At 68.3% G+C, this 55,129-nt stretch carries 55 protein-coding genes, 2 tRNA genes and 1 riboswitch (1 of these 58 cut by a window edge); of the genes, 22 read left to right on the top strand and 35 right to left on the bottom strand.

The features are described 5' to 3' along the window. A protein-coding gene (locus AC1DFE_RS04085) for an ABC transporter substrate-binding protein (RefSeq protein WP_476904633.1) crosses the window boundary here: on the bottom strand, positions 1-441 show its start. The gene continues 693 nt to the left of window position 1, outside the view; 441 of the gene's 1,134 nt are visible here — the first part of the coding sequence; it begins with the start codon at positions 439-441; the stop codon falls past the left edge of the window. Between the two features lie 169 nt (positions 442-610). Between AC1DFE_RS04085 and AC1DFE_RS04080 the strand changes: the two genes are divergently transcribed. Continuing rightward, positions 611-1,384 carry a DUF6390 family protein gene (locus tag AC1DFE_RS04080; protein ID WP_476904632.1) on the top strand — a complete coding sequence of 258 codons (774 nt, stop codon included), beginning with the start codon at positions 611-613 and terminating at the stop codon, positions 1,382-1,384. A gap of 39 nt (positions 1,385-1,423) precedes the next feature. Here the strand turns inward: AC1DFE_RS04080 and AC1DFE_RS04075 are convergent, their stop codons facing one another. The 12 genes from AC1DFE_RS04075 to AC1DFE_RS04020 form a co-directional block, all read right to left on the bottom strand. Next, positions 1,424-1,603: a hypothetical protein gene (locus AC1DFE_RS04075; protein ID WP_476904631.1), complete on the bottom strand. Its 180-nt coding sequence runs from the start codon at positions 1,601-1,603 to the stop codon at positions 1,424-1,426. 171 nt (positions 1,604-1,774) lie between these two features. Further along, positions 1,775-2,080, bottom strand: a complete 306-nt coding sequence (locus tag AC1DFE_RS04070) for a HypC/HybG/HupF family hydrogenase formation chaperone (protein ID WP_476904630.1) — start codon at positions 2,078-2,080, stop codon at positions 1,775-1,777. 14 nt (positions 2,081-2,094) lie between these two features. Continuing rightward, on the bottom strand, positions 2,095-2,640 hold the full coding sequence (locus AC1DFE_RS04065; RefSeq protein ID WP_476904629.1) for a hydrogenase maturation protease: 546 nt from the start codon (positions 2,638-2,640) through the stop codon (positions 2,095-2,097). Next, positions 2,637-2,756 carry a DUF6893 family small protein gene (locus tag AC1DFE_RS04060; protein ID WP_373427236.1) on the bottom strand — a complete coding sequence of 40 codons (120 nt, stop codon included), beginning with the start codon at positions 2,754-2,756 and terminating at the stop codon, positions 2,637-2,639. Before AC1DFE_RS04060 ends, AC1DFE_RS04065 begins: the two co-directional genes overlap by 4 nt. Further along, positions 2,756-4,123: a hypothetical protein gene (locus AC1DFE_RS04055; protein ID WP_476904628.1), complete on the bottom strand. Its 1,368-nt coding sequence runs from the start codon at positions 4,121-4,123 to the stop codon at positions 2,756-2,758. Before AC1DFE_RS04055 ends, AC1DFE_RS04060 begins: the two co-directional genes overlap by 1 nt. Beyond that, positions 4,120-4,773: a DUF6084 family protein gene (locus tag AC1DFE_RS04050; RefSeq protein WP_476904627.1), complete on the bottom strand. Its 654-nt coding sequence runs from the start codon at positions 4,771-4,773 to the stop codon at positions 4,120-4,122. The genes AC1DFE_RS04055 and AC1DFE_RS04050 overlap by 4 nt, the downstream gene beginning before the upstream one ends. Further along, entirely contained in the window at positions 4,770-5,510 is a 741-nt protein-coding gene (locus AC1DFE_RS04045; RefSeq protein WP_476904626.1) for a DUF5947 family protein, read from the bottom strand. The genes AC1DFE_RS04050 and AC1DFE_RS04045 overlap by 4 nt, the downstream gene beginning before the upstream one ends. A gap of 1 nt (position 5,511) precedes the next feature. Beyond that, positions 5,512-6,699, bottom strand: a complete 1,188-nt coding sequence (locus tag AC1DFE_RS04040; protein ID WP_476904625.1) for a NifU family protein — start codon at positions 6,697-6,699, stop codon at positions 5,512-5,514. A 3-nt stretch (positions 6,700-6,702) separates the two neighbouring features. After that, positions 6,703-8,496 carry a nickel-dependent hydrogenase large subunit gene (locus AC1DFE_RS04035; protein WP_476904624.1) on the bottom strand — a complete coding sequence of 598 codons (1,794 nt, stop codon included), beginning with the start codon at positions 8,494-8,496 and terminating at the stop codon, positions 6,703-6,705. Between the two features lie 28 nt (positions 8,497-8,524). Then, positions 8,525-9,583: an NADH-quinone oxidoreductase subunit B family protein gene (locus AC1DFE_RS04030; protein ID WP_476904623.1), complete on the bottom strand. Its 1,059-nt coding sequence runs from the start codon at positions 9,581-9,583 to the stop codon at positions 8,525-8,527. A 29-nt stretch (positions 9,584-9,612) separates the two neighbouring features. Next, the gene (gene hypB, locus AC1DFE_RS04025) at positions 9,613-10,539 is read right to left on the bottom strand and encodes a hydrogenase nickel incorporation protein HypB (RefSeq protein ID WP_476904622.1); all 927 of its coding nucleotides are present in this window, start codon (positions 10,537-10,539) and stop codon (positions 9,613-9,615) included. Between the two features lie 3 nt (positions 10,540-10,542). Beyond that, entirely contained in the window at positions 10,543-10,872 is a 330-nt protein-coding gene (locus tag AC1DFE_RS04020; RefSeq protein WP_476904621.1) for a hydrogenase maturation nickel metallochaperone HypA/HybF, read from the bottom strand. Positions 10,873-11,046: 174 nt separating this feature from the next. Between AC1DFE_RS04020 and AC1DFE_RS04015 the strand changes: the two genes are divergently transcribed. Beyond that, positions 11,047-11,352 carry a hypothetical protein gene (locus AC1DFE_RS04015; protein WP_476904620.1) on the top strand — a complete coding sequence of 102 codons (306 nt, stop codon included), beginning with the start codon at positions 11,047-11,049 and terminating at the stop codon, positions 11,350-11,352. Positions 11,353-11,363: 11 nt separating this feature from the next. On the opposite strand, the gene AC1DFE_RS04010 is transcribed toward AC1DFE_RS04015, so the two are convergent. Then, complete coding sequence (locus AC1DFE_RS04010) at positions 11,364-11,993, bottom strand: DedA family protein (RefSeq protein WP_476904619.1); 630 nt, start codon at positions 11,991-11,993, stop codon at positions 11,364-11,366. 65 nt (positions 11,994-12,058) lie between these two features. Here AC1DFE_RS04010 and AC1DFE_RS04005 point away from each other — a divergent pair, with 65 nt between their 5' ends. Continuing rightward, entirely contained in the window at positions 12,059-12,586 is a 528-nt protein-coding gene (locus tag AC1DFE_RS04005) for an O-acetyl-ADP-ribose deacetylase (protein WP_476904618.1), read from the top strand. Positions 12,587-12,619: 33 nt separating this feature from the next. On the opposite strand, the gene AC1DFE_RS04000 is transcribed toward AC1DFE_RS04005, so the two are convergent. Continuing rightward, positions 12,620-13,567, bottom strand: a complete 948-nt coding sequence (locus AC1DFE_RS04000; protein ID WP_476904764.1) for an RluA family pseudouridine synthase — start codon at positions 13,565-13,567, stop codon at positions 12,620-12,622. A gap of 173 nt (positions 13,568-13,740) precedes the next feature. Between AC1DFE_RS04000 and AC1DFE_RS03995 the strand changes: the two genes are divergently transcribed. Beyond that, positions 13,741-14,370: a helix-turn-helix domain-containing protein gene (locus tag AC1DFE_RS03995; RefSeq protein ID WP_476904617.1), complete on the top strand. Its 630-nt coding sequence runs from the start codon at positions 13,741-13,743 to the stop codon at positions 14,368-14,370. Continuing rightward, positions 14,363-15,055, top strand: a complete 693-nt coding sequence (locus tag AC1DFE_RS03990) for an SRPBCC family protein (RefSeq protein ID WP_476904616.1) — start codon at positions 14,363-14,365, stop codon at positions 15,053-15,055. The genes AC1DFE_RS03995 and AC1DFE_RS03990 overlap by 8 nt, the downstream gene beginning before the upstream one ends. A 27-nt stretch (positions 15,056-15,082) precedes the next feature. On the opposite strand, the gene yczR is transcribed toward AC1DFE_RS03990, so the two are convergent. Further along, on the bottom strand, positions 15,083-16,564 hold the full coding sequence (yczR, locus tag AC1DFE_RS03985; protein ID WP_476904615.1) for a MocR-like transcription factor YczR: 1,482 nt from the start codon (positions 16,562-16,564) through the stop codon (positions 15,083-15,085). Positions 16,565-16,624: 60 nt separating this feature from the next. Between yczR and yczE the strand changes: the two genes are divergently transcribed. Continuing rightward, positions 16,625-17,278, top strand: a complete 654-nt coding sequence (gene yczE, locus AC1DFE_RS03980) for a membrane protein YczE (protein ID WP_476904614.1) — start codon at positions 16,625-16,627, stop codon at positions 17,276-17,278. Between the two features lie 59 nt (positions 17,279-17,337). Here the strand turns inward: yczE and AC1DFE_RS03975 are convergent, their stop codons facing one another. The 4 genes from AC1DFE_RS03975 to AC1DFE_RS03960 form a co-directional block, all read right to left on the bottom strand. Next, positions 17,338-18,255: an Fpg/Nei family DNA glycosylase gene (locus AC1DFE_RS03975; RefSeq protein WP_476904613.1), complete on the bottom strand. Its 918-nt coding sequence runs from the start codon at positions 18,253-18,255 to the stop codon at positions 17,338-17,340. Then, a complete protein-coding gene (locus AC1DFE_RS03970; protein ID WP_476904612.1) occupies positions 18,248-23,335 on the bottom strand; it encodes an Lhr family helicase in 5,088 nt (1,695 codons plus the stop codon). Before AC1DFE_RS03970 ends, AC1DFE_RS03975 begins: the two co-directional genes overlap by 8 nt. Before the next feature lie 51 nt (positions 23,336-23,386). Next, entirely contained in the window at positions 23,387-24,877 is a 1,491-nt protein-coding gene (locus tag AC1DFE_RS03965) for an FAD-dependent oxidoreductase (RefSeq protein ID WP_476904611.1), read from the bottom strand. Positions 24,878-25,036: 159 nt separating this feature from the next. Further along, positions 25,037-25,711: a DUF4232 domain-containing protein gene (locus tag AC1DFE_RS03960; RefSeq protein ID WP_476904610.1), complete on the bottom strand. Its 675-nt coding sequence runs from the start codon at positions 25,709-25,711 to the stop codon at positions 25,037-25,039. 258 nt (positions 25,712-25,969) lie between these two features. On the opposite strand from AC1DFE_RS03960, the gene AC1DFE_RS03955 reads away from it, so the two are divergent. Continuing rightward, a complete protein-coding gene (locus AC1DFE_RS03955; protein WP_476904609.1) occupies positions 25,970-26,614 on the top strand; it encodes an efflux RND transporter permease subunit in 645 nt (214 codons plus the stop codon). A gap of 3 nt (positions 26,615-26,617) precedes the next feature. Here the strand turns inward: AC1DFE_RS03955 and AC1DFE_RS03950 are convergent, their stop codons facing one another. Further along, the gene (locus tag AC1DFE_RS03950; RefSeq protein WP_476904608.1) at positions 26,618-27,199 is read right to left on the bottom strand and encodes an SRPBCC family protein; all 582 of its coding nucleotides are present in this window, start codon (positions 27,197-27,199) and stop codon (positions 26,618-26,620) included. Positions 27,200-27,304: 105 nt separating this feature from the next. Between AC1DFE_RS03950 and AC1DFE_RS03945 the strand changes: the two genes are divergently transcribed. Next, on the top strand, positions 27,305-27,658 hold the full coding sequence (locus tag AC1DFE_RS03945) for a hypothetical protein (protein ID WP_476904607.1): 354 nt from the start codon (positions 27,305-27,307) through the stop codon (positions 27,656-27,658). Between the two features lie 372 nt (positions 27,659-28,030). Here the strand turns inward: AC1DFE_RS03945 and AC1DFE_RS03940 are convergent. Continuing rightward, positions 28,031-28,120, bottom strand: a tRNA-Ser gene (locus AC1DFE_RS03940). A 137-nt stretch (positions 28,121-28,257) separates the two neighbouring features. Here AC1DFE_RS03940 and AC1DFE_RS03935 point away from each other — a divergent pair. The 4 genes from AC1DFE_RS03935 to AC1DFE_RS03920 are packed head-to-tail and all read left to right on the top strand — an operon-like array spanning position 28,258 to position 32,143. Beyond that, positions 28,258-29,301: a zinc-dependent alcohol dehydrogenase gene (locus AC1DFE_RS03935; protein ID WP_476904606.1), complete on the top strand. Its 1,044-nt coding sequence runs from the start codon at positions 28,258-28,260 to the stop codon at positions 29,299-29,301. 3 nt (positions 29,302-29,304) lie between these two features. Then, a complete protein-coding gene (locus tag AC1DFE_RS03930; protein ID WP_476904605.1) occupies positions 29,305-29,703 on the top strand; it encodes a 6-pyruvoyl trahydropterin synthase family protein in 399 nt (132 codons plus the stop codon). A 7-nt stretch (positions 29,704-29,710) separates the two neighbouring features. Continuing rightward, positions 29,711-30,916 (top strand): glycosyltransferase, encoded by a 1,206-nt coding sequence (locus AC1DFE_RS03925; RefSeq protein WP_476904604.1) that lies wholly within the window; start codon positions 29,711-29,713, stop codon positions 30,914-30,916. Between the two features lie 3 nt (positions 30,917-30,919). Then, positions 30,920-32,143, top strand: a complete 1,224-nt coding sequence (locus AC1DFE_RS03920; protein WP_476904603.1) for a DNA glycosylase AlkZ-like family protein — start codon at positions 30,920-30,922, stop codon at positions 32,141-32,143. Between the two features lie 30 nt (positions 32,144-32,173). Here AC1DFE_RS03920 and AC1DFE_RS03915 read toward each other — a convergent pair whose 3' ends face one another. Beyond that, on the bottom strand, positions 32,174-32,680 hold the full coding sequence (locus AC1DFE_RS03915; protein ID WP_476904602.1) for a nucleoside deaminase: 507 nt from the start codon (positions 32,678-32,680) through the stop codon (positions 32,174-32,176). 60 nt (positions 32,681-32,740) lie between these two features. Here AC1DFE_RS03915 and AC1DFE_RS03910 point away from each other — a divergent pair, with 60 nt between their 5' ends. From AC1DFE_RS03910 to AC1DFE_RS03895, 4 genes are all read left to right on the top strand, one after another. Further along, positions 32,741-33,574, top strand: a complete 834-nt coding sequence (locus AC1DFE_RS03910; protein ID WP_476904601.1) for a phosphatase PAP2 family protein — start codon at positions 32,741-32,743, stop codon at positions 33,572-33,574. A 12-nt stretch (positions 33,575-33,586) separates the two neighbouring features. Continuing rightward, complete coding sequence (gene upp / locus AC1DFE_RS03905) at positions 33,587-34,222, top strand: uracil phosphoribosyltransferase (protein ID WP_476904600.1); 636 nt, start codon at positions 33,587-33,589, stop codon at positions 34,220-34,222. Between the two features lie 117 nt (positions 34,223-34,339). After that, positions 34,340-34,717 carry a VOC family protein gene (locus tag AC1DFE_RS03900; RefSeq protein ID WP_476904599.1) on the top strand — a complete coding sequence of 126 codons (378 nt, stop codon included), beginning with the start codon at positions 34,340-34,342 and terminating at the stop codon, positions 34,715-34,717. Positions 34,718-34,781: 64 nt separating this feature from the next. Beyond that, on the top strand, positions 34,782-35,462 hold the full coding sequence (locus AC1DFE_RS03895; protein ID WP_476904598.1) for an HAD-IA family hydrolase: 681 nt from the start codon (positions 34,782-34,784) through the stop codon (positions 35,460-35,462). A 51-nt stretch (positions 35,463-35,513) separates the two neighbouring features. Here the strand turns inward: AC1DFE_RS03895 and AC1DFE_RS03890 are convergent, their stop codons facing one another. From AC1DFE_RS03890 to AC1DFE_RS03865, 6 genes are all read right to left on the bottom strand, one after another. Further along, positions 35,514-35,966, bottom strand: coding sequence for a hypothetical protein (locus tag AC1DFE_RS03890; RefSeq protein ID WP_476904597.1), 453 nt, complete (start codon positions 35,964-35,966; stop codon positions 35,514-35,516). Between the two features lie 6 nt (positions 35,967-35,972). Next, positions 35,973-38,096 (bottom strand): glycosyltransferase family 39 protein, encoded by a 2,124-nt coding sequence (locus AC1DFE_RS03885; protein WP_476904596.1) that lies wholly within the window; start codon positions 38,094-38,096, stop codon positions 35,973-35,975. Then, a complete protein-coding gene (locus tag AC1DFE_RS03880; RefSeq protein WP_476904595.1) occupies positions 38,093-39,532 on the bottom strand; it encodes a bifunctional glycosyltransferase family 2/GtrA family protein in 1,440 nt (479 codons plus the stop codon). Before AC1DFE_RS03880 ends, AC1DFE_RS03885 begins: the two co-directional genes overlap by 4 nt. Before the next feature lie 258 nt (positions 39,533-39,790). Then, positions 39,791-40,627, bottom strand: coding sequence for an aggregation-promoting factor C-terminal-like domain-containing protein (locus tag AC1DFE_RS03875; protein ID WP_476904594.1), 837 nt, complete (start codon positions 40,625-40,627; stop codon positions 39,791-39,793). Positions 40,628-40,632: 5 nt separating this feature from the next. Beyond that, positions 40,633-40,796, bottom strand: a riboswitch (cyclic di-AMP (ydaO/yuaA leader). 94 nt (positions 40,797-40,890) lie between these two features. Continuing rightward, on the bottom strand, positions 40,891-42,504 hold the full coding sequence (locus AC1DFE_RS03870) for a sensor histidine kinase (RefSeq protein WP_476904593.1): 1,614 nt from the start codon (positions 42,502-42,504) through the stop codon (positions 40,891-40,893). 3 nt (positions 42,505-42,507) lie between these two features. Beyond that, positions 42,508-43,248: a response regulator transcription factor gene (locus AC1DFE_RS03865; protein WP_476904592.1), complete on the bottom strand. Its 741-nt coding sequence runs from the start codon at positions 43,246-43,248 to the stop codon at positions 42,508-42,510. 515 nt (positions 43,249-43,763) lie between these two features. Here AC1DFE_RS03865 and AC1DFE_RS03860 point away from each other — a divergent pair. The 4 genes from AC1DFE_RS03860 to AC1DFE_RS03845 all read left to right on the top strand — a co-directional run bounded on the left by AC1DFE_RS03860 (position 43,764) and on the right by AC1DFE_RS03845 (position 48,075). Next, the gene (locus AC1DFE_RS03860) at positions 43,764-44,345 is read left to right on the top strand and encodes a hypothetical protein (protein ID WP_476904591.1); all 582 of its coding nucleotides are present in this window, start codon (positions 43,764-43,766) and stop codon (positions 44,343-44,345) included. Positions 44,346-44,942: 597 nt separating this feature from the next. Then, positions 44,943-45,818: a winged helix-turn-helix domain-containing protein gene (locus AC1DFE_RS03855; protein WP_476904590.1), complete on the top strand. Its 876-nt coding sequence runs from the start codon at positions 44,943-44,945 to the stop codon at positions 45,816-45,818. A 212-nt stretch (positions 45,819-46,030) separates the two neighbouring features. Beyond that, a complete protein-coding gene (locus AC1DFE_RS03850) occupies positions 46,031-46,558 on the top strand; it encodes a SixA phosphatase family protein (protein WP_476904589.1) in 528 nt (175 codons plus the stop codon). Positions 46,559-46,647: 89 nt separating this feature from the next. Next, complete coding sequence (locus AC1DFE_RS03845) at positions 46,648-48,075, top strand: D-alanyl-D-alanine carboxypeptidase family protein (RefSeq protein ID WP_476904588.1); 1,428 nt, start codon at positions 46,648-46,650, stop codon at positions 48,073-48,075. A 19-nt stretch (positions 48,076-48,094) separates the two neighbouring features. Here AC1DFE_RS03845 and AC1DFE_RS03840 read toward each other — a convergent pair whose 3' ends face one another. The 5 genes from AC1DFE_RS03840 to AC1DFE_RS03820 all read right to left on the bottom strand — a co-directional run bounded on the left by AC1DFE_RS03840 (position 48,095) and on the right by AC1DFE_RS03820 (position 53,651). Continuing rightward, the gene (locus AC1DFE_RS03840; protein WP_476904587.1) at positions 48,095-48,706 is read right to left on the bottom strand and encodes a hypothetical protein; all 612 of its coding nucleotides are present in this window, start codon (positions 48,704-48,706) and stop codon (positions 48,095-48,097) included. A gap of 8 nt (positions 48,707-48,714) precedes the next feature. Beyond that, complete coding sequence (locus AC1DFE_RS03835) at positions 48,715-49,365, bottom strand: TetR/AcrR family transcriptional regulator (RefSeq protein ID WP_476904586.1); 651 nt, start codon at positions 49,363-49,365, stop codon at positions 48,715-48,717. Then, positions 49,362-51,398 carry a YhgE/Pip family protein gene (locus AC1DFE_RS03830; RefSeq protein WP_476904585.1) on the bottom strand — a complete coding sequence of 679 codons (2,037 nt, stop codon included), beginning with the start codon at positions 51,396-51,398 and terminating at the stop codon, positions 49,362-49,364. The genes AC1DFE_RS03835 and AC1DFE_RS03830 overlap by 4 nt, the downstream gene beginning before the upstream one ends. Beyond that, positions 51,395-52,126: an ABC transporter ATP-binding protein gene (locus tag AC1DFE_RS03825; protein ID WP_476904584.1), complete on the bottom strand. Its 732-nt coding sequence runs from the start codon at positions 52,124-52,126 to the stop codon at positions 51,395-51,397. The genes AC1DFE_RS03830 and AC1DFE_RS03825 overlap by 4 nt, the downstream gene beginning before the upstream one ends. 67 nt (positions 52,127-52,193) lie before the next feature. Beyond that, positions 52,194-53,651 carry a dihydrolipoyl dehydrogenase family protein gene (locus AC1DFE_RS03820; RefSeq protein ID WP_476904583.1) on the bottom strand — a complete coding sequence of 486 codons (1,458 nt, stop codon included), beginning with the start codon at positions 53,649-53,651 and terminating at the stop codon, positions 52,194-52,196. A 129-nt stretch (positions 53,652-53,780) separates the two neighbouring features. On the opposite strand from AC1DFE_RS03820, the gene AC1DFE_RS03815 reads away from it, so the two are divergent. Beyond that, positions 53,781-54,509, top strand: a complete 729-nt coding sequence (locus AC1DFE_RS03815; RefSeq protein ID WP_476904582.1) for a FadR/GntR family transcriptional regulator — start codon at positions 53,781-53,783, stop codon at positions 54,507-54,509. 105 nt (positions 54,510-54,614) lie between these two features. Here the strand turns inward: AC1DFE_RS03815 and AC1DFE_RS03810 are convergent. Then, a tRNA-Arg gene (locus AC1DFE_RS03810) sits at positions 54,615-54,688 on the bottom strand. 279 nt (positions 54,689-54,967) lie between these two features. Between AC1DFE_RS03810 and AC1DFE_RS03805 the strand changes: the two genes are divergently transcribed. Next, positions 54,968-55,129, top strand: a 162-nt coding sequence (locus tag AC1DFE_RS03805; RefSeq protein ID WP_476904763.1) for a hypothetical protein, incomplete at its 3' end; no start/stop codon positions are given.

Genomic DNA, 55,129 nt, shown 5'->3' with positions numbered 1-55,129 from the left:
CAGCGGCTCGATGAGCTGCGCGTCCGACCATTGGACCACCACGTCCGGGTTGAGGGCCCGGATGCTCTCGACGTTGGCCGTGAAGTCCTGGGTGGCGATGTCGTGCGGGAGGTCCAGGGCAGCGGGAAACATGGCGCCCATGATCCCGTCGCGCATGGCCACCCACGAGGCGTTGTGCATGGCCGTGAGGTGGTCTGCGCTGCGGTCCACGGCGACCAGCAGGGACGCCGAGGGCATCGGGATGGTCACCACCCGGGCCACCGGCCGGGCAAAGGACAGGGTTCTGCCGCGCTGGTCCGTGAGGCTGATGCCGTTGGGGCTGCCAGCAGGGGACGACGGCGGGGCGGTCCCGGATGCGCCGCATCCGGCCAGCAGGGCGGCGGAGCCGCCTGAAATGAACGCCTGAAGGGCGGTGCGGCGGTTGAGGTCTGCGGCTGTCATCGTTGACTCCCTGCGCGTGGGTCTTCACAGCATCCGCTTCCCGAGCAGGGCTGTCAACGCCTTCGCCGGCCGTCCAGAACTGCCGGCTGCGGCCCGCCCCCCGCGGTCCCTTGCCCGTGCCATGGCCCGGTGCTACTTTCAGAAGACGCTCGCAGAAGGTGGCCACGGGATGGTTATCGATGGTGCCCAGTTGTTCGTCCGCTATGCCTATCCGCCCAATTCGCGGGGCAGCTGCGGGCCGCCGGACAGTGACGCCCTGCTGCACTACGGGCAGTCCGGCGTCACGGACCAGGGGCTGCGCGAACTCGCCAAGGGCTTTGCCGGAGCCTGGCCCTATCTCGAACTGATCGCCGGGTCGCACGGCATTGCCGACCCGCTGGACGCCCGCGTGGTGGAGGCCTATTGGGTGGGCAACGGCCTGCTGGATTCCGTCGGCATCATGAACATCGGCAATTCGATGGAGGAGCGCTTCCGGGCACGCACCGGACGGCAGTTCCCGCACCTGGTGGAAGGCGTGCTGGCGGGCGGCGTCCCGCACCACAGTTTCCACGTGTTCGAGATCTACCCGTGGCTGGGCCTGCTCCGCGATGAACGGCGGCACGCCACCGCCCTGAACGTGCTGGACCGGTGCCGGATACGTTGGGGGCAGGTGGTCGCTATTACTGGGGACGACGCCGTCGTGAGGTCCCGGCCCCTTGTCTGGGACGGCACGGCCCTGGACATCGGCGAACCCGCGGTGGAGTCGGCCAAGTTCGCCGTGAACGGAACCGGCTTTGTGGACGGGCTCGCAGTGGGCGACGTCGTCTCACTCCACTGGGACTGGGTGTGTGACCGCCTGTCCGCCCACCAGCTGCAGCAGCTCAAGCACTTTACGGCCCGGCACCTGCGGATTGCCAACAGCGGCGTCGAGCACCGCGGCGCGGCCATAGCGCTCGAACACTAGCGCCCGAACATTAGGGCTCGAACACCAGCCAGCGGCTGCCTACGGCGACTGCGGCGCCGCGCCGTCGGGATGCTCGGGGGTCTTGACCGCGGTGGCGTCCCGGGCGGACGACTCGCCGGCCGGCCGGCCGGCCGGAGATTCGTCGGTTCCGGTGTGCTCGCGCCCGGCCTCCGTGCCCTCCTCCTTGATGACGTCCTCGCCCCTGCGATTGATGCTCACGCCAACGTCGGCGGGAGCCTGCGCCGCATCCTCCGGGGTTTCGTCCGCGCCGGGCTGGGCGGGTTCCTTCAGCGGCGGTTCGCTGCCGAAGGCCCGCGCTGTGCCTGGTGCCGTGCCCGAGGCGCCGCCGTTTTCGGTACCCTGGGCGCCGCCCGTTGCCTCGTCGGCGGGTCAGGCTGGTTCGTGGGTGACATGATGCTCTCCTTGTGGTGGTTGTGCCGGCTGGTGGCCGGTCCCGGTGTCCGCCGGGCGGCCCATCAGTTCCAGTCCTTCCATGGCCTGTTCCGCCCCCGCGGCGTCCACGCGTTCCAGCGCGAAGCCCATGTGGATCAGGACCCAGGTACCGGGTTCCAGTGGACCGTCATCCAGCAGGCCGATGTTGATCTTCCGCTCCACTCCGGCCACATCCACGAGGGCGAGCTGACCGCCGTAGCCTTCGAGGAGTTCAATGACCCTGCCGGGGATTCCGAGGCACATGTATGGACACCGCCTTAGCTTGGAGTGGGGGAATGCTGGCCGAGCAGGGATCCGACGGCGGCAGCGGCCCTGGGCACCGCCGCAGCCACCACTGCCGAGAGTCCGATGCCCTCGGACAAGTCGGCGGGGACGCAGCCCACCACATACGTGGCCGGCAGGCTGCCGCCCATGGTCCGGAGCCGGCCCAGCACGGCCGCCGGGTCCATGCCGTGGGGATCAACGGCCCTGCCGTCCAGGTCTGCCGCGCCGACCCGCAGCACCCGGATGCCGCCGGGGGCCGAGTCCGCGTCAGCGGGCACGGTGTCCACGAGGACCAGCATGCCGACGCCGGCCAGGAGGTCGTAGGCCAGGTGCATGCCGCGGATGCCGTAGTCAACCACGCGGACGCCGGGGCCCAGCGGCTGCGGATGGGCGGCCAGATGCCGCGCCACCTCGGGACCGAAGCCGTCGTCGTGCAGGAACATGTTCCCCACGCCGGCCACGAGGACGCCGCCGGCGCGCTCGGCGGCGCGCTCGCCGATACTGTAGGGGGTTGCCGCGGCCCTGCTGGCGGCGGTCACATCCGCCGCACTTTCATGTACCGCCGGATATCCGGAACTGCGCGGATGCCGACGTATATGCCCCAGAGGGCCATCGCTGCCAGCACGGAAACAGTGGCCATTCCTATTGCCTTCATTACGGGTTTTCCTTTCCCTCCAGCGGTTCCAGCTCGTCGGGGGCGTAGTAGAAGGACCGGCCGTAGCCCTCAAGGAGGTCGGCCGCCGGATCCTGCTCGAGGACGAGCCCGACGTGGGTGCTGCCGTCCACGTCGAAATGCACGCTGGTGACACGCCCGGTCTGCCCGCTGAAGAACAGGTCCTGCGCGTCGGCGCGCCTCTTCGGGTGCACGCGCACTCGGCTGCCGCGCGCCACCGCGACGCCGCTGATCATGACGGCGTCCTCGTCAGGCCGGACGCTTGCCTCTGCCTCCGGATTCCACCAGGGCACCTCCTCGCCGGCTGCCGCCCATGTTTCGGCCGGTTCCGGGGCGAACGCGTGCGGGTTCCGCAGGACACCGTGCAGCTGCTGGAGTTCCTCCGGGGACATCGCCTCGCAGCGGTCGATGACGGCGGCGGCCCGCGGGTCCGTCGCGCGCGCCTCAACCTTTTCGTCGTCGGTCAGGGTCAGTACCCGCAACGTGAGGATCTCGTCGATCTCGGTGGAGTCGTACAGCGCCACCGAACTCTCCGGGGCGACGGCGGGGTGGTCGTACAGAATGATGGGCGAGATCAGGAGCACGTCGGTCTGGCCTTCGGGACCGGCCAGCACGGGCCAGCAGCGGTGCTGGGAACACAGCCCTGCCGCCGGCTGCGCCCACGCCGGCGGGTCCAGCAGCGAGACGAAATCCCCGTCCCGCACGGAGAGCAACATGTGTGCCCCGATGAAGGAGGCCGCAGTGGCGTCCTGCCGGTTCCCGGCCGGCAGGGGACCGGCCGTGTTTGCCGCGGTGACGCGGAGTCGCAGTGGCCCGCCGGAATCTTCGGTGGCGTTGAGCCGCAGTTCACCCCGGAGAGCACGACGGCGGCGCACCAGTCGCCCGCCCGGCCTCCCGGCGCCGTCCTTGAGTTCCTGGATGTCGAGGCCTTCCGCGACTTCCACGGGCAGGATCTGCCCGGCCCGGAGCTGGGCCGCGGAGAAGGGGCCGAACACTGCCTCCTGCTCGACGGCCTCGTCCCAGCTCAGCCAGTTCGCACCGCCCACGGCGAGGCTGGCGACGGCAGTGAACCCGCCGCCGTCGTCCGCCTTTTCGGCGGTGCGGGTCTGCAGCTGCAGGAAGCGGAGGTGGATTTCAAGCCCAGCCTGCGCCCCGGGGTTCAGCAGGCAGTCTGCGGACATTGACGGTTCCTCCCCGCTGCCGTCCTCCGCCGCCCCCTTGGGACCCAGGATCCCGAACTGCCAGCGGGCCTGGTTCTTCTGGGCTGACGCACGGTAGGGGTAGAGAAGGTAGCCCTCGTAGAGGACGGCATCGGCGACGGCCCGGGCAAGGGCCAGGCTGGTGTTCATGGCCGCTCCCCGGAAATGTCGGCGATGGCGTGGTCGAGCAGCTTCTCCACCGCGGCTTCCCACGACGTGAGGCCGCGCGAGGACCGGTACCGGGCGAGCGCGGCCAGGACGTCGCGGTCCAGGCGGATCCATCCCGCATTGGGGAAATACTGGTCCATCAGGCTGCGCCAGGCGGCGACGGGCAGCTTATAGGTCGCTTCAAGGTCCCACGGCACTTGTTCCACGGTGAACCCCGTCTGCCCCCTGGTGAACACGGTGCCGGAGAACAGCAATTCCAGGGGTATCTCGCCGCCGCGCAGGGCATGCAGGTATTTGGCGGCGGCCACGTCGAAATCAAACGTGCAGGGCAGCGGGAGGTCCGCCTCGGTGCTGCCCGTGAAGCCCTGCACCATGGTGCTGCACTGCATCCAGACGAACGACTTGAGCGTGGTGGGCCAGCGTCCGCGGTCGCCGAAGAGGTCCAGCAGGCCGGCCTCCTCCTCCGGCGCGTAGCCGCGGCGCTGCGGCAGGATCCGGACCTGGCAGCGCAGAGCCACGGCGTGCACCACGGCTCCGGTGGCCTCCGTCAGCTGCAGCCGGGCCGTCAGCTGCGGGGCGGCGGCATAGGGTTCCGGCCGGATCTCCAGTACGGCGAAGGACAGTTCGGTCACCGGAAACCTCCCGTGCCGGATGCTGTGGTGCCGGACGCGCCGCTGCCGGAATCGGCCGCCGCCGGGACGCTGCGGCGGGCGACCCGTTCGAAGAAGGCGGCGAGCTCATCGCGTGCCTCCTGGCCGCCGTCGAACCCCCGCCAGAGGCGGCGCAGCCTGCCCACCAGCTCGTAGCAGGCGTCCACCGGAACGAGGTGGCAGTCAGCGGCGGGCCTGCCCGGACCCGGACCGCGGATCAGCAGCGCCTCGGTGTCCGGCGCCGCGAGGCCGAGGGACGGGTTGCGGGCCAGCACACCGTCCCAGGCGTCAAGGGGCAGTTCCGACTCCGTGGCCCCCGCCGGGCCCGGGTAGAACGCCACCGTTCGGCCCAGTTTGGAACTTCGGAAGAAGAACGCCAGGCCAACGGGAATCTCGAGTTCGTCCCACTGCCCCGGGCCGAGATCGAAGCCGGGGAAGGAGAGGTAGCGGTCCGGCACCGAGCGGTAGCGCATATGGGCGGTCGCATCGGTAAAGAGGAGGTAGCAGGGCCGGCAGGTGCACAGCATCGCGTGGCTCTCCAGGTCCACCACGTGCTGGTGTGCGTCGGGAATCGGTTCGCCGCACATTTCGCAGCATTCCCCGGCGGCGGGAGCGGGCCGGTTCGCGGAAATCCGCCGCAGTAAGGCCACCGGCAAGGCGCCGTTGGCCTGGCCGGTTCCCGGGCCCCGCCCTGTACCTCCTCCGTTCTTCACGTTCATTTCAGCGGTCCTGTCCTGCCGCCGCCTGCAGCTCCGGGGCCATGGCCGCTGCCGGTGCAACGGCCGCCTCGGAGGCCGGCGGCATGGACACCGGCATGGACACCGCGGCCGCAGGTGCTGCAGCAGCGGCCGGGGCCGCCGGTTCAGGGACGGAACTCAGCCCAGCGGGTGTGACCAGCGGGAGAGCCTGCACCGGCGTCACCTCGGCAGGGGCCACCGGTACGGCTGCAACCGGCAACGGTGCGGACTGCGCGGACACCGTCGGGACCGCCACGGACATCACTCCGTTCCGGACCAGCAGGGGAAGGGGCTCAAGGTGCAGCTCCTTGTCCTCGAGGCAGGCGCCGGCCCGCCGCACGTCAAAGTGGCCGCGGCAGGTGGGGCAGGTGAGCAGGCCGCCGCCAACCGGTGCCGCGAGGGCGCGCTGCAGAACGGCACCGGCCATGGAGCCTGTGCAGCGCGGGCAGTAGTCACGGTAGGCGTAGATGTCCTGCCCGGTACGGCAGGCCAGCACCGGGTAGCCACCGACGAGGAAACCCGCCACCTCGCCGGCTTCGAGCCCGGCGATCTCCGGAATCGGTTCCCACGTGCCGCCGGTCATGTCGTGCCACGATTCGGCGGGAGTTCCGCCCGCCGGGTTGTTGATCCGGACCAGCAGCGAGTCCACCGGGATCAGCGCCGGCGAGCCCGCCTGCTTTTCCGCTTCGACGACGTCGATGGCCGTCACCTCCGGTGCGGCGTCCTGGATGGCCTCCTCAACGGCGTACTTGAGGGTGACGGACGACGACGGGCAGCCCTGGCAGGTGCCCAGCAGCTTGAGCCGCACCACGCCGTCGGGGCTGATGCCTTCCAGTTCAACATCGCCGCCGTGGGAGCCCAGGTAGGGCCGGACGCTGTCCAGCGCCGCGGCCACCCGCGCCTCCATCGAGTGGGGGTGCAGCCCGTGGATCACCAGGAGGCCAGCCACCAGGCTGTCGGCTGTCAGCGCCTCCAGCGTGACGTCGTCGAGCTTTCCCTGGGCCTGAAGAATCTCCATGATCCGTTGCAGCCCTGCACCGTAAAGGTCCGTCACCTGACGGACCAGGTCCTCCGCCCGGCCGCGGGCCACGGCCCCGCCCGCACCGAGGGCGTCAAGGAGTGTGCCGATCTGGTCGCCGTTCTGCAGCGGCGGCCGGTCCCCGGCGGGCATGGCCTACTCGCCGGTCAGGGTTTGGGTGGGGGAGTGCAGCATGTCCAGCGTCTGCCCGTTGCCCAGGTACATGTGGACACCGCAGGGCAGGCAGGGGTCGAAGCTGCGGACGGTGCGCATGATGTCGATGCCTTTGAAGTGCTCCCGGTCGTTCTCCTCGAAGATCGGCTGCCCCTGGACCGCGTCCTCGTAGGGGCCGGCCACGCCGTTGGAGTCGGTGGGGCTGGCATTCCACGGGGTGGGCGGGTAAGGGTGGTAGTTGGCGATCTTGCCGTCGCGGATCACCATGTGGTGGGACAGGACGCCGCGGACCGCTTCGGTGAAGCCACAGCCGATGCCTTCGTCGGGGACCTCGAAGGTTTCCCACGTCTTGGTGCGGCCGGCCCGGATCTCCTCGAGGGCCTTTTCCGCAAAGTGCAGCGCAGCGGCCGCGGCGTAGGCCTGGAAGTAGGTGCGGGCGCGGTTGCGTTCAAGTGTGTTGCTCCACTGCGGGATGTTCCACTCGAAAGTTACGGGCCCCTTCAGTGCGGTCTTGGGCAGGTTGATCTGGACACTCGTGCCGGTGGCCTTGAGGTAGCCGATGTCCACGAGGCCGGCGAGCGCCGTAGCCCAGAGGCGGGCCAGCGGGCCGCCGCCGGTGTCCAGGGCGAGGTTGTCCTGGCCGTCGAACCAGCGCGGGGACATGACCCAGCTGTACTTCTCCGAGAGGTCGCGCTTCTGCGGCCGGGGGTTGGTGTGCTGGTTCCACGGATGCCTGCGGTCCACGGGGTTGCCCAGGGGATCGTGGGTGACGAACATTTCCTGGTCTTCCCAGTCGTCGTAGTACGAGGAGCCGAGCATGATCCGCAGGCCCAGGTTGATGCGCACCAGGTCGGTGGTGACCAGCTTCCCGTCCACCACGACGCCCGGGGTGACGAACATCTTCCGGCCCCACTCGGTCATGTCCTTGTACTCGAAGTTGCAGTAGTCCGGATCCTGCAGCGATCCCCAGCAGCCCAGCAGCGTCCGCCGCAGCCCAACCTGCTCATAGCCCGGCAGCGCCTCGTAGAAGAAGTCGAACAGGTCGTCGTGCATCGGGACGACCTTCTTCATGAATTCGACGTAGCGCATGAGCCGGGTGAGGTAGTCCGTCATCAGCTGGATGGTGGCCACCGTTCCCACGCCGCCCGGATAGAGCGTGGAGGGGTGCACATGGCGGCCCTCCATGAGGCAGAACATTTCACGGGTGGCGCGGCTGACCTGCAGCGCTTCCCGGTAGAACTCTCCGGTGAAGGGATTCAGCGAGCGCATGATGTCGGCGATGGTCCGGTAGCCGTGGTCGCCCTCGTGAGGTGCCCTGGTGTTCTCGGCCTTGGCCAGGACGCCCGGGTTGGTTTCGGAGACCATCCTTTCGCAGTAGTCCACGCCGACGAGGTTTTCCTGGAAGATGTTGTGGTCGAACATGTACTCGGCGGCTTCGCCCAGGTTGACGATCCATTCGCCCAGGTTTGGGGGCTTGACGCCGTAGGCCATGTTTTGTGTGTAGCAGGAGCATGTGGCGTGGTTGTCGCCGCAGATTCCGCAGATGCGGCTGGTGATGAAGTGGGCGTCCCTGGGGTCCTTGCCTTTCATGAAGAGGGAGTAGCCGCGGAAGATCGAGGAAGTGCTCTTGCATTCCACGACCTGGTTGTTCTCGAAGTCGATCTTGGTATAGATGCCGAGGCTGCCGACGATCCTGGTGATGGGGTCCCAGTTCATTTCCACCAGGTTGTTGTTACCCGTTCCGCTTCCGGAACCCATGGGAATTGTGGACGTCATTGTCTTCGCCTGTCTGGAATTGGGTGGTTTACCAGGTGCGCCGGGCCCCGGTGAGGAGCTCGGGTCCGGGCCGGCGCCATCTGGGCTCCTGGTCCAGGGTGTGCGTCGTGATGCCCCGCAGGGTCCGGATGGCGGAGCCGTAGGGCCGGATGGTGCTGGTGGAAAGCTTGCCGCCGGGAGGCTCATCCATGAAGGGCATGAACTTGTCCGGGAAGCCCGGCATGGTGCAGCCGATGCAGATGCCGCCGACGTTGGGGCAGCCGCCAATGCCGTTCATCCAGCCGCGCTTGGGCACGTTGCACTTCACCACGGGGCCCCAGCAGCCGAGCTTGACGATGCACTTGGGGGAGCCGTACTCGGTGGCGAAGTCGCCCTGCTCGTAATAGCCGGCCCGGTCGCAGCCCTCGTGGACTGTCTTGCCGAACAGCCACGTGGGACGGAGAGCCTCATCCAGCGGAATCATCGGAGCCTGCCCGGTGGCCTGGTACAGCAGGTACGTCATGGTTTCGGAGAGGTTGTCCGGCTGGATCGGGCAGCCGGGTACGCACACGATGGGAATGCCTGCCTTGGACTTCCAGTCGTAGCCGAGGTAGTCCGGCACGCCCATGGCGCCTGTCGGGTTGCCGGCCATGGCGTGGATGCCGCCGTAGGTGGCGCAGGTTCCGGCGGCGATGATGGCGGTGGCCTTGGGTGCCAGGCGGTCCAGCCATTCGCTGGTGGTGATGGGCTGGCCGGTCTCCAGGTCGTTGCCGAACCCGCACCAGTAGCCGCCGGGGTCATGGAGTTTCTCGTTGGGGATGGATCCCTCGACCACCAGCACGAACGGTTCCAGTTCGCCCCGGTCCGCCTTGCGGAACCATTCCAGGAAATCGTCGGCCCCTTCCTGCGGGCCGCACTCGAAGTCAATCAGTGGCCAGTGCATGGCAATTTTAGGCAGGCCGGGCAGCGCCCCGAGGGCGATTTCCTCGACGCTCGGCTGCGTGGCCGCCGTCAGGGCGACCGAGTCGCCGTCACAACTGAGCCCTGCGTTGATCCACAGAACGTGGATGAGGGCTTCTTCGGCCTTGAGGGAAGTTTCCGTAGGCATCGTTGCCTCTTTCAGTGCCCCTGCGGGGCTCAGTGTGCTTTTGTCAGGGAGCCGGCCAGCGGAACTGACCCGGCTGTCCTGGAGGTGGGCGCCGCCGCTTGGGAGGTGGCGCCGTCGAGCCAGCCGTACCAGGCGGCGAGGCCTTCGCCGGTGGTGGCTGAGAGGGTGAGGAATTCTGCCCGCGGATTGATCTGCCGGATGCGGCGCAGGCACTCGTCGACGTCGAAATCGACGTAGGGGAGCAGGTCCGACTTGTTGACGATCACGAGGTCGGCTGCCATGAACATGTGCGGGTATTTCTGGGGTTTGTCATCACCTTCCGTTACCGAGACGATCACCACCTTGGCTGTTTCGCCGAGGTCAAAAAGCGCAGGGCAGACTAGGTTGCCCACATTTTCGATGAAGACCGTGGATCCCGGCTCCGGGGACAGCGCATCAAGGCCGTGCCGCAGCATGTCGGCGTCGAGATGGCAGCCGGCGCCGGTGTTGATCTGGATGACGGGGCGCCCGGTGGCGCGGATGCGGTCCGCGTCGAGGGACGTCTCCTGGTCCCCCTCGATGACGCCTGCGTTCAGGCGCCCGCCGAGTTCCGTCAGGGTGCGCACCAGGAGGGTGGTCTTGCCGGCACCCGGTGAACTCATGACGTTGAAGGCGCGGATGCCCCGGCCGGCAAGCCAGCCGCGGTTCGTGGCCGCCAGGAGGTCGTTCTTGGCCAGCAGGTTCTGCTCGAGCGGGATGGTCTCTGTGCCCGGTGCCGCATGGTGACCGTTCGCATGGGAGTCGGCATGCTCGTGGGTGTTGGCGTGCTCATGGGAGTCGGCATGCTCGTGGGTGTATGTGCGCCCGTGCTCATCAGTATGGCTGTGCAGGTGCCCCTGCCCGGGTGTTTGCAGTTCTCCTGCGAGGCTTGAGATGCGGGTGCCGGCCTCGTCGCCGCAGCCGCACGTTGTACACATGTCCTATGCCACCTCCACGGACATCAGCATGAGTTCGCGGCCGCTGAGGACTTCGACGTCCGCACTTCCGCAAGGGCACAGCAGGATGAGATCGGTCAGGGTGAATTCGTCCTGGCAGCTGCGGCACCGGCCCCGGCCCTGCGGTTCATCGATCTGCAGCCGCGCGCCGGCCAGCGGGGTGCCGGCCGTTGCCACGTCAAAACAAAAGCGCACGGCATCGGCCAGTACGCCGGACAGGGGACCGATCATCAGGTTGACCGCAGTGACCGGCCGTTCGCCTGTGCGGTTGAGAACGGCGTCGACAAGGCTTTGCGTGATGGAGAGTTCGTGCATAATCGCGCCCCTTTTTGCCAAGATAGGCTCGCGCCAGACAAAACGCAACCGTCCAGATACTCGCCCGCCGTTCCCCGGCGAGAACGGACAGTTAAGGCCCTGCGGAACCCGGACATTGGGGCGTTAAGGATCCGTTCGCGCGGTGTCTTTCGCACCCGGCGCTAGGGTGGGAGGATGCCGTCCTTCCAGACCAGACTCAAGATCACCGGGCTGAAGCCGGGCAACCCTCCCGAAGCCGTGATGGACGCCGCCGTCGAATCGCTGGGGTCGCGCCACCACGTGGAGTCGCACCAGCTGGAACTGGTCGGCGGGGTGCCGCAGCTGAACCTGCGGTTCCTCGTGGAGGCCACCGAATACAACGGTGAGAACAGTGCGGCCCGGGAGTCGGCAGCCGAGATGCGCGACGCCGTCGAACGCGTTGCGCTGACGGGCTCGCTTTCGGTGCTCCGCCGCAGCCGCGGCCGCTGGGCGCCCGTTTAGGGGATTCAGGCTTAGGCGCCCGGACCGGCGGCCTCGCCGGGCTCATCCACCGGGGAGCGGTCGCCGCGCCGGCGGGTCACGATCAGACCCACGACGGCGCCGATCGCCAGGCCGACTGCCACACCGATCAGCGAACTCGCCCAGAAGGGCAGCCCGGTGGCCGAGCCGGTGAAGTAGCCAAGGCCCACGAGCCACGTTGCCCACAGCACCGCTCCGAGGCCGGCGCACAGGCTGAAGCCCCGGGTGGAAACGTCGGCGATGCCTGCGGCGGCAGACGTCGCCAGCCGGCCCCCGGGAATGAACCGGGCACCGATGATGGTGCCGTACGCGGATGACCGGCCCGCCTTGGCGATTGCTTCGTGGATGCCGTGGTGGATTTTCCGGCCCCACGCCCAGCGGTCCAGGATATGGCTCAGCCGGCGCTTGAACAGCTGGAACACCACCATGTCACCCAGCCAAGACGCCGTGGCGGACAGGACGCCCACCAGGAACAGGTTGGCCCGCCCCTCCGCGGACAGGGCGCCACCTGTGATCAGGACCATCTCGGACGGGATGGGCGGAAAAATGGCATCGCCAAGGACAGCGGGAATGATCCAGAAATAGATCGCCGTGCTCCAGGTGTCCGGATTGCCGAAGTCCATCTGCACAAAGTACCGCACACGGAACGGGAACGCGCCGGGCCGGGTGAGAGTGCCACACTGGCTGTATGCGGATTGAGATCGTTGAGGGCGACATCACCGGACGGCCCGTGGACGCGGTGGTCAATGCGGCCAATTCCTCGCTGTTGGGCGGCGGCGGCGTGGACGGAGCGATCCACCGGGCGGCAGGGCCGGAACTGCTGGCGGCCTGCCGCGAGCTGAGGGCAACGACGCTCCAGGACGGGCTGCCGGTGGGTGCTGCCGTGGTAACCCCCGGGTTCGGGCTGCCGGCGCAGTGGGTCATACACACCGTTGGCCCCAACCGCCATGCCGGGCAGACCAACCCGGCACTGCTCGCGTCCTGCTTTACTGAGAGCCTGCGCATTGCCGAGGAGCTGGGGGTCCGTTCGCTGGCCTTTCCCGCGGTGAGCGCGGGGGTCTATGGCTGGGACGCCCGCCAGGTGGCGCAGGTGGCCATCGAGGCCGTCCGTTCCTATGCCGCCCGCTCTGCCGACGGCGGTGTAGAGCTGGTGGAGTTCGTGCTCTTCGGCCCGGAAACTGCGGGGGTCTTCCGCAGTGTCCTCGAAGGTGCCTAGCCGATCCTTCCCGGCTGGCCGGCGTCGGCCTGGTTAGGGCCCTTCGCTTAGCTGCAGGCGGCTGCGGTACTCGACGGGCTTCTTCGTGATGGGGTCCACGAACCGGATGCCGCGTGCCAGCAGTTGGAGCGGTTTGGTGTAGTCGTCGGGTGCCTTGTCCAGCAGGTCGGGGTAGAACGAGTCGTGCAGGATGCCCAGCCCCAGCGAGGCCATGTGCACCCGAAGCTGGTGGGTTTTTCCCGAATGCGGTTCGAGCCGGTAGAGGCCAAGGCGGCCTGCGGCTGCATGGCGGCCGGCACCAGCAGCCTCGAACGTGCGCAGCAGGTCGATGCGGGTCTCCGCGTTCGGTTCGCCGTCGATGACCTCCGCCAGCAGGTAGCTGCGGGACTTCGTCATCCGGTTGCGGACCACCACCGGGAAGTCGACGGCGGGATGCCCGGCAGCCGGTTCTGCGGCAGACACACACTCATATTCCTTCTGGACCTGGCGCTTCTCGAACAGCACCTGGTACTTCCCCCGGGTCCCGGGGTTGGTCGAAAGCAGGAGGATGCCGGCGGTCATGCGGTCCAGGCGGTGCATCGGGATCAGGTCCGGGAGATCGAGCTGGTTGCGGAGCCGGACCAGCGCCGATTCCTGGATGTAGGTGCCGCCCGGGGTGGTGGGCAGGAAGTGCGGCTTGTCCACCACCAGGATGTGCTCGTCCTGGTGCAGGATGTTCAGCTCCACGGGCAGGCGGGTTTCGGGCGGCAGCGTGCGGTAGTACCAGATGAAGGTGTGGTCCTCCAGCCTGGTGCCACGGTGCAGCGGGATGCCGCCCTCGCCCACGATCTCGCCGGCGTCGAACCGGTCCTCGATGCCCTGGGGGTCGATGTGGCCCCAGCGGTGCATCATGTAGTCCATTGCGGTGTCCCAGGGGCCCCCGTCCGGGAGGCGCAGGCGGGTCGCGTTCACGCCGTCGCGCACGGGAAGAGGGGATTGCATCACCGGTCCATTCTACTTTGCCTGCCCCGGCCCGCCCCGCCTCCCGCCCCATTTCGACGGTTCCCCGCCCACTCGACGGCCCGCGACGTCGAACCTGCAGGGAACCGTCTAAATGGCCACGGACAAGAAAAAAGTTCTTGACAAGTAAAATTGTCGGTGCGGATACTTGAACCATGTTGGACATCGAAGTGATCGAGGACCCGGCGGCGGCGGAGGCTTCGCTGGATCCCATCCGGACCCGCATCCTCCAGGAGCTGGCGGAGCCCGGCTCCGCGACGCAGCTCGCCGCGAAGCTGGGGCTGCCGCGGCAGAAGGTGAACTACCACCTCAAGGCGCTGGAGCGGCACGGCCTGGTCGAGCTGGTGGAAGAGCGCCGCAAGGGCAACGTCACCGAACGCGTGCTGCGGGCCACGGCAGCGTCCTACCTCATCTCCCCGGTAGCGCTGCAGTCGGTGGCGCCGGACCCGCACCGCTTCGCGGACCGTTTCTCCGCCTTTTGGCTGCTGGCGCTCGCCGGCCGCACGGTCCAGGAAATGGGGAAGCTCATCGCCGGTGCTGCCGCAGCGCGGCAGAAACTCGCCACGTTCGCGATCGACGGCGAGATCACCTTTCGCACCGCTGCGGACCGGGCGGCGTTCGCCGAAGACCTGGGCGTGGCCGTCACCCGGCTCGTGGACAAGTACCACCACGGCGGCGCCGGCGGACGGAAGCACCGGCTCGTCGTCGCGCTTCACCCGGCACTCAAGCCGGAAATCACGGACTCAACCCAAACCATCCCAGCCAAGGAGCAGGACAATGACTGACGACAGGAACTTCGAGATTGTTTTTGATACTGAGCTGCCGGGCACTCCCGAGCGCGTCTGGGAAGCCGTCACCAAGGGAACTCCGGGCTGGATGTTCCCGACCGACCAGTGGCCGGACGTGAAGACCGTGGAGGAGTATCCGCGCCACCTGGTGTCGCGCATGGACGGGCCGGACGGCTGGTTCAACCAGCTGGAGCACGTACTGGAACCGCTCGACGGCGGCCGGGCCAGGCTTCACTATGTCCACAGCGGCATCTTCGCGGACGACTGGGACCAGCAGTACGACGGCGCCAGCAGACACACGGAGTTCTACCTCCACACGCTGGGCCAGTACCTGAAGCATTTCGATGGCCAGCCCGTGGTTTTCACGGATATCCAGGGGCCCGCCGCGTCGCAGACGCGGGACGGCTTTGTGCAGCTCAAGAAGGCGCTCGGGCTGGAGAACGCGGCGCAGGGGGACGCTTTTGAGGTGGAGGTCGACGGCGTGGGGCGGCTTTCGGGGCAGGTGGACTTCTCGAACGGGAACTTCCTGGGCCTGCGGACTGGGGACACCCTCTATCGCTTCTTTGGCCGCAATGCGTTCGGCGCACCCGTAGGCATGACCGTCCACGACTTCAGCGGCAGCGGGGACTCCGGGGCAACTGCCAGTGCCTGGGGTGCGCTCCTCGAAAAGGTCTACGCGTAGGCCGACGCGCATCCCTAGCCGCCGGACTCAGGCGATGGCGGCGGCGGGGGAGTCCCTGAGTGTCCGCCGCAACTGCGGGGCGGCGTCCAGCCTGTCCTGGGCGGCCCGCAGCGCGAGGACAGCCGTTTCCAGCTGGTCCGGCGGCAGGGTGAACGGAATGCGGAGAAAGTTCTCAAACACACCGCCCACGCCAAAACGCGGCCCGGCGGCGAGGCGGATGCCGAGCTCCGGGGCGATCACGGTCAGTGCCGTGCTGCTGGGGGACGGCAGCCGGCACCAGACGGCCAGGCCGCCGTCGGGCCATTCCGCCTCCCACCGCGGAAGGTGGACCTTGAGCAGCGCCAGCAGTGCGGAGCGGTTTTCCCGGAGCGCGGACAGGCGGCCCGGCAGCGGATCGGCCAGGCTGCGCACCAAGTGGGCCGCAGCAAGCTGTTCCACTACCGGACCGCCAAGATCCATGGTGGTCCGGACGGCCGCGAACCGCTGAACCAGGCTCTCCGACGCGCGAATCCAGCCGGTACGCATACCCGCCCAGTGGGACTTGCTCAGCGATCCGATGGAGACCACGGCCGGACTGAAGGAAGCCAGCGGAGCCGTTGTGCCGCCGTCGAGGTTCAACTCACGGAGCGTTTCATCCACCACCAGGACTGTGCCGGACGCTGCGGCGGCTCGGACCAGCCGGCGCCGCTGCCCGTCGGGCATCAGCCGGCCGGTGGGGTTGTGGAAGTCCGGGACGGTGTAGGCCATACGGGGACGGTGCTGCGTCAGCGCGGATTCGGTCGAGTCCAGATCCCAGCCCCGCTCCGACGCGGGCGGCAGGGGCACCGGTATAATTCGGCAGCCTGTGGCGCGGATGGCGTCGAGCGCATTCGGGTACGTCGGCTGCTCCACGAGCACCTTGTCCTGCTTTGCGACCAGCGCCCGCAGCACGATGTTGAGGGCATGCTGCGCGCCGGACGTCACCAGGATCTGTCCGGCCGCGGTGGGCACGCCGGCGTCGGCATAGCGGCGGGCAATCGCCTCCCGGAGGGCCGGCACACCCAGGGCGTCGTAGCCGAAGCCGGGAAGCAGTGCGGGCAGTTCAGTGATGGCGCGGGCGAAGGCCTGGTGGACCGCTTCGCCGCTGGCCGGGAGCGACGCGTAGGCGAGGTCAATGACGCCATCGGGAACAGCCAGGCCCGGCGCCCCCGACAGTCCCGCTCCGGAGTCCCGCTCCTTGCCAGCGCCGTACGCCGTCCGCGGCAGGCACGTGCGGCCGCGTGTGCCCTGGCCGCTGCTCAGGAACCCCTGTTCACGCAGACTGGAATAGGCCGCCGTCACCGTGGTGCGGCTGACGGCGAGGGTGGCGGACAGCGTCCGTTCGCTGGGCAGTGCCGTGCCCAGCGGGATGCGTCCGTCCAGGACCAAAAGACGCACGACGTCGGCCAGCTCGCGGTAGGCGGGCGCGTTGCCGTGGTGCCACTGGCCCAGGAGGCGGGCCAGGGCGGTGGGGGTGAGTGATCCGGACATGAGGCCAGTATTTCAAACTGGCCATGGAAAACAAGGCCAGTTCTGCAGGAGGATGGTGCGATGATGATCCGCAGACTTCTCCAGCTCTTCACCGGCCTCGCTATGTACGGCATTTCGCTTGCCCTGTTCATCCGGGCCGGGCTTGGCCTGGACCCGTGGGATGTGTTCCACCAGGGTGTTGCCGGCAGGACAGGCCTGAGCATCGGCGTGGTGGTCATCATCGTCAGCTTCCTGGTGCTCCTGCTGTGGATTCCGCTGCGGCAGCGGCCGGGCTTCGGCACCCTCTGCAACGCCGTCCTCGTGGGCGTCTTTGCCGACGTCGGGCTGGCCCTGATCCCTGCGTTCTCGCACCTCGGCGGCCAGATCGCGCTGCTGGGCGGTGCGGTGCTGCTCAACGCGATCGCGTCCGCGTGCTACATCGGCGCCCGCTTCGGTCCCGGCGCCCGGGACGGGCTCATGACGGGCCTGGCCCGGCGCACCGGCTGGTCCGTGCGCCTGTCGCGGACGCTGATCGAAGTGGTGGTGCTCGCCGCGGGCTGGCTCCTGGGCGGCTCAGTCGGCGTGGGAACCGTGGTTTATGCGCTGGCGATCGGGCCGCTGGTTCAGCTCCTGCTGCCGTACTTCCTGGTTCCGGCCGCCGGGGCGGGGATGGCCGTTGATTCCAGGTATGGGGACCGCGAGGGTCAGTCCGAGGAGCGGGCGGCCGCTTCCTGACCGCTGTTTGCCTGCGACCGTTTTCCCGACACTGTTTGGCGCGTCAGTTTCCGCGGCCGTCAGGCTTCGGCGGCGCCCAAGAGGGGCTGGCATGTTGGGCAGAAGTAGATGTCGCGTTCTTCGGTGACCGCCGCTGGGGCGCTGCCGGGTCTGCCCGGCGCAGCGGTTCTCGGAACACTGTTGCCCGGCATGCTCCTGCCCGGCACACTCTTGCCCAGCACGCCGTGGCGGATGGGCGTCCGGCAGCGCAGGCACGGCTGGTGCTCGCGGCGGTACACCCAGTAGCCCGGCCGGCCGGCCGCGCGGCCCACCGGAGTTCCGCGGGCGTTGAGCACGGTGGTCCGGCGGCCCGGCCCGAGGTTCGCCTCCAGCAGTTGCTTGGCGTCGGCAAACATCGCAGGCCAGTCCTTCACCGCGGCCACGGGTGATGCCGGGTGGATGCCGGCCAGGAAGCACACCTCGCAGCGGTAGATGTTCCCGATGCCCGCGAGGTTGCTCTGGTCCAGCAGTGCCACCCCGACCGGGACGTCGGGCCGCGCCGCGATCCGTCGCTCGGCCTCGGCCGGGTCCCAGTCCGGGCCCAGCAGGTCTGGGCCGAGGAATCCGACAGCCTTGTCCTCGTCGCTGGTCTTGATCACCTCAAGCAGGCCAAGGGAAAATCCGACGGCGTCAGCAGCGGCGGTGCGGAGCACGCACCGTGCCGTGAATCCCGGCTTCCGCCACCGGCCGCCCGGCGGGTAAACCTGCCAGCTGCCCTCCATCTTCAGGTGCGAGTGGATGGTCAGCCGCTCCTGGGCCGGCCCGACCAGCCGCATGAGCAGGTGCTTGCCGCGGGGGACAACTTCCGCCATGGTCCAGCCCGCAAGGTCCAGTGTGGCGAACCGGGGCACACGGAAGTCCGAGGCGAGAAGTGTCTGTCCGGCGAGGGCTGTGTGCAGTTGGCTGGCAGCGCGCCAGATGGAGTCGCCTTCAGGCACGGATCCTCAGCCCCTTGGGTGTGGAATAGGCCCCCGCTGCGGTCAGCGCCGAGGCGGCCGGAGTGTCGAGGATGCCGTGGCCGTTGACCTTTTCCATGACGAGTTTGTCCACGGCCCCCCGCCTTACCACGTCCACCAGTGCACCGGCCGCGGCGCCGAGGACTGCTTCGTCTTCGGTGAAGACGAGCAGCGTCTTGCCACCGCGTTCCACGTACAGCACCAGCGCGCCGTCGACCAGCACCACCAGAGCGCCGGCCTTCCGCCCGGGACGGTGCCCGCTGCCCGCTTCGACGTTGCCGGCGGGCCACGACAGCGCGGCGCCGTAGGGGTTGGCCGGATCTGTTGCCGCCAACGCAAGGGCCACGGTTTCCGGCTTGGCCAGCTGGGCGTCCTCGGTGTACGAGCGCAGCCGGTCGACTGTGGCGGGCACCGCGAACTGGGCGGCGCCGAGATGCTCGATGAAGTACCCCCGCCTGCACCGTCCGGCCTCCTCCAGCCGGGCCAGGACCTTGTACATCAGCCCGAACCCGCCCAGGATGTTCTCGGCCATCACCGATCCGCGGGTGACTACGCCGTACCTGTCGAGCAGCAACTCCGCGGTGGCGCGGGCATGGATCGTGGGATCGAGCTCGGGCGTGGGGAGCGCGGACCAGCGCCCGGCGGCGAGCGGCGGGGTGGGGACTGCGCCGCCGGCTGACCCGTAGCGTCCACCGGACAGGCCCGGAGAGCCGAGCAGCCCCGTGCCGTGCGAGCGCCCCAGCCTGCTGAGGCGCGGCGCCCTGGCCCGCGGCGCGCGCGCAACCTGCCGGTGCGCGGTATGCCCGCCGGCAATCAGGGACCGGACAGGGGCGAACGTGTCCCCGGTGACCCGTCCCGCCCACGCGAGATCCCAGATCGCAGACACTACGTCATGGTCGCCCAGCACCGCGTCCATGCCGCCGGCAATGTCTGTGAGCTGCCGGAAGAAGTAGCCGCCGCCGTTGGCCTGCAGGTGGTCAAGGAGCCGGCGCTGGGCGTCGCCCGGTTCAAATTCCGGGGCCGGGTTCAGCGTCAGTTCCACCGAATCCGCCAGATGCAGGCTGATCCAGCCGTCATTTCCCGGCAGCGCACCGGCCCCTGACCAGAGGACCTCCCCGGCGGCCATGAGCTCGTCCAGCATGGCGGGCTGGTAGTTGGACACCCGGCTCGCGAGCACCAGCGGTTCCCAGGCGGAGGCGGGTATGGGCACGCCGGAGAGCTGGTCCACGGCGGTGATGATGCTGTCGAGTCCGCGCAGCGCCGCCTGTCCCCGTCCCGGGCCCGGAGCGCGGACATGTTGCCAGGCCGGCAGGAACCTGCCGTAGGCGGTGATGTCCACGGGCTCCACCTCGGCACGCAGCGCGGCGAGCGATCGGCGGCGGAGCTTCCGGAGGACTTCGGCGTCGCACCATTCGCTGCCGGCCAAGGCCACCGCGGCTGAGGCAACGGCCGAGGCGGCGGCCGCTTCGGCCACCGGGCCGGAACCGGAATCGGCCACGGCGGCAGCGGCGCTTTCGCCGGCGGCGGACTCGGCGTGGGGACGGAACTCCCCTTCCACCACGCGGCCGTCGTCCGCGAGCCGCTTCAGGGCTGTTCCGACGACGGCGGGACCAAGTCCCAGCCTGGCCGCGGCCTCGGCGGCCGTGAACGGACCGTGCGTCCGGGCGTAGCGCGAGACGAGGTCGCCCAACGGGTCCGCCACCGGCTCGATGAAGGCAAGGGGGACACCCATGGGCAGCGGGACACCGATGGCGTCGCGCAACCTGGCGGCGTCCTCCACCGCGGCAAAACGTTCGACGCCGGCAAGGATCACCTTGATGGCCCGGTTCGCCCGCTGGAGGGCCGCGAGGTGGGCGGCGGCTTCGGCTGCTGTGGCCTCGGACGGCGGGGTGTCAGTTTCGGCAGGCTTGGTTTCGGCAGGCCCGGCCAGCGGGGCATTGGTGTCGGCGGGCTCAGCCGGCGGCGCAAGCCTGGCGGCAACTTCCCCTGGGGCCAGGGGCCCAAGCAGCCGGAGCAGATCGGCCACGCCCTCCAGGCCGCGGACCTTCCGGTCGGGGGCAAGGCGCTGGAGTTCGCGTTCCGTGGCGTCGATGACCCTGGCGTCCAGGAGTTCGCGCAGTTCCACGCGGCCCAGGAGTTCGTTGAGCAGGGTGGAATCCAAAGCCAGCGCGGCCGCCCGGCGTTCGGCAAGCGGGGAATCGCCTTCGTAGAGGAACTGCGCCACGTAGCCGAACAGCAAGGACTTGGCGAACGGGGACGGCTGCTGGGTGGTGGTCTGGACAATCCGGAGTTCGCGACGTTCAACCGAGGCGGCGATGTCCTTCAGTGCCGGCAAATCGTACACATCCTGCAGGCACTCGCGGATGGTTTCCAGCACGATCGGGAACGACGGGTATTTCCGCGCGACGTCCAGCAGCTGGGCGGAACGCTGCCGCTGCTGCCACAGCGGCTGCCGTTTGCCGGGGGTCTGCCGGGGCAGCAGCAGGGCACGCGCGGCGCACTCGCGGAAGCGGGACGCGAACAGGGCGCTGCCGCCCACCTCGGCGGTGACAATCTGCTCCAGCTCCTCGGGATCGAACAGGAACAGCTCGGCGCCGGGAGGTTCGTCCTCCATCATGGGAACGCGGAGCACGATGCCGTCGTCGGCGGCCATGGCCGACCCGTCCAGGCCGTACCGCTGGTGCAGCCGCTGACCCACCGCGAGGGCCCAGGGCGCATGGACCGGCATGCCGAACGGGCTGTGAAGAATGACCCGCCAGTCGCCGAGTTCATCGTGGAACCGTTCCACCACGAGCGTCGTGTCGCTGGGGACCACCTCGGTGGCCAGCTTCTGTTCCGACAGGTACTGCAGCAGGTTGTTCGCGGCGAAGTCATCAAGGCCGCTGGCCTTGCAGCGTTCGGTGGCGGGGCCGACGTCGGACGCTGACAGTTCACGGACGAACGCGCCGAGGGCACGGCCCAGGTCCACGGGACGTCCCAGCGAGTCGCCCTTCCAGAAGGGCAGCTTGCCGGGCTGGCCGAAGGCGGGCGAGACGAGCACGCGGTCGTGCGTGATGTCCTCGATTTTCCAGCTGGTGGCCCCCAGAGCGAAGATGTCGCCGACGCGGGATTCGTAGACCATCTCCTCGTCGAGCTCGCCCACCCGGCGGCCTCCCTTGGCCGGGGCCGCTGTGGACCCCTTTCCGTCACCCGCTCCGGCAGGGGACGCCGATCCCTCGGTCTCCGTGCCGATGATGTAGACGCCAAACAGCCCGCGGTCCGGGATGGTGCCGCCGGACGTGACCGCCAGCCGCTGGGCACCCGGCCTGCCCTCGATGGTCCCGGCGTTGCGGTCCCAGACGATCCGGGGGCGGAGCTCGGCGAACTCATCCGAGGGGTAGCGCCCGGCCAGCAAATCCAGCGTGGCCTCGAAGGCGGACCGGGGGAGCGAGGCGAACGGCGCCGAACGGCGGACGGTGGAGAACCATTCCTCCACGTCGATGCTGCCCAGCGCGGTGGCCGCGACGGTCTGCTGGGCCAGGATGTCCAAGGGGTTGGCCGGGACACTGAGCCGCTCGATCTTGCCGTCCAGCATGCGCTCAACCGTGATGGCGGTGTGTACGAGGTCAGCCCGGTGCTTGGGGAAGAGGTAGCCCTGGGAAATCTCGCCCACCTGGTGCCCGGCGCGGCCCACACGCTGCAGCCCGCTGGCCACGGAGGGCGGGGACTCCACCTGCACCACGAGGTCCACGGCACCCATGTCGATGCCGAGTTCCAGCGAGGACGTGGCCACAACGCAGCGCAGCCGGCCGGATTTGAGGTCGTCCTCGATCAGGGCACGCTGGTCCTTGGACACGGAACCATGGTGGGCCCGTGCCAGCAGCGGTTCGGCCCCAGCGGTACTTCCCGCCTGCGCCATCATGTGGGCGGGCGTGCCGGTGGAGACCGGGACGCCCCCGGGCGGGGGTGGACCGGGATCATCCCAGCCGCCGCCCACTGTCAGGAGCTGGCGTTCCGCGTGGATCTCGTTGAGCCGCGCGGTCAGGCGTTCCGCCAGCCGGCGCGAGTTGGCAAAGACGATGGTGGACTGGTTGGCCAGCACCAGGTCAACGATTTTTTCCTCGACATGGGGCCAGATGGAGGCCTGCGGCTGCAAACCTGACGCCGGGCCGGAATCGAAGGCCCCGGCGGCGCCCTGGAGATCGGACATGTCCTCCACTGGGACGGACACCGTGAGGTCCCAGTTCTTCCGCGAGGGCGGGGCCACGATTTCCACCGGGGCGGTACCGGCCAGGAACTGCGCCACGAGTTCGCGCGGTTCCACGGTGGCCGAGAGCCCGATCCGCTGGGCGGGCGCGGGCAACAGCGCGTCGAGCCGCTCGAGCGAGACAGCGAGATGCGCACCCCGCTTGGTACCGGCCACGGCGTGGACCTCGTCCACAATGACGGTGTGCACCTCGCTGAGCGTTTCCCGCGCCTTGGAAGTGAGCATCAGGAAGAGGGATTCGGGGGTGGTGATCAGGATGTCCGGCGGGTTGCTGAGCTGGGCACGACGGTCCGCGGCGGGGGTGTCGCCGGACCGGACTCCGACGGTGATCAGGGGCGCAGGCAGGTCCAGCCGCTTGGCGGTCTGGGTGATGCCGATGAGCGGGGACCGGAGGTTGCGTTCGACGTCGACGCCAAGCGCCTTGAGCGGGGAGATGTACAGTACACGGGTTTTCCGCTTGGGCTTCCGTGCCCGGGACTGTTTGGATTTGGCGCGTGCCGGGGGTTCTTCGAGGCCGGGCAGGGGGGTTCCATCAGGCGCGTCAGCGTCAGCGTCAGGCACGGCGGGTGCAGCAGGCCCGGACACCAGGAGCCGGTCCAGCGCCCAGAGGAACGCCGCGAGGGTCTTGCCGGAGCCGGTGGGCGCGACGACGAGGGCGTGCGAACCCGATGAAATCGCGTTCCAGGCACCCTGCTGGGCGGGCGTGGGCTCGGAAAACGCACCGAGGAACCACTCCCTGGTGGGCCGGCTGAACTGGCCCATCGAGTCCCCGGTGGACGTGCCGGCGGACATGCCGGCGGGCTCCTGCGACTGCATGCCTCCATCATGCCCTACGGTACTGACACCATGAGGAGCACCAGGCATGCCTTACTCGGCAGCCGGAAGGTCCCGGGTTGCCGGGCCCTCCAGAACCTGCCCTGTGCTGCTGAAACGGGAGCCGTGCAGCGGGCAGTCCCAGGACTTCTCGTTGTCGTTCCAGTGCAGGATCCCGCCCAGGTGCGTGCAGACCGCGGACAGGCTGCACGTCGTTCCATCAACCGTGGAGGTGGCCACGGGCTTCCGTCCGCGCATCGCGACGGCGCCTGTGCCCTCGGCCGGCACGGCGCCGTCCGCCGGAGGCAGTTGCCGGACTCTGCCCCAGTCCTTCGCCAGCGTGGCGGCCACCCCCGCGTTGAGGGTGACGGCAGATGCCGCACCGGGAGGTGATGTCACCCTGCGGTGGATGGTGTTGGCCCACGGCAGCTGGCCTCCGAGGATGTCCGCGGAGATGCCCAGGGATGCAGCCACTGCGTTGGTCATGCCCCATTTGTTGTAGCCGGTGGCGAAGAAGATGCGCCCGCGGCCGCGGGGGAGCTTGCCGAAGAACGGCATGAGGTTGGTGGCCTGGTAATCCTGCGCGGACCAGGTGTGCGTGACAGTGGCACCGGGGAAGTGTTGCCGTGCCCATGTGAGGACGTTCTCCAGATGTTCCTGTTCCGAGCGCGCCTTTCCCACCGGGTGCCCGTTGCCGCCCACCAGCAGCAGATTCCGGCCGTCCGCCGGGTAGTCCCGGAGGGAGCGCACGGGCTGCTCCACGGAAATGTACATGCCCTCCGGCGGCGTCGCGTTTCCTTCGAGCTCCAGGGCCGCGGCGTAGGAGCGGTTCGGCTTGAGCTTGGCGAAGTAGAGGCCGCGGTTCAGGATGGGGCTGCCCGTGGCCAGCACCACGGAGTCGGCCCGGACTGATCCACGGTCAGCGTGGACGGTTGACGGACCCGCGCCGGTGACGTTCCGCACGCGGACCCCTGTGACGATCCTGCCGCCGTGGCTCCGGACGTCCTCAGCCAGCGCGGTGAGCACATCCATGGGGTTGATCTGTGCCTGCCCGCGAAGTTGCACGGCTCCGCGGATAGGAAACGGCAGCCCCGCATCCCGGACGTAGTCCACCTCCAGGTCGGCGGCGAGGGCAGCGGTGAGTTCAGCGCGGACCGCCTCGGTGCCTTGCTGCGTGGCGGCGTAGGTGTAGGCGTCACGCAGCTGGAACGGCACCCCGCGCTGTTCCATGTACCGCAGCAGCCACGCCTGGCCCTCGCGGTTGCCGGACACATAGGCGTCCACCACCTTCTGGGAGTATTGCTGCCGGAGGGATGAGAGCACCGTGCCCTGCAGCAGGGTGACCTTGGCGGTGGTGTTGCCGGTGGCCACGGCGCCCAGGCCGCGTGCCTCCAGGACAAGCACGTTCTGTCCCGAGCGGGCCAGCAGCAGCGCGGTGGTCAGGCCGGTCAGGCCGGCACCCGCCACCACGGTGTCGTAGGACTCGCCGGGGGTGAACGGATCGCTGGTGAAAGTGTCTGTGCGGTCCAACCAGAGTGACGTCACGTGCCTCAACCTGCCTTTGGCCTGCGTCTTTGTCGCGAGGCGTTCCCGCGGCGGGTCCCGCACTGCCAGAGGGGACCCCGACGTAATCGTAAGTGTACTTACGAAGTAATGGCCGGAACAGGCTTCGGGCAGGGCAGGTTGCCCGTGGCAAGTTTTGCCCTAGCGGGCCTGGAATGCCCCGATGGTCAGGAGCTCAATGGTGGCATTGCTGCAGGCATCCGAGGGCCGTTCCACGAACAGCGACGCCGTGTCCTCCGGCGGGTAGATCCGGAATCCGGCGGCTGCGGTCTTGACACAGTCCGGATAGTTTCCGGCCTGCGTATAGCGGAGCACCGCCGTGCCCGACTTCCCCGGGGCCAGCAGGACATCCTGGACGGCGACCGAGGTGTCACGCTGGGCCGGCGCCCCGATCGGCTGGCCATTGGGCCCGGTGGTCAGGGAAACGCCGGCGAATCCCTTCAGGTGGCAGGCGGCCTTGCCGCTGTTGGTGAGGATCAGCTCCATGTAGACGCTGCCGGCGGCCCCGCCGCCTGTGGCGTCCGTGGTGGCTTTCAGGCCCGAGGCCTTGCAGAGCTGCATGCCGGCGGCAGTGGACTGGGGTGCGGCGGAGGTTGCCGTCGGCGTGGCCGGCTGGGACTGGGTGGGCGAGGCAGAGGACGACGGCGGGGCTGACGTTTCGGGGGCCGACTGGGTGCTCGGGATGGTTGTGCCGGTGGCCGGTCCGGTGGTCCCCTGTGTGGCAGGCTGGCTTGGCCCGCACGCGGTGAGTACCAGCGCCAGTGCGGCAGCCGCCGTCGTCCATGTCAGTCCGTTATTGATTCGCTGAAGCCTCATGGCATTAACATTGCGGCCGTTCCTGCAGGAGTCAACGAAGGCGCGGCGGAGACTCCCATTTGATGCCCGGATTGTGACATCGGCCGTGCCGGCTTCCTCCGTGCGGTTCAAAACGGTTGCCGCCCAAGCGCGGCTACCTCGCGGTCCTGGGCCGGATGGTGAAGCGGCCCGTGGCGGGGTACGCCACGTTCGGTCAAGGGTGTCCGGAACTGCGGCTCCCACATCGGGCAGGCTTTTAACGCCGATGAGGTTGTGGGTGTGTACTTCTGTGAAAACTGGATCAGCATCGATCCCGCGGTGGACTATGACGAGACTCTGGCGTCAATCCATGAAGTGGTGGATGGCTATCCCGGGATCGTTCGCGACGTCCAGACCTACCTGAAGGAGAGAATCCGTGAGGTTCTCACCCGACAGGCGGCGACCAACACCCTGCTGACACTGGCCATCGGGGCGCTGGCGGTGATCTACCTGCTCCTGCAGGTGGCCTTCGGCAGCTGGCGGCTGGCGACGCTGGTGATCCTCACGCTGCCGATTGCCCTGGTGGGCGGGGTGTTCGCCGCCTTCATGGGTGGAGGTGTCCTGTCACTGGGGTCCATTGTGGGCTTCCTGAAGGTCATGGGCATCGCCGCCAGGAACGGCATCCTGCTCATCAACCACTGCCAGCACCTGGAGAAATATGAGGGTGAAAAGTTCGGTCCGGAGCTGGTGCTGCGGGGCGCCGGGGAACGGCTCTCGCCGATCCTCATGACCACTCTGGCCACGGGCCTTGCCCTCGTGCCGCTGGTGGTCCTGGGGAACATCCCCGGCCATGAGATTGAACATCCCATGGCCCTGGTGATCCTTGGCGGGCTGGTGACGTCCACGCTGCTCAACCTGTTCGTGGTCCCAGCCTGTTTTGGCTAACGCCTAGCCACCGGCCCGCTGGTCCATCCGCCGCCCTCGCCCCGCCAGCCGCGGGAACGTGGGCGGCGGTGGTGCCGGGACGGAGTGCGGGCCGGCGCCCGCCCGCCGGCGCCGCAGTTCCAGCGCCAGGCTTTCCTGGCCGCGGGCCATGGCCCAGCGGTGGTTGGCGGCGAACCCGGGTTTCAGCAGCCAGCTGAGCCGCCTCAGCAGCGGCTTGGTGGCACTCACCCGCCAGTCATAGGTGATGAGGACTTCCGGGCCGTCCTGCTCGAACGTCCAGCGTCCGGTCCCGTCCAGGTCGCCGGTTGCGCGGATCGTGAAGCCCCGGCTGGTGATGGGCTCCGTGACGGTCAGCGTCCAGCGGAGGGTGTAGGGGAGCCAGCCCTTGGTATGCAGCCGGGCCATCCGTCCCACGCCGTTCCCCTTGCCCGGATGGATGAGGTCCACCCGGAGGTACACGGAGGGCCACCACCGGGCCAGTCCGACGGGGTCGCCCAGGAGCACCGCGACGTCGTCTGTGGTCCCGGCTACCCGCCAGACTGAGACGAAGGTGTAGTCCGTGCTTTTGCTGCCTTTGGCGTTCATGGGGTGCCTCCTGCCCGCGGAAGATCTGCACTCTATTCAAGCGCGTGCGGCCGGTCCGCCATAGACTGCTGGCGTAAGTCACCACGCCCAAGTTGAGGAGTAGCGATGAACTACAGCGGAAGCCAGTACGAAAAGGCCCTKACCGCGGGGGAGCTTGACCGCAGCCACGTCGGCCAGACGGTGAGCTTTCAGCCGAACGATTTCACCGTGGTGTTCGGCAGGATTGCCGGAATAGCCCGCACCGACGCCCAGGTGTACCTGACCTTGGATGGGGTCGGCGGCGGCACCCACCTGAAGGATGAGTACGACCTGCCCGTGGCGCACGAGGTGTATGTGCAGCTGGATCCGCTGAGCAGCGCAGGAAAAACCATCTCGGATGCCGAGCGGGTCATCAAGGAGAAGCTGGACGAGATCAAAAAGAATCTCCTCGACCGGGAGCAGAAGTCGGGCTCCGAATAACGGCCCAGCGAAGAACCCCGCTGCACCGGAGTGCAGCGGGGTTCTTCTAGGCAACCGCTCCGTATATGGGGGAACACGGAGCGTTCCTGACAAAACTAATGGGAAGCCTGCTTAGTTTTCAAATCGGCGCTCCTTTTTCCCAAGCCGGCGGCGGTATTATCCCGCTACCGTCGCCGTAACGGGTCTCCTCGATCTACGGCTTCGGTAGGCGGCCCGCTCTGCGAACCGGGGAATGAGCGGGCCGCCGCCCCGAGGCGGAAATCGGTCTTGCGGGCCCCGGATCTGCCGGCGGCCGGCCCCTCTCCATCGCGAGGGCAAAGCAAAAGGCGCCTGGTCCGCTGAGAAATCAACGATCCAGACGCCTTCGCTACGTGGCGGTGACGGTGGGATTTGAACCCACGTTGGCTTTTACACCAAACAACATTTCGAGTGTTGCACCTTCGGCCGCTCGGACACGTCACCAACCTGACTAGGGTACCGGAGCAGGGCCCGCATCCCCAAAACGGCATGCTTTTCCACCGCAACCCAGGTCTCCGGCGCGGCCACGCCGGGCCACATCTTCCCGGAAATCAGGGCCGGGCACTAGATTCATAAGCAAGATGAGTACTTTCCAGCAGCATACCGAAGCAACCGCATATTGGACCGTGGGCCCGGGCGAGGGGGAACTGCGCAGCGAGAATCTGTCCGTCCCCGGCCCGGAGGAGGCACTGGTGCGCTCGCTGTATTCGGGCATCAGCAAGGGCACCGAACTCGTGGTCCACAAGGCAGCCGTTCCACCATGCGTCGCCGAGGAGATGCGCGCTCCGCACCAGGAGGGCTCCTTCCCGTCGCCGGTGAAGTTCGGCTACCTGTCCGTGGGGGTGGTGGAGCAGGGCCCGGCGGACTGGGTGCGGCAGACCGTGTTCTGCCTCCACCCGCACCAGGACCGCTACGTGGTTCCGGTGTCCTCGCTCACCCGCGTTCCCGACGGCGTGCCTCCCCGCCGGGCGGTCCTCACCGGCACTGTGGAAACGGCCGTGAACGCCCTGTGGGAGGCGGGGCCAAGGCTGGGCGACCGTATCGCCGTGATCGGCGCCGGGTTGGTGGGCGGCATGGTGGCCAGCCTGCTGCGCACGTTCCCCCTCGCGCGGCTCCAGCTCGTGGACCTGGACCCCGCCCGTAAGGACCTCGCCGACGCGCTCGGCGTGGACTTCGCCCATCCGGACGACGCCCTGCCGGACTGCGACATCGTGTTCCACTGCTCCGCGTCCGAAGGCGGACTGGAACGGAGCCTGAAGCTGGTGGGGGACGAGGGCGACATCATCGAAATGTCCTGGTACGCCGACCGGAAAATCACCATCCCGCTGGGCGAGGACTTCCACGCCCGCAGGCTGTCCATCCGTGCCAGCCAGGTGGGTGCCGTGGCGCGGGCCCGCCGGCACCGCCGGACCAACGCCGACCGGTTGGATCTGGCCGTGTCCCTGCTGGCGGATCCGGTGTTCGATGCCTTCCTTACCGGAGCCTCGGCCTTTACCGAGCTGCCCCGCGTGGTCCAGGACCTGGCCAACGGGCGGCTGGAAGCGCTCTGCCACGTGATTGAATACCCCGCCGCTGATTCCCTAACTGAAGACCACCAGACCGCCACCACCGAAACCGCGAGGTAACCAGTGTTCAGCCTGACCGTACGCCGCCACTTCATGATCGCCCACAGCCTTCCCCGGGAGGCGTTCGGGCCTGCCCAGGGCCTGCACGGGGCCACCTTCGTCGCGGAGGTGACGTTCCGCCGTCGTGCCCTCAACGACGACGCCATCGTGCTGGACATTGGCGCCGCCGGCGGGATGACCGAGGAGGTGCTGGCCGGACTGAACTACCGCAACCTGGACGACCACCCCGACTTCGCCGGGAAACTGAGCACCACCGAGGCGCTGGCGCAGTACATCGCCAACGCCGTCGCGGAGCGCCTGCGGGAGGACGCGGACGGCCGGGAACTCGCTGGCCTGGACGTCACCCTCCGGGAAAACCCCGACGCCTGGGCGAGCTACGCCCTCGACTTCGGCCGCCGCTGAGTCCGCCATGCTCCCCCCGCCGCAGGCCATCCGGCTCCTTGTTCCCGCGAACATCCGCCACAACTCCGGCGGCAACGTCTACAACGCCGCGCTGGCGCAGGGTCTCGAGCAACTCGGGGTCCAGGTAAAGATCCAGCCGGTGGGCGGCGACTGGCCGGTGGGGAGCAAGGAAGAACGACGGCGGCTGGCCGGCTTGCTAGGTGCGGGAACCAGTGCGGGAATCGGTGCGGGAACCCAGACGGGGGAACCGGCCAACATCATTACGATCGTTGACGGCCTGATCGCCTCCGGCGCCCCCGAGGCGATGGAAGCCGCCGCCGCCAACGGCCGGGCACCGTGGGTCCTGCTCCACATGCCCCTGGACGAGCACCCGGACCTCGAAGCCCGTGCGCTCCGTGCGGCTGCCGGCGTGATCTGCACCAGCGGCTCCGCCGCCGCCGTCATCGGCGGCCGGCACGGCCTGGCAGGCGTCCGCGCGGCCCTGCCCGGAACCGAACGTGCCCGGCAGGCCCGCGGATCCGAGCCGCCTCGCCTGCTTGCCCTGGCGGCACTGCTGCCGAACAAGGACCAGTTGGTCCTCCTCGGCGCGTTGGCCCGGCTGCAGGATCTGGAGTGGACGGCAGCACTCGTCGGCTCGGTTACGGCGGACCGCGACTACGCCCGCCAGGTCACAGCGGCGGTAGACCGCTATGGCCTGGGTGACCGGGTGCAGCTCCCGGGCGAACTGACCGGCGCGGCGCTCGAACAGCAGTGGGACGCAGCCGACCTGAGCCTGCTGATCTCCAAGGTGGAGGCTTTCGGCATGGCGGTTACCGAGTCCGTGGCCCGCGGGGTGCCCGTTATCGTCCGGGCCGGCACCGGGGCAGTGGAGGCGCTGGGACTGGGGGCGGAAACAGCGCCAGGCCCGCCGGAAGGTGACGCACCCGCCATGCCCGGCGCCGTCGTCGACCTGGGCAGTGACTCGGTACACAGTGAACCTGTAGAAGGGGAACGGGAAGGGAACCCTGCGGAGGGAGACCCCGGGCCGCTGGCGGCCCTGCTGCGCAGCTGGCTCACGGACCACGCTCTGCGTGCCGAATGGCGCCGGCGGGCGCTCGCCGGCAGGGAACTCCTGCCGGGTTGGGACGCCACTGCTAGGCAGGTGCTCGGCTACGTGGCACCGGAAGCACCGCCTGGCGGCCATTCCTCGCAACCGCCTGCTGATAGAGAATGAGGCATGACAACCCGCGTAGCATCTGCCGGCACCCTGGAAACCGCTGCACTCCTCACCCCGGAGCTGCTCCGGGCCTGGGCCTGGCACCGGCAAGGGCTGGACGGGATCCTCGAGGGCCGCACGTCCCAGGAAGTGCTCGCCACGGCGGGCTGGGCGCGGTCGGTGGGCGGCGCCAACCCGTACCTGACCCTCTTCGCCCGCGCCGGAATACGCCGTGAGCAGGCGGACACGGACGTCCGCGAGCTCAGGATCCACGAACTGCCCACCGCCCGCGGCTGCACCTACGTGCTGGGCCGGGAGGACTTCGACTGGGCGCTGAGCCTGGGCAAAAGCGCTGAAGAGGCGTTCCGCGTACTGGGCAGGCTCGGTGTGGACCGCGGCGAGATCACGTTGCTGGAGGAACAGATCCTCCATATTCTCGGTGAAGCCGACGGCCCGATGGACCCGCGGCAGCTCAAGGAGGAGCTGGGGGAATCGGTGCGAAACCTCGGCGAGGAAGGCAAGAAAAAGGGTGCCGCCACCACGCTACCTACGGCGCTGGGGCTGCTGCAGGCCGACGGCCGGATCCGCCGCGTTCCGGTCAACGGGCGGCTGGACCAGCAGCGCTATGCGTACACACCCTGGGGCCTTCCACCCAGCCCGCTCGGTCCCGAGGGCGCCCGCGACGAACTGATCCGCCGCTACCTCGGCTGGACGGGCGGCGCCACCGTCAAGCAATCCCAGTGGTTCACCGGCTTCACCCTCACCGACAGCAAGGCAGCGCTCGCCGCCGTCGGGGCGGTAGGGGTTCCCACTGCCGGCGGCGAAGTGCTCTGGATGATGCCGGCCGATGTCGAACGCCTCGCGGACTTCAGCCCTCCGGAGGAGGAACAGATCCAGCTGCTGGCCGGCACCGACTCGCTCGTGCTGCACCGCCGGAACGCTGCGGACCTGTTTGCTGAGGAGGACCGGGACCGGAAACTGCTGAACTCCGCCCTGGCGCTGCAGGCGGACCTGCCGGACCACCCCGTCCTTGACCGCGGCCGGATAATCGGGCTCTGGCAGTACGATCCCGGCAACGAAAGGATCGCGGCCTGGCTCTTTGACGGCCGGACGCCTGCCGTCGACCAGCGGATCGCCGAGGTCGAGGCCTGGATCCGGGAGGACCTGGGCGACTTCCGATCGTTCAGCCTGGATTCGCCGGCGTCCCGGCAGGAGCGGATCGACGCGCTGGACTCCGCCGGTTAGCCGTGCGGGGCAGCGCGGCTAACTGGACGACTACCCAGTTGTGCGGTGGGCGGCGAAGAATTCCCGCAGCAGCAGTCCGCATTCCTCCTCCTGCACGCCGGCAAAGACCTCCACCCAGTGGTTCAGGCGGCGTTCGCGCAGAATGTCGAACACGGAGCCGGCCGCCCCGGCCTTCTCATCCCAGGCCCCGAAGACCACACGGTGGATCCTGGCCAGGACAATAGCGCCGGCGCACATGGCGCACGGTTCCAGGGTCACCACCAGCGTGCAGTCCTCCAGCCGCCAGCCGTCGCCGCTGCCGCCATCGAGGGCCGCGCGTTCCCGCAGCCGCGCGGCGGCCTCGCGGATGGCCACCACCTCGGCGTGGGCGGTGGGATCCCCAAAGGCTTCGCGCTCGTTGCGTCCCGCGCCCAGGACCGTCCCGTCCGGACCGATCACGACGGCGCCGATCGGCACATCCTCGGTTGCCAGGGCACGATGGGCCTCCTCGAGGGCAAGGCCCATCCATTCCAGGTGTTGCGGATCTGCCGGGGCCATGGGTCAATGATAGTTTCGAAGGATACTTAGCATCGGACAATGCAAGCGCCGGGAGTAACGATGAAGTCCCTGACTGAAAGGTACGGCAGGTGGCTCGGGCCCTACGCGGCCCTGTGGATCACCCTCGTTATCGGCGGCTTCCTGGTGGTGGTCCTGACGCTCCTCAGCGCCGAGGTATACGACAGCGTCGTGGACCAAAACGGCGTTTCGGGGCTGGACAAACCCGCCCTCCAGCTGGCCAAGGAGTACCGGAATCCCGGACTCGACTCAGCCGTCACCGCCTTCACGAATATCGGCGGCGGCATTGGCATGCCCATCCTGGCAAGCATCCTTGTGGCCTGGCTGATCTACGTCAGCCGCAGCTGGCGGCCGCTCATCCTGGTGGGCGGCGCGGCGGCAGTCTCCGTCACTGCCACCAGCGTGGGCAAGACGCTGCTGGGCCGGACCCGTCCCGACCATATCGACGCCGTTCCGCCGTTCGAGTTCTCGCCGTCGTTCCCCAGCGGGCACACGCTGAACACCACTGTGGTGATCGGCATCGTGGTGTACCTCGTGTGCCTGCAGTTCCGGAAGACCTCGGCCCGGACATGGGTGGTCATCGCGGGGGCGGTGTTCATCATCGCCATGGGACTGAGCCGCGTGTTCCTGGGCCACCACTGGCTGACGGACGTGATGGCCGCCTGGCTGATCGGGGCGGCATGGGTGGGCGTGGTGATCCTGGCCCACCGGCTGTTCCATGTCATCCGCCGGCGGGAGCATGCGGGCCCCGCGCCCACCTTCGAGCACCCGGCCCATATCAAGGGCAGCAAGGCCGAGCGGGAGGAGCGCCTGCAGGCGACTCCGGACGCCGGGGAAGCCGCCGGAAACCGGGGCGGGGAGCCGGGCCCCGGGTGATAGTTTTGACCCATGCGCACACTCGTCGTGGACCATCCGCTGGTCGCCCACAAGCTCACCGTCCTGCGGGATAAGAACACCCCCTCGCCGGTCTTCCGCGAGCTCACCGAGGAGCTGGTCACGCTCCTCGCCTACGAGGCCACACGCGACGTCCGCACCCAGCCGGTCACCATTGAAACGCCGGTCGCCACCACGGTCGGCACCGCGTTCACCAAGCCCACGCCGCTGGTGGTCCCCATCCTGCGCGCCGGGCTGGGCATGCTCGAGGGAATGACCAAGTTGGTCCCCACGGCCGAAGTGGGCTTCCTGGGCATGGCCCGCGACGAGGAAACCCTGGACATCATCACCTACGCGGAGCGCCTGCCTGACGACCTGTCAGGCCGCCAGATCTTCGTCCTGGACCCCATGCTCGCCACCGGCGGCACGCTGCGCGAGGCCATCAAGTTCCTGTTCAAGCGCGGCGCCGCGGACGTCACCTGCATCTGCCTGCTGGCTGCGCCGGAGGGCCTGGCCAAGCTGGAGGAGGAGCTCGCGGGGGCAAACGTCACCATCGTCCTTGCCTCCATCGACGAGAAGCTGAACGAGAAGGCCTACATCGTGCCGGGCCTGGGCGACGCCGGCGACCGGCTCTACGGCATCGCCGGGTAAACCGCACGACCAACGGCCCCGCGTCGCACTTCGAACCGGCGGCTTGGGTCCAGCGCCAGCAAAGTCCGGCGGCGCAGGTCTTCCGGAGCGCGGGGCGCCCCGGTTAGCCTGTGCAGCATGGACTGGAAACTTGAACTCGTCTTCGTCCCTGTGTCCGATGTGGACCGCGCCAAGGACTTCTACGTCAACAAGGTCGGATTCAACGCCGACTACGACGAACGGCCCATGGACGGCCTCCGCTTCGTCCAGCTGACCCCGCCGGGTTCGGGCTGCTCCATCGCCATCGGGGAGGGCCTCAATGATGCTCCTCCGGGCACGGCGCCCAGCCTTCAGTTGGTGGTCAGCGACATCAATGAAGCCCACAGCCAGCTCAAGGCGAACGGCGTGGATGTCAGCGACGTCGACGTCCAGGACTGGGGCCACTTCGTCTACTTCGCCGACCCGGACGGTAACAAGTGGGCGGTGCAGTACCTCCCCAACCGGCCGAACGGCTGAGTTCCGAAAGATGTGGTGGCACGCCGGATAAGGCGGGCACACCGGATAAGGCAGGATGGAAGCCATGAGCCTTCCTGCCGAGTCCGCCACCCTCACGCTGACAGCCCGCGCCGTCCTGTTCGACATGGACGGTACCCTCGTGGACTCCACGGCCATCGTGGAGCGCGTGTGGACCGAGTTCGCCGGACGCTACGGCCTTGATATCGCCGAAATCCTCCGCACCTCGCACGGCGTGCAGGCGATGGATACCGTCCGCCGCTTCGCTCCGGAGGGCGCCGACATCCATGCCCTGGCCGCCGAGCTGGGCCAGATGGAACTGACCGAGACCGACGGCATCGTCGCCGTCCCGGGAGCGCTGCGGCTGCTCGAATCCCTTCCGGCCGGTGCCGTGGCCCTGGTGACCTCCGCGTCGCGAGACCTCGCCACCGTCCGGATGGCGGCGGCCGGGGTGGAGATGCCGGCGGCGGTTGTCACCTCCGAGGACGTCTCCCGCGGCAAGCCGCACCCCGAGGGCTACCTGCTCGGCGCGTCCCTGCTCGGGGCTGACCCCTCGGAGGCGGTGGTGTTTGAGGACGCTCCCGCCGGCATCGCCGCAGGAGTCGCCGCCGGCATCCGGACCGTCGCGGTGGGTCCGAACACCGGCGTCCTTCCGGACGGCGTGCTGCATATTCCGGATTACACGGCCGTTTCCGCCTCGGTGGAAACCGGTGGGGACGGACGCCCGGTGGTTTTCCTTAGGCTGTAGCCTGCATCTGCCTGTGCCCTAGCAACCTTGACCCGGGACCGACTGGACCCGTCAGGACAGGCCGTAAACCGTGGCGCCGCCGATGGTTTCGGCCTGGAAGGTGGCCGCCAGCCACTCTGAGATGCGCGCCGCGTTGGTCTGCGAGCCGCCGATGTAGGGGCGGTTTGCCACGGGGATGAGCTCGACGGCGGCCAGCCACCACCCGGCCGACACCGCCAATGCGGCGCCGGCGCCCGCGAGGTGCAGCACCCGCTTCCCGAGCCGGACCGGGGCAGCGAGCCCCGGCACAACGAGCAGGACCTGCAGCTGCTTGGTCAGGAAACCGAAGCCCAGGAACGTCCCGGCCAGCAGGTTCCACAGGTAGAGGACGGACGTGCCCAGCAGGAGTCCGGCAAGTTCCAGCCCGGAGCGCAGGTCCTCCCGGGACGGCTGACCGGTGGCTGATTGCTGCGCAGGGCCGTGGTTCTGGGGTCCGGCCGCGGAGCGTGGGATGGTGTTGGTCATGGTTGCCTAGTTGGTCAGTTTGTAGACGGTGGAGTTGCCCACGGTCTGGGCGTCGAAGTTGGCCGCAACCCAGGTGGCCACCTCGGAGTTTCCACCCCGTCCGCCGCCGCCCATGCCGCCGCCGGAGATGAAGTAGCCGATCTCACCGTTGGCCACCATTTCCTGGAACTGCGCGAGCGCGGGGTAGGGGTCGCCGCCGTTCCAGCCGCCCAGGGCGATCACGTTGGTGCCCGTGGCGAGTTCCAGACTGGCTGCCTGGCTGGCACCGGAAACGATCCCGGACCATTTGGCGGTGCTGGCCCTGAGCAGCGCGGTGAGTTCGGAGTTCGCTGTGCCGGCGCCGTCGGGCCCCATGGCACCGCCGGGTGCAGTACCGCCGGGTGCGTTGCTGCCGAAAGCAGTGCCGCCGTCGGTTGAGCCGTTGGGTACCAGGCCGGATCCGGAAGTTCCCGAACCGGAGATTCCCGGGCTGGCAAAGCCGGCGTGTCCGCCCAGGCCGCCTGGTCCGCCCATGGCGGATGCGGTGGGACCCGACGTCGGGATCGACCCGGAGTGCGGCTGGGCTGCCGTGGCAAAGGTCCATGCAGTGCTGCCGAGCCCGCCGGCCAGCAGCGAAACAGCCATAACAGTCGCCGTCGCAGTCCTGCGGAGCCGGGCGGGAATCGCCTGGCGTGAGTCGAGCCGGAGCAGCAGCGCGACGGAGGCCAGCACACCGAGGATCACCACGGCCACCCTGATCCAGGGCAGCCAGGTGGTGTCACGTCCCAGGAGCACCGCAGACCAGACCGATCCGGCCAGGACCGTGGCTGCCAGCGTAATCCGCGCCGGCCAGTAGGCACGGCCGCGCCACAGTTCCACTGAGCCGATGCCCACCAGCGCGGCAATCGCCGGGGCCAGCGCAACAGCGTAGTACGGGTGGACGGTGCCGCCCATAAAGCTCAGGATGCCGGCGGTCACCAGCAGCCAGCCGCCCCAGAGGATCAGGGCCGCGCGGGTACGTGACGTGCGGGCTTCACGGCGGGTAAACCACAGCCCGGCACCGAGCAGGATCAGGGCCGAGGGAAGCAGCCACGATACCTCGCCGCCGAAGCTGGTCCCGAACATCCGAGTGATTCCTGCGGTTCCGCCGAAGCCGACATTCCCGCCCATGCCGCCACCGCCGCCGGGCATGCCGGCGCCCATGCCGCCTTCTGAGCCGGTGATCCGGCCGAGGCCGTTGTAGCCGAAGGTCAGTTCCAGGAAGCTGTTGGTCTCGGATCCGGCCACGTAGGGCCTGGCTGAGGCCGGGGTGAGCTGGAACAGGGCGACGTAACTGCCGGCGACGAGAACGATGCCGCCCGCCGCCGCGAGTAGGTGCAGAAAACGCCGGCCGAGGCTGGTGGGGGCGGCCCAGAGGTAGGCCAGGGCGAGGCCTGGAACGATCAGGAAACCCTGAAGCATCTTGGTCAGGAAGGCCAGGCCGATCACGGCGCCCGCGGCGGCCAGCCACTTCCAGCCGGCCTTTTCGATGGCGCGCGTGGTCAGGTAGGCGGCCAGCACCAGGCACAGGGTGAGCAGCGCGTCGGGGTTGTTGAACCGGAACATCAGCGCGGCAACGGGGGTCAGCGCCAGCACGCCGCCGGCGAGCAGGCCCGCCCCGGGACCGGTGATGCGCTTGACCGTGAGGTAAAGGAGTCCGACGGCGGCCACGCCCATGAGTGCCTGCGGCACCAGCATGCTCAGTGGCGAGAATCCGAAGACCCTGCCCGCGAGGGCGGGAATCCACAGGGCCGCAGGGGGCTTGTCGACCGTGATGGCGTTTCCGGCATCGAGGGAGCCGAACAAAAGCGCCGTCCAGTCCTTCGTGCCTGCCTGGATGGCTGCTGCGTAAAAGGAGTTGGCGTATCCCGTGGCTTCGAGGTTCCACAGGTACAGGACGGCGTTGAACGCCAGGAGCGCTGCCGCCGAGGGGCGGATCCAGCGGGGCTGGTTGCCCTGCAGCAGGCGCGATGCCCTGCCGGTCCTGCGGTTTCGCTCCGGAGCGGCCGACGCGGGTGGCGCGGTCTGCGCGGCATTCGCCGACGGGCGCGCCGTCGACTGGTCGATCGCCTGGTCCGTTGTCTCGTTGGGGGGAGTGGCGGTGGTGCTCATGACTGTGCCATTTCTGTGGTCGGGCCGGATGCGTGCGGGAGGGATGCCTCGGAGGCGGCAGGATCTGCGGGAGAGCTGGTGGGGACCTGCCGCCGTCGGAAAACCCAGAGCCGGAACAGCAGGAACTTCAGCGCGGTGGCCGCAAGGTTCGCGGCGGTGACGGTGGCCAGCTCAAGCCAGCGGTCCGGCGTCGTGCCTCCCGCCAGCGCTCCGCCGTGAACCAGGGCGAGAGCACCCGACGTGAGGGCAAGCCCGATCCCGAAGACCAGCAGCCCCTCGAAGTGGTGGCGGGCTGCGTCGCTGTTGCCGGCGATGCCGAACGTGAAGCGACGGTTCGCCGCGGTGTTGGCCACGGCCGTGGTGAGCAGGGCCAGCAGGTTGGCGAGCTGCGGGTCCATCAGGTTGCGGCAGAGGTAGAAGAGGACCAGATACGCGAGGGTGGAGGCCACACCGATGGTGCCGAACCGTACCAGCTGGCCGAACAGGCTGCCGCCCGGGCTCTGCTCCTGGCTGCGGGAAGCTGCGGGGAGAGGGCCGCGGGCCAGGGCGGCACGGAGTTCGGCGACGGGGATGCGGCCGGTGACCATGGCCTTGCTGAGCCGGGCCATGCCGCGGACGTCGCAAAGGGCTGTCTGGACGATGTCCACGCTGGAATTGGGGTCGTCCGTCCAGTCCACCGGCACCTCGTGGACGCGGAGGCCGCAGCGTTCGGCGAGGACCAGGAGCTCGGTGTCGAAGAACCATGCAGTGTCCACGGTGTGCGGGAGGATCTGCTGCGCGATGTCGGCGCGGATGGCCTTGAAGCCGCACTGCGCGTCGCTGAAGTGGGCGCCCATCAGGGACTGCAGCATGAAGTTGTAGCTGCGGGAGATGAATTCGCGCTTCGGCCCGCGGACCACCCGGGAGTTGCGGGTGAGCCGCGTGCCGATGGCGAGGTCCGAGTGGCCGGAGATCAGTGGGGCCAGGAGGGGATCCAACGCGGCCAGGTCGGTGGAGAGGTCCACGTCCATATACGCAAGGACCGGCGACGGCGAAGCCAGCCAGACCTTCCGCAGGGCGTTGCCGCGGCCCTTCTCCTCGAGGTGCACCACCGTGACCTCGCGGAGCTCCCGGGCGACGCGCTCGGCGGCCTTGAGCGTGCCGTCGGTGCTCGCGTTGTCCGCGACGGTGATGCGGAACGAGTGCGGGAAGGTGCCGCGCAGGTAGGCGTGGAGCCGGCGTAGGCACTCCTCCAGGTCGCGTTCCTCGTTGTAGACCGGGATGGTGACGTCCAGGACCGGTACCGCGACGGAGGTGTCGATGGGCGACCGCCGGGGGTGCCTCAGGGGCGCGTGCACCGGGGGTTGTCCGGCCGCGTGGGCTCCGTGGAGCACGTACGGCGGGGTGTGCAGCGGTGGGTGCGGCTGGGTTCCGGAGGCCTGGTCGGTGATGGTCATGCATCAACAGTGGCGGCCGCTGTTATGAGGGTTTTAGGGCGAAGCTGTGCAGGGGCTGTGGAAGTTAAATCGGCGCTCGCCGGCCGCCGGAACCAAGCAGCGTCCTTTCGGAGTTGCGCCGCATTTCTGCACCACTTTGCCGGGCGCAGATGGTGCCGGGACGCCGAAGGGCCCCGGATCCTGGCGGATCCGGGGCCCCGGGCACCCTTAAGCGGTGCAGAAATGCGCGCCGTCAGCCGGTTCGGCTGCGGCAACCTGTCAGTACCAGTTGTGGGCGAGGTGCCAGTTCAGCGCGCCGCACGGGGAGTCGTAGCGCTCCTTGATGTAGTCCAGGCCCCAGTTGATCTGGGTGCGGTAGTTGGTGCGGTAGTCCGCCCCGGCGGTCGCCATCTTTTCGGCGGGCAGGGACTGGACGATGCCGTAGGCGCCGCTGCTGGCGTTGGTGGCCGTGGTGCGCCATTCCGATTCCTTGGTCCAGAGCCGGTGCAGGCACTGCATCTGGTCAGCGGACCAGCCGAAGGAGCCCAGCTTGCTGGCCGCGTAGGCCTGCGCGCCGGCAGGATCATTCAGGGCAACGGGCGCCGCGGCCTTCGCGGGGGCAACCTTGGCGGCAACCCTGGCCTTGGCAACCGGGGCGGCCTTGGCAACGGGAGCCGCCTTCGCCACCGCCGCCTTCGGAGCGGCCTTGGCGGCTGCCTTGGGTGCGGCGGTCTTGGCTGCAACCTTCGGCGCGGCCTTGGTGGCAGACTGCGGGGCGATGGTCGCCCCGGCCGGGGCCGGGAAGGCGGAGATCAGCGTCTTGTCGAAGTTCAGCGCCTGTCCGGCGTCGGCTGTGGCCGCCGCCGTCGCGGCGGCGGAAGGCGCGGCCTGGTCGGCCGCGTGGCCTGCGGCACCGACGCCAAGGAGCACGGCGGCGGCAGTGGTCAGGACGGCTGCCCGGCGCCCAAAGGACGGAAGGCTTGCAGTGAAGCGGCCCAATGCAGTCGTAGGACGGGCCGGCTCGGCGCGGTGCCGGGAAATGCTGTCGCGTGAAGTCGTGCGGCCAGACTTATGGGAGGCGCGTTCAGGGCGCGCCTGAGCCTTAAATTCAGACATGGTGGATTGCCTCTCAACACCTGCGGAGTTAGCTGTCGGGTTCGGATGAGGTCATCCGGCCGCACGGAAAATTCACGTGTCGGCTTCACCCCAAGGGCTGATGCGAAAAGCCCGGGACTCTGGTTCCCCCGCCTCTGCCTGATCTAGCGGAATCCGGGAAGCGGCAGAGCTGGGCGTCAATCCGGAGATGCGGTCCTAGTGGCGGCCGCACCATATCGACGGTACAGGAGGCTTCTGATTAAGTCACATTTAGGTAACGGGCATCACGACAACGGCGCGGCGCCTTGCGCGGGCAGCCGGACGGCGAACTCTGTCCGTCCGGGCCGGGAGGTGACCTCCACCGTGCCGCCATGCGCCTCCACTATGGACTGCACAATGGACAGGCCCAAGCCACTGGTTCCCTCTGCGGAGGCAATCCCCGGTTCCCCCTGCGAGGCCGGGGTTTGCAGGGCCGTTCCTGCGCTTGCGCCGCCGCGGGCAGGGCCTTTCGCCGCTGCGGTTGCAGGCGCCAGGGGCGCCGGCAACGGCGTCGCACGTGACGCGTCCGCGCGGGCGAAGCGCGCGAAGACCTTGTCCACGAATTCGGGAGGGATGCCGGCGCCGTCGTCCGTGACTGTAATCACAGCACTGCCGTCCGCTGAGCGCATGACGCCGGTGGTCACCGTGGTCCCGGGCGGTGTGTGTTTGCGCGCATTCGAGAGCAGGTTGACCAACACCTGGTGCAGCTGCGAGGCGTCGCCCCGAACCGATACGGGTTCCTCGGGAAGATCGAGGTGCCAGGCCCGGTCCGGCGCCATGACTTTTTCGTCGCTGACGGTCTCAATCACCAGTTGCGTCAGGTCCACGTCGCTGACCTTGAGGGGCTGGCCCTCGTCGAGCCGGGCGAGCAGCAGGAGGTCCTCCACCAGGGCGGTCATGCGCTCGGATTGGCTCTGCACGCGTGCGAGGGATCGCTGGCCGTCCGGAGTGAACTTTTCGGTCATGCGCATCAGCTCGGTGTAGCCGCGGATGGCCGTGAGCGGCGTCCGGAGCTCGTGCGAGGCGTCCGCCACGAATTGCCGCACCTTCATTTCGCTTTCCTGCCGCGCTTCCAGCGCGTTGGAGACGTTGTCCAGCATCTGGTTCAGGGCGTGCCCCACGCTGCCCACTTCGGTTCCGGGATGGGCGTTCGACGGCGGGACGCGGACGGCGAGTGCAACCTCACCGGCGTCCAGCGGCAGGCGCGAAACCTGGGTGGCTACCTCGGAGAGCTGCTCCAGCGGTTTCATGGTGCGGCGGATGAGCACCGTCCCTGCCAGGCCGATCAGTACGAGTCCGCCCAGCGAGACGATGGTGATCGTCCAAAGGAGCGACGTCAGGGTGTTCTGCTTTTCCGCGAGCGGGAGCCCGGTGACGATGACGTCTCCGTAAGGCGCTTGGGCGGCCACAAGCCGGTACGTGCCCGAGGACAGCGTGCGTTCAACGGGCACACCGTCGCGGCGGAGCTCCAGGAGGACCTGGTCATCCCGGGCGGACAGCGAGGCGACGGTGGCGTCGGTTGCAATGAAACCGGCGCTGATGACGGTGCCGTCCTCGATCCGGGCGGTTACAGTGCCCACCCGCTGGCCGCGTGCCCCCAGGGGATCGGGCTTGGTGCCCGGGTTGCCGAGCGGCGGCCGGCCGAACTCGCTGGAGCGGTGGGCCGCCTCCGTGAGCTGCTTGTCCAGCTGCTGGGTCAAATAGGAGTCCATCGAGGCGTAGCTGAACAGGCCAATCGCGCCGCAAATGGCCACCAGGAGCGCCATGGCAACGAGGACAAGCCGGGTGCGGAGGTGCCACGTGTCCGGCTTCACCCAGCTTCTGCGCTGGGTAGGGGTGGCACCGGAAAGTTTTGCCACGGCCTACTCGGCCGGCTTGATGACATAGCCCGCGCCGCGGACCGTGTGGATCATCGGCGCGTGCACGGCATCCACCTTCTTGCGCAGGTAGGAAATGTACAGTTCGACGATATTGGCCTGGCCGCCAAAGTCGTAGTTCCACACCCGGTCCAGGATCTGGGCCTTGCTGACCACGCGCTTGGGGTTTTCCATGAGGTAGCGGAGCAGCTCGAACTGGGTGGCTGTCAGTTGCAGCTCGTCACCGGCGCGGGTGACTTCACGCGTGTCGAGGTTCAGGACGAGGTCGCCCACCACGAGCTCGGCGGAATCCATGGCGGCGACGCCGGAGCGCTGGACCAGCCGGTGCAACCGCAGCAGGACCTCCTCCATGCTGAAGGGCTTGGTGACGTAGTCGTCGCCGCCCGCGGCGAGGCCCACGATGCGGTCCTGTACTGCGTCCTTGGCGGTGAGGAACAGGGCCGGGACCTCCGGCGCGAAGGCACGGATCCTGCCCAGAAGCTCCACGCCGTCGAACCCGGGAAGCATCACATCAAGCACCAGCACGTCAGGGCGGAACTCCTTGGCGAGCTTCACGGCCTCGGGGCCGTCGGCAGCGACAGCCGCCGACCAGCCGGCCATGCGCAGGCCCATGCTCATGAGCTCGGAGAGGCTCGGCTCGTCGTCGACCACAAGGGCGCGGATGGGGGATCCGTCCGGGTGGGTCAGCTGGGGAAGGTTGTTTGTCATGGAGTGCGAAGTGGCCATGTGACAACTCTCCGTTCTGGTGTTTAGCAGGCGCTTTGGCATCCCTGTGCGCCAGCTGTGAATCCCAGCCTAACGAGCTGAAAGGCCACGTGTACTCATTTTTCAGGTCACAGGCATGGCTCTTGCGCCGCACAGGCCACGCACAGGAAGGCTTCCCACTCTGGAACGGACACTTCCGCATCCCCTAAGGAGACCGCAAATGAGCGGACAGCAGCACGCCCCTGTTCCAGAAACCACACCCCTGCCCCCCGGCGCCGGAGACCTCTCCCGGCTGGGGCGTTGGCTGGGGAGCGCCGACGCCCGGCCCCACCAACGCTGCTCCCGCAGCTTCCCCTTGTGCAGTGGACCCCCGGTCAGCAGGCGCCATATTTTCCGATGACCGCCCTTCCGATGACCGGCCGCCGGAACCCGCAACTGAGCCGGCCGGCCGGGGCGCAGTCGCAGCCCGGGCACCCGCGGACGGCGCCGCGGTAGGGGGCTGGGGAGGGCCGCCGTCGGCAGGAAAAGCAGCTGGCTTGGCAGCAGGCGGCAACCCCTGGACCATAAAGCGCGGCCTGGTTGTGGCCGGCGCGGCGACGGTTCTGGCGGCGGGTGCCGGAGCCACCGTGTACGGACTGGGCAGCAACGCTGCTGCCGCCGGCGGAACGGCCGCCGGTGCCCAGGGCGGCCTGGCCCAGGGCGGCACACAGGGCGGTTTGAGCCAGGGCGGTACGCAGGGCGGCCTGCCGCAGGACGGCGGGTCGCTGGGAGGCCCCGGCGGCATGCAGGCCCCGGGCAGCGGAACGGTGCCCGAGCATGGAGGCGACTTCGCGACCAACGGACTCGGCGGCATGGGCAGCGGCGTTTCTTCGGCGGTCCATTCGGAGTACGTCATCGAGCAGAACGGGGCGTATGTCACCAAGGTGGCCCAGCTCGGCACGGTTTCCGAGGTCTCCTCCGGTTCGGTCACGGTGAAGAGTGCCGACGGTTTCACCCGCACCTATGCGCTCAGCGACGACACGGCGGTGGGCAACATGCTGCAGAGGCGCCAGCAGCCGGCAACCGGCGACCGGCGACCTGACAGTTGCAGTAACAGCGGATCCAGCCAGTCCAGCTGATTGCTGCGGGAGTAGCAGTGCCCAGCGCAACCAGGCGCTGCTGCTCTGGTTCTGCTGGAATGACCGAAGGTGCAGCCCGAGCCTGAGCAAGAAATTCATCGTCCGGACTCCGGCATAGCTGGACAAGCGGCGAATCGCGGCTGCAGGTTTCCGGCAATTCGGATGTCATTGAATATTCAGCGCAAATTCACCGAAAAATCGAACAGCATTCTGCTGGAGTAGGCTTCCGACCGTCCGGTTAGGAAAATAAATCAAAAAATTGGCCGCCGGCGAAACTGTGATTTATCACACAAACAGGCCGTTTGTCTCAGCATGCGGACAGTCGCGTCCATTGTTACTTGCAAGTTTTCATTGTTACGTTGCACACTTTCAAATGTGAACAAGAACTCAACAGCACCTGCAGCCGCAGAATATTGGCCCAGCACATCCGCTGCTGCCGACATGCGCTGTTGTCGAATGCACGCCTAACTTTCACCACCCCACGAAGTTTTTAGGCATTCGCCCCCAGCCCAGCGTAGGGCGCCCCTCCCCAGAATCATTGCGGGGACCCAAGCATTCGAGCCGCGATGACGGCCATTCACATTGAGGTAAGCATTCATGTCAGTTGCATCCGGATACGTCCACATCTCAGTACGTAACGCCAACAAAGCAGGCCAGACGCCGGGCCTGCGGCAGGGATTCGGCGCCCGCCCCGCCTTCGCCCCGGGAGGCCAGGCAAACAGCGTTCCCGCCGCTCCGGGTTACGCACCCCAGGGCTACAACCCGAACTCTTACGGCCAGCTGCGCGCCGTTCAGGCTGACGAAGCCGCGCCGCTCACCGCACCCACACCTCTTGTTGCCCCGGCCGGCGCCACACCGGTCCGCGCCGTACCCAATGAAAACGTGGCCCGCGGGTTCGTCCTGTACATGGGCATTGATGAGGAAACGGCGGCCGCCGCCGGCACGTCGATCGCCAAGCTTGCCCAGGAGATCCGGGCGTACGCCCAGTCGCTGGTTACCGGTGCCGAGAGCTACGCCGCCGTCGCTGTGGCGCCGGCCAGCGCGCCGGGTTCGGCGCTCGACGTCGTCCGTTCCACCTTCGGTGACCCCACCGTCAATGCCCGGCAGCGCACCGAGACCGCCCGCGTGCAGCCGGCCCAGGATCCCCGTCCTTCCGGTGTCCTGATCGACCTCGCCCGCCGTGAGGTGCACCTCGACGGCGAGTCCCTGAACCTGACGTTCAAGGAATTCGAACTGCTCAACTACCTTGTGGAGAACGGCACCCGAACCGTGGGCCGCGACGAACTGCTCGAGGGCCTGTGGCGGAACGCTGAAGAGGTGCCGAACGAGCGCACCATCGACGTCCACATCCGCCGCCTCCGCTCCAAGCTTGGCCGCCTCGCCAACACCGTGCGTACCGTCCGCGGCCAGGGGTACCGCTTCTACGAGCACCCCGAGGTCGTTGTCTGGGCCGCTCCGGAGTACTCGATCTAGCATCCTTAACACCGCCCTAAAGGCGGCACGATCCCTCGGCGCCTGCGCTCGTTCCTCCCCATCGTCTCCCTCGCCTCGCAAGCTCGGCCAGGGAACCCTGAGGGCGTGGCCCCCCTCGGCGATGCGGCGCTACGCAGAAGGTCGCTTTTTCGCGTTCGGGGGCCAGCGAGTACTGACCTCCGCGGCTGGTTTGGCGATAGTAGGGTGAGTCCATGAGTGCGCACCATAAGAAGCGGCTGGTCCTGATGCGCCACGCCAAAGCCGACTGGCCGGGCGGGGTGGCGGACCACGAGCGTCCCCTGGAGGAACGCGGCCACCGTGAGGCGCCGCTGGCGGGCAAGTGGCTGCTCAAGCACAACATTGTCCCGGATTTCATCCTCTGCTCGAGCGCGCTGCGAACCCGGCAGACATGTACCTGGGTGTGCAGTGAACTCGGCGAGAAGGCCCCGACGCCGAAACTTGAGGACGGCCTCTACGGCACCTCTGCGCTTCGCATGCTTGCGGTCATCAACCAAGTGCCGGACACCGTGACCACGCTGATGGTGATCTCACACATGCCCGGCGTTCAGGACCTGGCCATGCACCTGGCCTCACGGGATTCCAACCACGACGCGTATATGGATGCCGCAACGCGGTTTCCCACGAGCGGGCTGACCGTGCTGGAGACGGAGAAGCCCTGGGCGGAGCTGGATGGCCAGGATGCCAGGCTCACGCACTTCAAGGTCCCGCGCGCGCACTAGCCTCCCGCACTAGCAGCGAATACCAGCCGCGCACTCTTGCGCGGACGAGTAGGCTTGTCCCCAGCGTCGTCTAGTGGGGAAGGGCCGCCATGCTGAGTTCTCTATCCGCCCGGTGGCGGGCCCGTGCCCGGCGGTGTGCTGCCGCCGTCGTCGTTCTGATGATGCTTTCCGCGGGGGCGCAGCAGGCCACGGCCGCCCCGTCCGGCGAGCCGTTGTCCACGCAGGTGGTTTCCAACCCCGGCAATGCTTGGGTCCTGGTGAACAAGTCCCGACCGCTGAACCCCCGTCAGTTCGCGCCGTCAGACCTCGTCAGCTGGAGCGGCACCGGCCATGTGCTGCGGCGCCAGGTTGCAGGTGCGCTCGGGCAGCTGTTCGCCGGGGCGCGAGCTGCCGGGTATTCCTTGGAGGTCGTCAGCGGGTATCGGTCCTACGCATCGCAGAGTGCCCTGTACAACTCGTATGTGCAGATGTACGGGCAGGCCTACGCTGACCAGATTTCGGCCAAGCCAGGCTACAGCGAGCACCAGACCGGTCTGGCGGCAGACATCGGCAACGCGGGCGGCGCCTGTGGACTGACGGACTGCTTCGGGGCCACTCCGGGCGGCCGCTGGGTGGCGGCGAACGCCCACCGCTACGGGTTCATCGTGCGCTACCCGCAGGGTTACTCCGGCATCACCGGCTACACGTATGAGCCCTGGCACCTGAGGTTCGTCGGCGTTCCGCTGGCCACGGACATGACGAGCCGGGGCATCCCCACCATGGAACAGTACTTTTCCGCCCGGCCCACCATCAGGAGCGGGGCCGACGTGCTCGCCGCCGATTCCGGCGGCGTGCTGTGGTCCTATCCGGCCAACGGCCGGGGCGGGTTCGGCACGCGCGTGCGGATCGGACCCGGCTGGTCAGGGCTTAAAGCCGGCTTCGTCGCCGACTGGAATGCCGACGGCGTGAACGACATCGTGGCCCAATGGAAGACCGGGACGCTCAGCGTGTACCGCGGCAAACTCTCGGGTGGCTTCCTGAGCCCCATGCGCGTAGGCAGCGGCGGTTGGCAGTCCATTAACGTCACCGTGGGCAAGTGGCACAACGGCCAGCGTTACCCGGGCGTGGTAGGCACGGCAGTAGACGGCGCCATGTACTTCTACCCGAACGTTTCGGGCGGTGCACTCAGCGCGCAGCTACGGATCGGGCACGGATTTCAGGGCATGAAGTTGGCCATGGCTGATTTCGACAATGACCGCCGGCAGGACCTGCTGGTCACCACGGCGTCAGGCGACCTCCTGCTGTACCGGTCCGACGGCGCAGGAAAATTCACCGCGGAAACCCGCCGCCGGGTGGGAACCGGCTGGAACGCGCTGGCCCAGTCGCATGCGTCGTTTGGGTTTCAGGGACCGGGCACCCGGGGACTCACCGCGAAGGCCACCGACGGACGCCTCTTGTACTACGGCCTGGGGAACAGTCAGTTCACGGGCCTGCGGCCCGTCGGGCCCGGCTGGCAGTCGTTCAACATCTTCCGGTAGCCGGCCTCCGTGGCCGCTGTTAGCGGCGGGGCGTCCTTGCATCTGAGCGCTGGTCCGGCGTCCGCGGGGCTGGCTGCTGCCGAACAGCGCCCTGGGCCGATTGCCGGGCGCCCGCGGGAAGCCTGGCCGCAGGACGGGCTTGTGCTGCGGTGGCGCGGGCCGGACCCGCGCTCCGTGGTCGGGCCGTGCTCCGGGGCCCGGCCGTGGCCGTGGGGCGCGTGAGTTCTCTCCGGCGCAGCCGCCTGCGGGACGGCCAGACCGCCGCGCAGAACAGCACCAGCAGGGTCAGCACCCCCGAGGCCGCCGCAAGGTAGAAGTAGATGTCCGAGTCGCGGGTGGTTATGGCCGGGCCCAGGCTCGCGGGGCCCTGGTTGAAGGCGAGTCCCCACATGCGCAGGAAGGCGATGCTGCAGCCGATAAACAGGCTGGTTCCGGCCCCGCCCGCCAGCAGGGCAAGGTAGCGGTGACGGGCAAAGGCCTCGGCCACGGAGGCCACATAACCCACCGCCACGGCGCCGAGGAGGGCAACGAGTGCGGCCTCTTCCAGCGTGTAGGCGGTCAGCACGAGGAGTCCGGCCGCTGCGCAGTACGCACCGATCGCCGTCTTTCCGCTGTTACCCATGTGGCCCATGGGACTAATCATCCACGAGGTTCGGGCCCCTTCAGCACGTAGCCGCGCATAATTGTCATGATGGCTGCAACGCTTTGGTCACGGCTCCGCTCGGGGTTGTACGTCTGCCGGTCAAGCCCCACCACGAAGCAGGCGCCAAACACTGCCGCTTCCAGGCTGCCGCGCGAGATGGACGCGTCCACCGGGTACTGTGCCGCCACGCTCTCGATCGCCGTGCCAATCACCTGCAGCAGCCGGGCCCGGAGTTCGGTGAAGGTGTCCTGCCACTCGCTCGGGGTTCGCCACTGCTCGCCCACCCACAGCCTGGCGAAGGACGGATACTCGGCCATGAAGTCCATGGCCTGGCCGATCATCGCCTCCATGCCGGCCAACGGGTCTGCCGCTCCGCCCTTCTCGCTGAGCAGCCGTGCCTCGAGGATGTCCACGCCGTGCCGCAGCAGCTGCGCGATCAGGTCCGACTTGCTGCCGAAGTTGTAGTAGACGGTCCCTTTGGACACGCCGGCCGCCGCGGCGATCTCGTCCACCGTGACACCTGACGCGCCGCGTTCACCGATCAGGTCCATGGACGCCTCGAACAGCTTCTGCTTCGTGGCGTTGGTCCGGCCGGGGCGGAGCTTCCTGGGTGCTACGGGTTCCTGGTCCGCCTCCAATGTGCTCATACGGCGATCTCCGGTTTCAGGGTCTTAAGGGTCCAGAACTTGTTCTTGCGGACAGCCAGCGTCGACAGGGCTACCCCCAGCAAAGTGTAGCCAAACAGCCCCGCCGCGGTGGCCGGGATCTGGGCCAGGTCGGCGCCGTAGACCAGGTGCCGCATGCCGTCCACCACGTACCCCATGGGCAGGACCCGGTGGACGGCGTGCAGCGGCTCCGGCGTGGTCTGCCAGGGGAAAGTGCCGCCCGAGGAGACCAGCTGCAGCACGAGCAGGATGAGCACCACCAGCTTTCCCGGGGACCCGAGCAGCGCCACAACGCCCTGGATGATGGCGCTGAACGCCATGGCCGCTGCCAGCAGGAACAGCCACATCAGCCACGGATGGGCAGGATGCAGTCCAAGGCCCACGTTGACGACGACGGTGAGCAGGCTCGCCTGCACAGCGGACACCGCCAGGAACGGAAGCCAGCCCCCGGCGGCGATCTTCCAGGCCGGCGCATTGGAGGCCAGGGCGCGCTGGGTGATGGGCCGCATGGCCTGGACCAGCATGAAGATGCCGATCCACAGGGCCAGGGTCATGAAGAAGGGAGCGAGTCCTGCACCGTAGGAGCCGGCCTTTGCCTGCGAGACGTTGCTGACCGCCACGGGGTCGGACATCACAGCCGAGAGGCTGCTTTTCTGCGAGTCATCGGGGTGGGGGACCTTGCCGGCCCCCTGGGACAGCCCGTCAGCCAGCTTCCCGGCACCGGCCGCGGCGGTGCCCGCTCCGCTCTCCAGCTGCGCCGCACCGTCGTCGAGCTTCTGGGCACCTGCCGACAGTGCAGCGGAACCGTTCACCGCCGTCTGCTCTCCGGAAGCGAGCGTCGCGGCCGCGGCCGCCAGCCGGTCTGCCCCGGCGGACGCCGTCGAGATGCCGCCCGTCAGTGCCGGGGCGGCGGCGGCCAGGCGCGCCGCACCCGCGCTGACCGCTGCTGATCCGTCGGAAAGCTGCTGGATCTGCGCGGCGTCTGCCTGGATCTTCGCCTTCGCATCGCTGGCAGGGCCGGAGGCGGCCCCGGCATCGACTTCCGCCAGTACCTTGTCCGCTTGTTCCTGGGTCAGGACGCCGGCGGCCACCAGCTTGTTGTTGCTCTCCTGCACACGGCCGCGGAGGCCGTTTTCAGCTGCCTCGAGCTGCCCGACGGCGTCCTGCACCTTGCTGTTGAGCGCCGAGTTTCCCGCCGCAACCTGGGCAGCACCATCGGCCAGTTTCTGCGAGTGCGCCGGAAGCCCGGCCGTCCTGTCCCGCAGCTCGGCCAGTCCTCCGCTCAGCTCCCCGGCACCGGCCGAAAGCTTGTTGGCACCGTCGCGCAGCCTGACCTGGCCGCCATAGAGATCGGCCGCCCCGGTCTCCAGCGTCCCGGTCCCCTGATGCAGGGTGACCGCGCCGTCGTGCAGCCGGGTGACGCCGCCGGCCAGCTGGGCGGCGCCGTCGGCTGCCTTGACCATCTGGGTGTGGATGGTGCCGAATCCGGTGAGCAGCTGGTTGGCCGTCTCCGCGCCGACTTCCTTGGCCACCGAGGCATGGACGGCCGTGGTCAGCTTGTCCACGATGGTGCTGAGCAGATAGTTGTTGGCGTCGTTCGTGGTCACGTTGAGCATGGCCTGTGTCGCCGCATCGAAGCTGCCCGGGGAAGCCAGGTTGGCGGAGAAGTCCTGGGGGATCCTGAGGGCGAACGCGTATTTCCCGTCGCTGACGCCCTGCTCCGCCTCCGCGGCGGACGGGACCCGCTGCCAGTTGAACACATGCCCGTCCACGAGGCTGTCCGCCACCTTCTGCCCGGCCTCCAGCCGCGTTCCGTCGCCGGCGGCCGCCCCGGTGTCCTCCACCACGAGTGCGGCGTCGATCCGGTCGAGGTTGCCGTACGGATTCCAGTTGGCGTAAAGGTACACGGCGCCGTAGAGCAGCGGCACCAGGGTCAGGGCCAGAATGGTCAGCTTGGGCAGCAGCCCGCCGGTCATCCGCTTGAGTTCGGAGCGCGCCAGGCGCAGAACAGTCACTGCGCCACCTCCTCTGCCTTGCTGGAGTTTTTGTCCAGATATTCGGACTTCAGGGGCGTTTTGGGGCCATTATCTGCACAAAAACTCCCCTCGGAGGGACGACGGCGGGCGGCGTTGCCTATCGCGGCAGACGGTCCGGTCCAGCCGTCCGGGAGGGCAGTGACGGTTGCGACGACGGCGAGTGGCCGGCCGCCGTCGTACGCCACCTCCCTGAGCCGCGGCAGCCAGCCGGCGGGGTCGGCGCCGTGCCGGTCGGGGGAGTCCGCCACGAGGAGGTCCGTTCCGGGGTTGGCGAGAGCCAGTGCCGTGAGGAGCTCGGTGCGGCGCGCCGGCGGGAGCTGCTCCGTCCACATGCCGGCGACATCCTCGAAGCGGTTGACCTTCAGCCACGGCCTGCTGAGAAGGGCGCCGCGGTAGCGCCGGGGAACCAGGGCAAGATCCTCGGTTACCAGGTCCGCGACGCTGAGGTGCTGCTCGGGTTCGTTGACGCCGGGGGAGTCCACTAGGGCGCTGGAGCGCCGCAGCTGCCTGATCCCGGCAGCGCCGTCCCAGCTGGCAGTACCGCCGTCGGGCTTCATCCGGCCACTGAGAACAAGCGCCAGGGCCGTGCGCTGGTCCTGTCGGTCACCGGTCACCAGCAGCAGTTCGCCGCGGGCCACCTGCAGGGAAGTCGGCGGCAGGAGGTCAAGCCGCCGGCCTTTCACGCTGAGCTGTCGCGTGCAGAGCAAAGGGAGCCTTTCGCAGAAGTTGTCTGCATCAAGGCTAACCGAACTGACTGGTCAGTTCAAATAACTGTCAGAGGCCGTACTTCTCCAGCAGCCGCAGCCAGACCTCGCTGATGGTGGGGTACGAGGGAACCGCGTGCCAGAGCCGGTCCAGCGGAACCTGCCCGACGACAGCGATCGTCGCGGCATGCAGGAGTTCGGCGACGTCGGGCCCGGCGAAGGTTGCCCCCAGAAGCACCTTGCGGTCCTCATCCACCACGAGCTGCGCCCAGCCCTTGTAATTCCGGGCGTGCAGCGAGGAACCGGCCACTTCGATGGGCAGCTCCACGGATGTGGCGTTGTAGCCGTCCTTGCGGGCCTGCTCGAGCGACCTGCCGACGTTGGCCAGTTCGGGGTCGGTGAACACCACGTTGGGAATGGCGTGTTCGTCGGCTGTCTGCGCATACCGGCTCCACGGCTCCGGTTCCCCGCGAAGCTCGCCCTTGGCCCGGGCAGCAATGGCCGCGCCGGTGGCCCGCGCCTCGTACTTGCCCTGGTGGGTAAGCAGGGCCTTGCCCGCCGCGTCGCCCACCGCGTACAGCCACGGACCGCCGTCGTTCCCCGATGCCCCGTCTACCAGGCCGGTCGAGTCGGTGCGGACGGTCAGCGGCTTGCCGTCGCTGGCGGCCAGCCCCACACTGTCGAGCCCCAGCTCATCGAGGGCGGGGCGCCGGCCGGTCGACACCAGCAGCTTGTCCACCGTGACGGTGTCGCCGCCGTCGAGCGTGAGCGTCAGGGAACCGTCGGAATTCCTGTGGACGCTGCGGGTCTTGGTATCGAGCCGGAGCTCCACTCCGTCGGCCCGCAGGCCGGAAGCCACCAGTTCCGCGGCCTCAGCCGGAAAGTTGCGCAGCAGCCCGCTGCGCGCCACGAGCGTGACAGCGGACCCGAGGCGGGCAAAGGCCTGGGCAAGCTCCGTGCCCGCAACACCGCCGCCCAGCACGCCGAGCCGCCCGGGGACCTCCTTAGCCGAGGTCGCCTCCCTCGTGCCCCAGTATTCGACCTCGGACAGGCCGTCCACGGGCGGCTGGTTGGGGGTGGATCCGTTGGCAAGCACGACGGCGTGACGCGCCGTGAGTGCGTAGTCGTCACCGTCCAGCCCGGCTACTCCTACTGTCCGCTCGCCGGTCATCCGTGCCCGGCCCCGGATCAGTTCGATGCCTGCGCCCTCCACCCATTCCACCTGGCTGGCATCCTGCCAGTGGGAGGTGAAGGAGTCGCGCCGTTTGAGCACAGCTGCCGCGTCCAGCGTCCCGGTCACGGCTTCGCTGGCCCCGGGAACTGCCTGGGCGCCGTGCAGCGCGGTGCCGGGGCGCAGCAGCGCCTTGGATGGCATGCAGGCCCAGTAGGAACACTCCCCGCCCACCAGCTCGGCTTCCACCAGGACCGCCGTCAGGCCGCCCTGCACCACCCGGTCCGCGGCGTTTTCCCCTGCCGCGCCGGCGCCGATCACAATGACATCGAATTCCCGTTCAACAAGACGTGGCATGGCAACAGACTACGCCCACGCCTGCCGGAGATTTTGGCTGCCGTGGCTGTCACAATGGACCGGCCGTTCCGGGGACGTGGGACATCCGTTACGGTGAGGAAAAGTACGGACAGTGCAAAGGAGCCCTCCATGCAGCCCTCCAACGTGGTTCCGCCGGCCCGTTTCAGCGCCCAGGCCCGCCTGCGTGCCCTGCAGTCGGACATCATGGAGCTGATCCTGGACCGTGAACTGGAGCCCGGGGATGCCCTTCCCACCGAGAACGAGCTGTGCCTGGCCCTCGGCGTCGGCCGGAACACGCTCCGTGAATCATTGAAGGTCCTGCAGGCGCTGGGGGTCATTGAGATCCGGCACGGCTTCGGAATGTTCGTCGCGCCCAGTAATTTCGAATCGCTCGCGGACGGGCTGATTTTCCGGGGGCGGCTGTCCCTGCGGCACCATGGCCAGGAGGCGCGGCAGCTGGTTGACGTCCGGCAGGCGCTGGAGGCGGGGCTTATCGGCAGCGCCATGGATGAGATGACCGCCGAGCAGCTGGCCGCGGTCGAGGAGGCCGTGATCAGCATGGAGCGGAGTGCGGCGGCAGGGGAGGCCTTTGTGGAAGCCGACGCCGAGTTCCACCGCAGGCTCTTTGAGCCCCTGAACAATGAACTCCTGTTAAACCTGCTGGGCGTCTTCTGGAAGGTCTACCGCAAGATCTACACCGAGGTTGGCCCCGGGGTGGAGGACCTGCCCGGGATCGCCGCCCTGCACCGGAACATTTTTTTGGCCGTGGCTGCCGGGGACAAGGCCCGGGCTGCCCGCGAACTCACCCACCACTTCGACGGCTTCCGCCGGCGGATTCTTGAGGCCGTCGGCGAATAAGGACCTCGGATGTGAGCAGCCGGCGCGCCGGCACCCGGACTCGACCGGCATTCGCGCTTAACGCAGAAGGTCCGCACCGTAATCCGGTGCGGACCTTCTCTTTTGTGCGCCCAAAGGGATTCGAACCCCTGACCTTCTGTTCCGTAGACAGACGCTCTATCCAGCTGAGCTATGGGCGCATCTTCAGGTTCCCGGTAAGCTTTCCGCTCGCCCCGAACCTCGAATAACTTTACGCGAGGACGGCCACAGTTCCAAATCGAGCACCGTGTAATTTACGCAACTAGACCGGTCTACGTGACCTTCGTCACTAATTTCGACTTTTCTAAATCCAAATTCCTTGAATTTCCGCGGAAGTTGCCTCCGGATGGGCAGGACATCCGATGTCTGACCGCGAATTGGTCCAGATCATCAGAAATAGCATTTAGCACACACCACTGAACCCGAAGAAGGGAACTGCAATGGCCCACCTGGCGCGACTGCCGCTGCTTGAGAAAGCACCCACCACCCATCCCGGTCTGCTGGCGTGGGTTGAAGAGGTCGCTGGGCTTACCCAGCCGGACCGGATTCACTGGGTCGACGGCTCAGAGGAAGAAAACACCCGCCTCACTGACGAACTCGTC

It is taken from the genome of Arthrobacter sp. 05T423 (assembly GCF_056396245.1).
This window is presented reverse-complemented; position numbering and strand designations above follow the sequence as displayed.

Coding starts and splice junctions, on each gene's coding strand:
- AC1DFE_RS04080 (WP_476904632.1), top strand. CDS start 611: ATGGTTATCGATGGTGCCCAGTTGTTCGTCCGCTATGCCTATCCGCCC.
- AC1DFE_RS04070 (WP_476904630.1), bottom strand. CDS start 2,080: ATGTGCCTCGGAATCCCCGGCAGGGTCATTGAACTCCTCGAAGGCTAC.
- AC1DFE_RS04060 (WP_373427236.1), bottom strand. CDS start 2,756: ATGAAGGCAATAGGAATGGCCACTGTTTCCGTGCTGGCAGCGATGGCC.
- AC1DFE_RS04055 (WP_476904628.1), bottom strand. CDS start 4,123: ATGAACACCAGCCTGGCCCTTGCCCGGGCCGTCGCCGATGCCGTCCTC.
- AC1DFE_RS04045 (WP_476904626.1), bottom strand. CDS start 5,510: ATGAACGTGAAGAACGGAGGAGGTACAGGGCGGGGCCCGGGAACCGGC.
- AC1DFE_RS04040 (WP_476904625.1), bottom strand. CDS start 6,699: ATGCCCGCCGGGGACCGGCCGCCGCTGCAGAACGGCGACCAGATCGGC.
- AC1DFE_RS04035 (WP_476904624.1), bottom strand. CDS start 8,496: ATGACGTCCACAATTCCCATGGGTTCCGGAAGCGGAACGGGTAACAAC.
- AC1DFE_RS04030 (WP_476904623.1), bottom strand. CDS start 9,583: ATGCCTACGGAAACTTCCCTCAAGGCCGAAGAAGCCCTCATCCACGTT.
- hypB (WP_476904622.1), bottom strand. CDS start 10,539: ATGTGTACAACGTGCGGCTGCGGCGACGAGGCCGGCACCCGCATCTCA.
- AC1DFE_RS04020 (WP_476904621.1), bottom strand. CDS start 10,872: ATGCACGAACTCTCCATCACGCAAAGCCTTGTCGACGCCGTTCTCAAC.
- AC1DFE_RS04015 (WP_476904620.1), top strand. CDS start 11,047: ATGCCGTCCTTCCAGACCAGACTCAAGATCACCGGGCTGAAGCCGGGC.
- AC1DFE_RS04010 (WP_476904619.1), bottom strand. CDS start 11,993: ATGGACTTCGGCAATCCGGACACCTGGAGCACGGCGATCTATTTCTGG.
- AC1DFE_RS04005 (WP_476904618.1), top strand. CDS start 12,059: ATGCGGATTGAGATCGTTGAGGGCGACATCACCGGACGGCCCGTGGAC.
- AC1DFE_RS04000 (WP_476904764.1), bottom strand. CDS start 13,567: ATGCAATCCCCTCTTCCCGTGCGCGACGGCGTGAACGCGACCCGCCTG.
- AC1DFE_RS03995 (WP_476904617.1), top strand. CDS start 13,741: ATGTTGGACATCGAAGTGATCGAGGACCCGGCGGCGGCGGAGGCTTCG.
- AC1DFE_RS03990 (WP_476904616.1), top strand. CDS start 14,363: ATGACTGACGACAGGAACTTCGAGATTGTTTTTGATACTGAGCTGCCG.
- yczR (WP_476904615.1), bottom strand. CDS start 16,564: ATGTCCGGATCACTCACCCCCACCGCCCTGGCCCGCCTCCTGGGCCAG.
- yczE (WP_476904614.1), top strand. CDS start 16,625: ATGATGATCCGCAGACTTCTCCAGCTCTTCACCGGCCTCGCTATGTAC.
- AC1DFE_RS03970 (WP_476904612.1), bottom strand. CDS start 23,335: ATGCAGTCGCAGGAGCCCGCCGGCATGTCCGCCGGCACGTCCACCGGG.
- AC1DFE_RS03960 (WP_476904610.1), bottom strand. CDS start 25,711: ATGAGGCTTCAGCGAATCAATAACGGACTGACATGGACGACGGCGGCT.
- AC1DFE_RS03950 (WP_476904608.1), bottom strand. CDS start 27,199: ATGAACGCCAAAGGCAGCAAAAGCACGGACTACACCTTCGTCTCAGTC.
- AC1DFE_RS03935 (WP_476904606.1), top strand. CDS start 28,258: ATGAGTACTTTCCAGCAGCATACCGAAGCAACCGCATATTGGACCGTG.
- AC1DFE_RS03925 (WP_476904604.1), top strand. CDS start 29,711: ATGCTCCCCCCGCCGCAGGCCATCCGGCTCCTTGTTCCCGCGAACATC.
- AC1DFE_RS03920 (WP_476904603.1), top strand. CDS start 30,920: ATGACAACCCGCGTAGCATCTGCCGGCACCCTGGAAACCGCTGCACTC.
- AC1DFE_RS03915 (WP_476904602.1), bottom strand. CDS start 32,680: ATGGCCCCGGCAGATCCGCAACACCTGGAATGGATGGGCCTTGCCCTC.
- AC1DFE_RS03910 (WP_476904601.1), top strand. CDS start 32,741: ATGAAGTCCCTGACTGAAAGGTACGGCAGGTGGCTCGGGCCCTACGCG.
- upp (WP_476904600.1), top strand. CDS start 33,587: ATGCGCACACTCGTCGTGGACCATCCGCTGGTCGCCCACAAGCTCACC.
- AC1DFE_RS03900 (WP_476904599.1), top strand. CDS start 34,340: ATGGACTGGAAACTTGAACTCGTCTTCGTCCCTGTGTCCGATGTGGAC.
- AC1DFE_RS03895 (WP_476904598.1), top strand. CDS start 34,782: ATGAGCCTTCCTGCCGAGTCCGCCACCCTCACGCTGACAGCCCGCGCC.
- AC1DFE_RS03890 (WP_476904597.1), bottom strand. CDS start 35,966: ATGACCAACACCATCCCACGCTCCGCGGCCGGACCCCAGAACCACGGC.
- AC1DFE_RS03885 (WP_476904596.1), bottom strand. CDS start 38,096: ATGAGCACCACCGCCACTCCCCCCAACGAGACAACGGACCAGGCGATC.
- AC1DFE_RS03880 (WP_476904595.1), bottom strand. CDS start 39,532: ATGACCATCACCGACCAGGCCTCCGGAACCCAGCCGCACCCACCGCTG.
- AC1DFE_RS03875 (WP_476904594.1), bottom strand. CDS start 40,627: ATGTCTGAATTTAAGGCTCAGGCGCGCCCTGAACGCGCCTCCCATAAG.
- AC1DFE_RS03865 (WP_476904592.1), bottom strand. CDS start 43,248: ATGGCCACTTCGCACTCCATGACAAACAACCTTCCCCAGCTGACCCAC.
- AC1DFE_RS03855 (WP_476904590.1), top strand. CDS start 44,943: ATGTCAGTTGCATCCGGATACGTCCACATCTCAGTACGTAACGCCAAC.
- AC1DFE_RS03850 (WP_476904589.1), top strand. CDS start 46,031: ATGAGTGCGCACCATAAGAAGCGGCTGGTCCTGATGCGCCACGCCAAA.
- AC1DFE_RS03845 (WP_476904588.1), top strand. CDS start 46,648: ATGCTGAGTTCTCTATCCGCCCGGTGGCGGGCCCGTGCCCGGCGGTGT.
- AC1DFE_RS03840 (WP_476904587.1), bottom strand. CDS start 48,706: ATGGGCCACATGGGTAACAGCGGAAAGACGGCGATCGGTGCGTACTGC.
- AC1DFE_RS03835 (WP_476904586.1), bottom strand. CDS start 49,365: ATGAGCACATTGGAGGCGGACCAGGAACCCGTAGCACCCAGGAAGCTC.
- AC1DFE_RS03820 (WP_476904583.1), bottom strand. CDS start 53,651: ATGCCACGTCTTGTTGAACGGGAATTCGATGTCATTGTGATCGGCGCC.
- AC1DFE_RS03815 (WP_476904582.1), top strand. CDS start 53,781: ATGCAGCCCTCCAACGTGGTTCCGCCGGCCCGTTTCAGCGCCCAGGCC.